Source organism: Pedobacter chitinilyticus, from assembly GCF_003313385.1.
GTDB lineage: Bacteria > Bacteroidota > Bacteroidia > Sphingobacteriales > Sphingobacteriaceae > Pedobacter > Pedobacter chitinilyticus.
Genome location: NZ_QMHN01000007.1, coordinates 90,773 through 139,368, shown reverse-complemented (window position 1 = coordinate 139,368; position 48,596 = coordinate 90,773). Strand labels below are relative to the sequence as shown.

Sequence of the window (48,596 nt, the reverse complement as noted above, 5' to 3'; positions counted from 1 at the left end):
GTATTATTAGAGATTCCTCGTTATACTCGGAATGACAGGTAGGGAGCATAGCTAAGGATATTGTGCTTATTGGTTCATTGGTTCACTTGTTCATTAGGTAATTAGTACAGTCCACTCATGTCCGTCATCTCGACCGTAGCGGAGAGATCTTTAAACTTCGCTTTTTGGTTCATTGGTTCAATTGTTCATTAGTTCATTGTCCGTTCATGTTTGTCATCCAGAGCGCTACCTATACCGACACTTCGGTAGCGAAGGATCTCCTTCGTATTATTAGAGATTCCTCGTTATACTCGGAATGACAGGTAGGGAGCATAGCTAAGGATATTGTGCTTATTGGTTCATTGGTTCACTTGTTCATTAGGTAATTAGTACAGTCCACTCATATCCGTCATCTCGACCGTAGCGGAGAGATCTTTAAACTTCGCTTTTTGGTTCATTGGTTCAATTGTTCATTAGTTCATTGTCCGTTCATTTTTGTCATCCAGAGCGCTACCTGTACCGACACTTCGGTAGCGAAGGATCTCCTTTGTATTATTAGAGAATCCTCGTGATACTCGAAATGACAGGCGAGGAGCGTATGCTAGGTTATCATTGATAGGTAGGGAGCAAGGAATACATTTCCCTACTCAGCACTAACCACTATCCACTAACTACTATCCACTAACCCCTAACTCCTAGCCCCTGTTCCCTAATCCCCAACTAAACTACAGATAAGAATGAATTGCCAGTAACCTCCCCATTCTTTCTGTACAAAAACGAACCATTTCTGAACAAAACCATACCATGGACAAAGGCGGGGTTGGCTACTTTTGTATTTCAGGGAGGTGCATAGCGCAATGCTTTGCCAACCCTGTTTAACCTAACCAAGTGAATGTATGAAACCAAATACCACAGGTTTAAAATCCTGTACTCGTCTTTTTTTGAACCCCAATCCCTTAAGCAATGCCATCGCCATTTGCGCTATACAAGCATGCCTAATCAAAGCCAACTGAAACCCTAATGATCCCTAGACGATACCCATTAATGAACCAAAGAAACCTTTATACCCTACTCACCACATTGGTGTGCCTTACCGTTTTCATCACCGCTTTTAAAAACGATCAAAGCAACGATGTTGACCCTAAAGCCAATTATGTTTCCCTAAGCCCTGCATACGATAGTGTTAGCGTATTACGCAACCCTTTAAACGGTTGGGTGATGTATGCCGCCCGCAGTGCCGAAGAATCTTACTGGGATAGCGAATATTTGGTGCCCAGCTTAGGCAAAAAAGTAAAGCCTATCGATTACGCTTCGGCCTGTTACCTGCGCACCAGTTGGTCGTCCTTAAACCCTAGCGAAGGCGTATACACTTGGAACGATCCCAACTCGAGAATAGGACAGCTCATTAGAGGCGCACAAAAAAGAGGACTGCCCATTGCTTTCCGCATAGTGGTTGATGGTCGTGACCAAGGACAAAACACCCCACAGTTTGTGTTTGATGCAGGCGCTAAATATTATGTAGAAAACAGCGAACATCCCGATAGGCAAACCCCATACCCGCAAGATCCTATTTTTAGAAAGTACTATACTAAATTCATAGAAGCATTAGCCAAGGATTTTAACGATCCCGAGCGAACCTCTTTTATAGATGCCTATGGTTTGGGCAAATGGGGTGAAGCACATTTTGTGGTATACGAAGACCCGAAGACCGCCACCCCAGCAAACACCGAAAAACAAAAAGAAGAAGTGCTAGATTGGGTAACCGATTTATATGCCCGCACCTTCACCAAGGTTCCTTTAGTCATCAACTACCATCGCTTGGTGGGACATCCCGAAAGTTGGGCGCCAGCCAATACCAATAGCGATAAATTATTGGTAAAAGCCATTAATAAAGGCTACAGCCTACGCCACGATGCCTTTGGTATGACGGGTTATTACCAAAACTGGGAAAAAGATTTTGCGAAGCGATGGAATTACAAGCGCCCTATTATTATGGAAGGCGGCTGGATCACTTCGCGTACCCATAGCTATTGGAAAGACCCAAGCAAAAAATACAGACAGGGACATGACGAAGATGTACGATTGGGCGAATACGAAGCATCGGCAGAAGCAAAAGTAAATATGATGGACTTTAGAGCTGGTGGCGAAACTGCTTCGTGGTTTGAGAGATCGTTTCCATTAGTGCAGGCTTTCGTGTCCGAAGGTGGTTACCGTTTGTATCCAGACCAGGTGAGTGTGCCTACCAAGATTAAATCAGGCGATAAAGCCCAAATTACCCACCGCTGGCAAAACAAAGGTTGGGGCTATTGCCCTAATAACATCCCGCAATGGAATTATAAATATAAAGTTGCCTTTGCCATTTTAGATGGTAAAAGCAAAGTAAAACAGGTTTTTGTAGATAAGAATAGCGAGCCCTCAAACTGGTTAAAAGATAAACCCACGACTTATGAGTTAAATGCTGCGGTGGCATTGCCAACAGGCCATTATGCTTGGGCGGTTGCCATTGTAGATACCAGCAAGGAGAACGAGCCAGGCATTAAGTTGGCATTAGAAGCCGAAACCACAGAAGAAGGCTGGGTGAAGTTGAATGATTTTGAAGTGCAGTAGCCATTAAAACTAACCAAACCAAATATGATCATGTCACCAACATTGTACCCTAAAGCCAAAGCCTTTACCCTTTTGCAACAGAGCAAATGGCTTTGCTACTTTTTACTCGTCCTTTTTACCATAGGGATGGGTTCCTGCTCAAAATCAAAAACAGCAAACAATCCAACGCCCGAAGTATCGGTTAAACTAGACAAAGAAACCAGTACACTAATGCAGGGCGATGAGCTAAAGATCAACGTAAACTTTACACCAACCGTAAACACACCCAATGCAGAATATAAATGGCAGGTAGCCGATTCGAGAATTGCCGATGTTAAAGTGAATGCCGATTTCTCTGTCAATGTTACCGCAAAGAACAAAGGCGAAACGGAAGTAGCCCTTTATGGCCCTTCGGGTAAAAAGCTGGCGGCATGCCTCATTACAGTACAAGAAAAGCCTGTGCCCGATGATGGGATTGTAAAGATTTTGGCCATTGGCAACAGCTTTTCCGAAGATGCACTGGAGTCTTATTTATATGGATTGGCCAATTCGCGTGGGCATAAAATCGTGATTGGCAACCTGTACATCGGCGGTGCCAGTCTTTCACTGCACTTGCAAAATGCTAGCAACAACGCCAATGCATATGCTTACCGAAAAATTAACCAACAGGGCATTAAAGCCACTACCGCTAATGTCTCTATTGCCATGGCATTGGCCGATGACAATTGGGATTACATCAGTTTCCAACAAGAAAGTCCAAGCTCGGGCTTGTTCAACACCTTTGCACCTTTGGTAGATTTGTATAACTACGTTAAAACAAAGACGACTAACCCAAGTGTAAAGTATGTGCTTCACCAAACATGGGCTTATCAAAAAAACGCCACCTATTCTGCTTTCAATAATTACGATAAAAATCAGGATAAGATGTATGCGGGCATAGTAGATGCCTATATCCAAGCGAAAAACCTGATCCCAACTTACACGGTAGTGCCTGCGGGTACGGCCATTCAGAATGGAAGAACTAGTGTTGTTGGTGATAACTTTTGCAGAGATGGATATCATTTGGACATCAACATTGGCCGATATACTGCCGCCTGTACTTGGTTCGAGTCTATATTTAAGGAAAGCGTAGTGGGCAATGCCTACAAACCATCGGCCTTGTCCGACTATCATACCGAAATAGCACAAAACGCAGCGCATTTGGCCGTATTAAAACCTAACGAGGTGACCCAAATGGTGAACTATCAGGGGGGCGGCACTTCCGATTTTACCAAACCAATCTTGGTGAACTTTGGCGGAAACTCCACACCTTCAGAGTGGAACTCATTGGTTCAATATACCGCAGGAACCTCGATTGCTAATTTGAGAGATCAGGTAGGCGCCAATACCAACATCAGCATTACCATTGTAGAGGGATTTAACAACCGCAACCAAACTGGGCCTACCACTACCAATACTTCGTTAAATATGCCTAGCAGTGTTTCTTCCGATTCGTATTACGGCAATTCAAAAGCGGTATGGGAGAGCAAATCGGTTACCCAAAGCGTGGTGAAATTAACGGGGTTAAACACCGCTAAGAAATACAGCCTATGTTTCTTTGGGTCAAGGGCTAATTCTGGTACCGAAAATAGGGAAACCAAATACACCGTAAAAGGAACTAACGAGGTAATTGCCTTGCTTGATGCCGCCAATAACACTTCGAATATTGCCTGTGCAGAACAGGTTGCACCAAATACTGCGGGTGAAATTACCATTACCATTACCGCAGGCAGTAACAACAATAACGCCTACGGATTTTACTATATTAATGCCTTACAGCTAAAACAAGTGAATTAATCAATGAAGCCAATAAGGAGAAGTATATGGATAGCACTATTGTTTTTGGGAGTGTACACTGCCCAAGCAAATAGTGGCTATTACAGCCGATTAGATAAGGATACCCTAGTGATAGGGAACCAATGGATGGAAAGAAAGTTTCTTTGGAACAAAGGCAACGTTATGACCTACAGTTTAACCGATAAGCAGGCTCAACAAACATGGTTCAACAGGTTGAAAACCCCCGATTTTCAAATCACTAAGGACGCCGTGGCCTCAAATGGAAGCTACGAAGCAAAGGAAATCAAAGAAACCAGCATTCATCCCAACTATTTGACGGTAACCATCAGCTTCACCACAGGTACTTTGTCTGTTAAAAAGGTGTATCGCATTTACGAGAATAGTCCAACCATTGCTTGCGATATCTATTTAAAAGGAAGCGCCGATTTTCCAGTAGACAATAAAGTAGCCAATGCCGCCGATAGGAAGAATATTGAGTTCGCCGAAGACATGAAATCGCAGCAGCTTACAGCCATCATCGACCAAATCAAGCTGGATGGTTTCCACTGGCAAACCAACATTGTGGAGTTTTTTGACGTCACCGATTGGAACAATAACCTTGTCCAAGAAAGAAAGTTTATCCCTTATCGTAAAACTACCTATCGCGGGAATTTGCTATTGGCACACAATAACGAAAACAACAGTGGTTTCTTCTTTTTAAAGGAAGCCCCAACCTCTAGCGTGCAATTAGCTTATCATGGTTACGATTTTACCACTGACTTTAACCATTTTACCATGAGTGGATTGGGCCTAACCGCTGCCGACATCAAGACGGAGGAGTGGACCAAAGCCTACGGCGGGGTTATTGGCGTGTATAGTGGCTCGGAACTGGCACAACTGAAAGCCTTACGTAGCTACCAGAAAAACATGCGCAAGTTATTGCCACAGCGTGATGAAATGGTGATGATGAATACTTGGGGCGATAGGAGCCAAGACTCGAAAGTAAATGAAAAGTTCAGTTTACTGGAAGTAGAGAAAGCGGCTGAACTAGGGATCTCTCATTTCCAAATTGACGACGGATGGCAAGTAGGCAAAAGCCCTAACTCGGCCTTGGCTAAAGGCTCCTTTAAAAACATTTGGGATAACCCTGATTATTGGAAGCCCGATCCTGCTAAATATCCAAACGGTTTGCATCCCATTGTAAAACGAGGTAAGGAGTTAGGTGTAGAAATTTGCTTATGGTTTAATCCTAGCGTACAAAACGATTATGCCGATTGGGAGAAAGACGTGAATGCTTTGGTCACTTTATACCAAACCTACGGCATCAGAACCTTTAAAATAGATGGTTTAGCTATTCCCAACAAGCAGTCGGAAATTAACCTGCGTAAACTGTTTGATGGCGTGTTGGAGAAAACCAATCACGAGGTGGTATTTAATTTAGATGCTACCGCTGGTAGAAGGGCAGGCTATTATACCTTTAACGAGTATGGCAACATATTCTTAGAAAACCGCTATACCGATTGGCAAAACTACTACCCTTATTGGACGCTACGCAATTTATGGCAGCTGGCTAAATATGTGCCCGCAGAGAAACTGCAAATTGAGTTTTTAAATAAGTGGCGCAATGCAGATAAATATGGCAAGGACATTTTTGCGCCAAACAACTACTCCTTCGACTATTTATTTGCTACTACGATGGCCGCACAGCCTTTGGCATGGTTTGAAGGAACAGGCTTACCTGCCGAGGCCCTAAAAATCAAAAACCTGATTAAAGCTTACCGTAAGATACAGCACGATTTCCATAAAGGCATCATCTTGCCTATCGGCGATGAACCTTCGGGCAGGTCGTGGACAGGCTTTCAATCCATCAACGGAAACAAAGGTTACTTCATTTTTTATAGAGAACACACACCCAATGCTACAAGCGCCGTGAAAACTTGGTTACCCGCTGGCACCCAAATAAAATGTACGCCAGTGCTAGGCAATGGCAAGGCCATCAACACTACGGTAAGCAAAACAGGCAGCATTGAAGTAAGCCTACCCAAAATCAACGACTTTGTAATGTACCAATACGAAATTATCCCATAACACCGCATGAAACATACCTTAACCATATTACTATTGGCTTTGTCGCTTCCTACTTGGGCACAAAAGCAATACCAATTAAAATCGCCCGATGGCAAGCTGGTAGCCGCCGTGAGCTTAGGCGATCAGATAAGCTATTTGATTACACATGAAAGTGATACGATTTTAAAACCCTCTCCATTGGCAATGGCTTTAGAAAATGGTCCTGTTTGGGGCCGTGGCTCTCATCTAAGCAGCGCAAAGACCCATGCCGTCAATCAACAAATTAATGCTCTCTTTTATAAAAGAAATCAAATTACCGATCAATATAACGAGCTGGTACTTCAGTTTAAAGAAAACTTTAGCCTCATTTTTAGGGCTTACAACGAAGGCATTGCATATCGTTTTGTATCCAACAGCAATCAAGGCATTGTGGTGAAGAATGAAGAGGCTTCTTTTAATTTCGCCAAAGATTTTAATGCCTACGTGCCTTATGTAAAAGGAAAATATAAGGACATCGAAAGCCAATATTTCAACTCCTTCGAGAACGAATACACTTACACCACTTTGAGCAAGATGAGTGCCGATAAGTTGGCATTTAGCCCCTTGGTAGTCAGTTTAGATAAAGGAAAGAAAGTATGTTTGGCAGAGGCCGATTTAGAAAGCTACCCAGGGATGTACTTGGTGAATAAAAATGCCTCCACCTCACTACAATCTAACTTTGCACCTTATCCCACTACCACCAAACAAGGTGGACATAATGAGCTACAGCAATTAGTAACCGCTCGTCAGCCGTACTTGGCTAAAAGCAAAGCCAAAGCAAAATTCCCATGGCGCATCGTCATCGTGTCTACTAGCGACACCCAATTAGCCGATAATGACATGGTCTATAAATTGGCAGCACCGTCAAAGCTAACCGATGCATCGTGGGTTAAACCAGGTAAAGTAGCTTGGGAGTGGTGGAACCATTGGGGCATTTCGAAGGTTGATTTCGAAGCAGGCATCAATACCAAAACCTATCAGGCTTACATTGATTTTGCAGCTAAAAACAATATCGAATACGTGATTTTAGATGAAGGTTGGGCTGTCAATAAAAAGGCTGACCTGTTCCAAGTGGTGCCCGAAATAGATTTGAAGCAACTCATTGCCCATGCTAAAGCTAAAAATGTGGGTATCATCCTGTGGGCAGGTTATTATGCTTTCGAAAGAGATTTCGAAAAAGTGTGCAAGCACTACTCGGAAATGGGTGTAAAGGGTTTCAAAATTGATTTCATGGACCGTGATGACCAGCCGATGGTGGATTTCCACTACCGAGCGGCGGAAATAGCTGCGAAGTACAAGCTCATGCTCGATTTCCATGGTACCTACAAACCTACAGGCATCAACAGAACCTACCCAAATGTGATCAACTTTGAAGCTGTGCATGGCTTGGAACAAATGAAATGGACAGGTCCCGAACTGGATCAAGTGACCTACGATGTCACCATGCCTTTTATCCGCATGGTAGCTGGCCCCATTGATTATACCCAAGGTGCCATGCGCAATGCCACCAAGCGTACCCATCGCGGTATTAACGACGAACCCATGAGTCAAGGCACTCGCTGTCGCCAGTTGGCCCAATATGTCATTTTCGAATCGCCTTTAAATATGCTGTGCGATAGTCCCACCAATTACGAGAAAGAACAAGAGTGTACCGATTTTATTTCGACCGTGCCTACCGTTTGGGACCAAAGCATCGCCCTAGATGGGGAAATTGGCAAACACTTGGCTATTGCCCGCCGAAAAGGAGCACTATGGTATGTAGGTGGCATGACCAATTGGGATGCCCGTCAAACCGTCTTGGATCTCTCTTTCCTAGGTGAGGGAAATTATGTAGCCGAACTTTACCGTGATGGCACCAATGCCAACCGTATTGCTTCCGACTACAAAAAAGAAACTATGGCTATTCCTGCCGACCGTAAAATAAGCCTTAACATGGCTAAAGGTGGCGGGTTTGCCATGAAAATTTACAAGAAATAACACCCGTTTATGATGAAGCCGAATACCTTTTACTTAGCATTATCCCTGTTTTTAAGTGTAGTTTTCACCGACTTGGTGGCGCAGCAAACCATTACCAATGTATATGGTCGCCAAACGCAATCGCTCAATGGAAAATGGGATGCCATTATCGACCTCTACGATCAGGGACGTAAGAACAAAATCTATTTGAATAAAAAGCCCGAAACCAAGATCGATTTTTATGAGTACTCATTCGATAACGGTTTACGTTTAAATGTGCCTTCCGATTGGAATAGCCAAATGCCCGAACTGAAATATTATGAAGGCACAGTTTGGTACGCCCGTCGTTTTGATGTCACTAAGCAAAGCGATAAACGTCTGTTCCTCTATTTTGGAGCCGTGAGCTACCGTTGTCGTATTTACCTGAACGGAAAGGAAATTGGACAACATGAGGGTGGTTTTACGCCTTTTCAAATGGAAGTGACGGATGCTGTGAAAGAGAAGAACAACTTTTTGGCGGTGGAAGTGAACAATACCCGCACGGTAGACGCTATCCCAGCCATGGCTTTTGATTGGTGGAACTACGGTGGCATTACCCGTGATGTGTTTTTGGTAAGTACCCGAAAAGTGTTCATCGAAGATTACTTCATTCAACTGGATAAACGCAAAGCCAACCAGATTGATGCGCATGTAAAACTTTCGGAGAAGGTAGCCAACACGCCTGTAACCATCGAAATTCCTGAGCTGCAATTAAAGCAAACCCTTAAAACCGATGCTAATGGGGAGGTGAAAACGTCATTTCTTACTAAAAAGCTGAAACGTTGGTCGCCAAATGCACCAACCTTGTATAAAGTGAAAGTGTCGAGTGAAAGCGATCAGGTAACCGAAGAAATTGGTTTCCGCAATGTTTGGGTAAAAGGGGAGGATGTGTATTTGAATGATCAACCGATCTTCCTCAAATCTATTTCCTTCCACGAAGAAATTCCACAACGCAAAGGCAGGGCATTTTCACAAGCTGATGCCGTGATGCTGCTATCGGAAGCCAAAGCATTAGGCTGCAACATGATTCGTTTGGCGCACTATCCACAAAATGAATACATCGTAAGGTTGGCCGAAAAAATGGGCTTCTTGTTATGGGAAGAAATCCCGATTTGGCAGGGCATTGATTTCGAAAACCAAGCCACCAAAGAGAAAGCAGGGAAAATGATGCAGGAAATGGTAATGCGTGACAAAAACCGTTGTGCATTAACCTTCTGGGGGGTAGCCAACGAAACGCAACCTTCGGCACCACGTAACGCATTCATCAAATATTTAATTGAAACCACCAAAGCGATAGATACCACTCGATTGATTACGGCTGCTTTTGATTTAGTGCGCTTCAATAAAGAAAGGCAGGTGTTCATCATGGACGATCCGTTTATCAAAGAATTGGATGTGGTGGCGGTGAATAAATACATGGGCTGGTACCATCCCTGGCCAGTAACGCCAGATAAAGCCACTTGGGATGTGGCTAAAGGACAGCCGTTAATTGTCTCAGAGTTTGGTGGCGAAGCACTTTACGGTAAAACAGGTGATGCCGATGTGGTGAGCTCATGGAGCGAGGACTATCAAGCCACCTTGTACCGAGAAAACCTAGAAATGTTTAAGCATATCCCTAACCTCCGTGGTACTTCCCCTTGGGTATTGTTCGATTTCCGTTCGCCTTTTCGTTTCCATCCCACCAATCAGGAAGATTGGAACCGCAAAGGATTGGTATCAGATCAAGGATATAGGAAGAAGGCCTGGTATTTAATGAAAGCATATTATGATAGTAAGTAAAGTTTAGAACTTAACTCGTCATTGCGAGGTACGAAGCAATCTCTTGAAGCAAATACTATCGCTTTAAGATTGCTTCGTCATTCTTCCTCGCAATGACGAAAAAGGCGGCGTCATTGCATGATGCCTAAACAGCGTCGACTAAGCAACTATGCTTATCCCCCTTTGGAGAGCCTGCTCCGACAATTTCGGAGGGGTAGGGGGAGGATTGAAGTAACCCGTCATTGCGAGGAGGCACGACGAAGCAATCTCAAAGAATATAGTAGAATGATAAAAATGGCAACAAAATTCACCACCATGAAATACAATCGATATAAAAACCAGATCCTTATAGGATTGATATCGCTATTGGCTTTATCAGCAGTGGGATATGCCCAACAGCCCAACTACGACGAATCCAAAGTTCCTGCCTACACCTTGCCCAATCCGTTAAAAATGGAAAATGGTAAGGCTGTAGTAACCAAGGAGGAATGGAACGAGCGTAGAAAGGAAATCCTACAACTATTTGAAACGCAGGTATACGGTAAGGCTCCCGCACATCCAAAGGACTTACACTTTAAGGTGTTGAAAGAAGATCGCTATGCCATCAATAACATGGCTACCCGAAAAGAAGTAGCCGTTTATTTTAGCAAAGATGAAAAGCACTACATGACCATTTTAATGTATGTGCCCAACAAACGCAATGGTGCTGTACCCATGTTTTTTGGTCTTAACTTTAAAGGCAACCATACCGTTTCCGACGATCCAAACATTACCGAATCCATTACCCGAATGAAACCCAAGGAAGGCGGTAAAGAAATACAGATGGGAACCTTTAAACGTGGTGCCGAAGCCTCACGTTGGCCTATCGAAATGCTCATTGCCAACGGTTATGCTATAGCTACCGTCTATCGTGGCGATATTGATCCCGATTACGATGATGGTTATCAAAATGGCGTGCAACCTTTGTTTTACCAAAAAGGGCAAACCAAACCTGCGGCTGACGAATGGGGAACCCTAGCTGCTTGGGCCTGGGGATTAAGCTGTGCCATGGATTACTTTGAAACCGATGAAGACATCGATAGTAAGAAAGTAGCCGTGATAGGACATTCTCGTCATGGTAAAACCGCTTTATGGACAGGTGCTATTGACCAACGCTTTGCCATGGCCATTTCTAACGATTCAGGCTGCGGTGGTGCGGCCATTTCCAGAAGAAAATTTGGAGAGACCTTCCGCAAGATCAACACGCTATTCCCACATTGGTTCTGCGAAAACTTCAAACAATATAATGATCGTGAGGAACATTTGGCGGTAGACCAGCATCAGCTCGTGGCTCTAATGGCACCTCGTCCAGTATACATCGCCAGTGCGGCCGAAGATTTATGGGCTGACCCCAAGGGAGAATTTCTTTCTGGTGTGCATGCTACGCCTGTTTATGAGGTGTTTGGTTTGGATGGAATCAAGGGTGTTGATGCACCAAAGGTAAATGAACCCATCATGAATGGCGCTATTGGCTATCACGTACGCTCGGGCAATCACGACATTAATTTATACGACTGGCAGCAGTTCGTCAAATTCGCCGATAAACACCTTAAATAAATTAGAAACACAACGCTAAACACACGAAAGCAACATTTGATATAAGACAGCACAATGAATAATCAGTTATTAAGAAACCTTACGCGTATATTTTTGATCGTGCTAATAGCGCAGGTAGGAGCGCTAAAAGCACAAACCGTTGTAGATTTATCAGGCACCTGGAAGTTCCAAACCGATGTGATGGATTTCCGAAGAGGTTCGCTATCGCCACGATATAACCATGAGCTACAGGAAACCATTCTGCTTCCTGGTATTACCGATGACCATCAAATTGGTTATAAAAATCCTTACAAATACATCGATCGCCTGACCCGTAAATACGAATACATGGGGCCAGCCTGGTACCAACGAGATATTGAAATCCCTGCCGCTTGGAAAGGCAAAAAGATCTTTATGTATTTTGAACGTACGCATTGGCTGAGTTCTATTTATGTAGATACCAAAGAAGTAAGTCAAATTGATTACATCAGTGTGCCGCATAACCACGATTTAACCGATTTTGTTAAACCTGGTAAAACCCATCGTATTACGGTTTGTATCGACAATAGATTCCAATACAAAACCCACAAATGGAACCATGCCCATACCGAGTTTACCCAAATTAATTGGAACGGAATTTTGGGAGAGATGAAGTTGATTGCCGTTGATCCTGTCTTTGTGGAAGACCTTCAGGTTTATCCTAATATTACGGATAACTCCATTAAAGTAAGGTTGCAGGTAAATAACGATACTAAAAAACAGGTAAAAGGAAAAGCGGCCTTTACCATTACTGGCCCAAACTATCATCTTAAGAGCGAAGTTGCGGTAGTCAGCAATGACTCGGTTACCTTTGTAGAAAGCACCATTCCACTTGGTAAAAATGTAAAGCTTTGGGACGAATTTAATCCCAACCTTTATCAAATTACCGCCCAATTGAACACTTCCGATGGAAAGGCTAATTACCAGCATACCAAAGCCGATACTTTCGGGATGCGTGAAGTGAAACAAGGCAAAAGCCATGTGCTGCTCAATAACCGTCCCATTCACTTAAGAGGGAATGTAGAAAATGCGGTTTTCCCTAAAACGGGTTATGCGCCAGTAGATGATGCTTCTTGGGAACGCATCATGTTATTAATGAAAGATTACGGACTGAATCACCTGCGTTTCCACTCATGGTGTCCACCAAAAGCAGCTTTCCGCATGGCCGATAAACATGGAATTTACTTTGAGGTAGAAATGCCAATGTGGGGTAAAGATGCTGAACCCGACGAAGACCGTTATAACTTTTTCCGCAGAGAGATTAAAGCCATTTTAAAGGAATATGGGAACCATCCATCCTTCGTGTTGTATTGCAATGGCAATGAAATTACGGGCAACTTTGATTTTATTGAGGAGTTGACAGCCGAGGGCAGAAAGCTGGATCCACGGCACCTGTTTAGTGGTTCTACTGCACGTACCAGAGTAAAATCTGATCAATATTATGTATCCCAACAAACCAATAAAGGCCCTGTAAAAGTGTACGAAGGTTTACCTAATACTGATTGGGACAGAAGCGCCGAATCAGATGTGGACGTTCCTGTAATTTCCCACGAATCGGGACAGCGTTGTGTATATCCTAACTTCGAGGAAATCAAAAAATACGCCAACAGCCCTGTAGAAGCCCGCAACTTTGAGGTATTTAAAGACCTATTGCAAAAAAACGGCATGCTCGATCAAGCCAACGACTTTTTCCGTGCCTCGGGAGCATTAACTGTACTTGAGTACAAAGCAGTAATCGAGGCCTTGTTGCGTTCTTCAAAATCCGCGGGTTTCCAGTTACTATCCATCAACGATTTCCCTGGTCAGGGTTATGCCCCTGTGGGGATTCTTGATCCTTTCTGGGATTCGAAAGGTTTGGTCACCCCAGAGAAGTTCAGGGAGTTTTGCGGACCTACCGTAGCCTTGTTGCGCTACGAGAAGAGTGCTTATTTCAATCATGAAACCTTTACGGGCAAAGCCGAAGTGTATAACTACAGTAATGCGGCCCTTAAAAATGCCAAATTAAAATGGTGGCTTACCGATGAAATGGGAAAATTATTGCAAAAAGGCAACTTAAAAACTCAAACCATTGGCAATGATGGCGTATTTCCTGTGGGCGAATTTGCCATTCCTTTAAAAGGTATTGCCAACAAGCAAAAACTTACGGTGCATATTTCGGTGAACGAACAAATTAAAAACAGTTGGGACATTTGGGTGTATCCGCCTCATCAAAACTTAATGCAGTCTACCGATCAGGTGCTTTATACCACCGTTTACGACGACGCTGCTAAAAAACAATTGGCCCAAGGCAAAACCGTAGTACTTTATCCATCGCCAAACCAGGTGAAAGGTCGCAAATCAGTTTTCCATAACCACTTTTGGAATCCTATTATGTTTGCTTGGCCACCAATGACCATTGGTAGTTTAATTCACCACAAACAAGGCATGTTTAATGATTTCACCACGTCTTACCATACCGATTGGCAATGGTGGGATATTTTGAACAACGCTAAAGTGATTGAAATGCAAAATGCCCCTGAAAAGCTTCGTCCGTTTATTCAAATCATCGATAGTTACGATAATAATCAAAAGTTGGGCATTGGTTTCGAAGCTAAAGTGAACGGTGGGAAATTGTTGGTGCTGGCTTTGGATACCCAAAAAGAAATGGACAAACGTCCAGCTACACAACAGTTGCTTTACAGTATTGATAATTATGTGAAGAGCAATCAGTTTGCACCTGAAGTACAGGTAGAAGAATCATTTATTCAATCGTTTTTAACTAAATAGGAGGAGATAAGATGAAGTGGAGAATAGCATTAAGTTTAGCGATATTGGCCAGTGGATTAGTGCAGGCCCAAGAAATCACTTTGGATAAAAAGGCTTCCTTAACGCAAGTTTATTTGCCAGCGGTAACTTCAGAGCAGTTGCTGTCCATGAACGACTTGAATGTCGAATTTGGTTATGTGCTTTATCAAACGGAGATCACCACACAATCTGATAGTGAAGAATTGGAATTGGAAAATGTACGTGATTATGCAGCGGTGTACGTAAATGGGAAGTTGCAGGGAACATTGACTGATAGCCGTAAGAAAATGGCCATTAAAACCGAGCCTGGAAAATATTTGCTGCAGATTTATGTAGAAAATATTGGCAGGATTACCTACGGCCCCGAAATTACCGACAACTCCAAAGGTTTATTTGGGGAAATTACTTTGGATGGAAACGACATCGAAAACTGGAAAATGTTACCACTTAACGTGCGAAAATTTCCTGTAAAAAACCTTGCCTACGATAGTGATTTAACTGATGGAAACCCTGGTTTTTACAAAGGTACTTTCCGTATGGAGGGTTTAAAAAATACTTACCTAGATATTTCGGGCTGGGGAATGGGAGAAGTTTGGATCAATAGCAAATACCTGGGTTCCTATTGGGAAGAAGAAAAGCAGCGTTCCATCCTAATTCCTACCGAAGATTTGGTACAGGGCGAGAATGAAATCGTCGTTTTCGAACTAAAGCACCATCAACAAAAAACAATGAAGTTATCGCAAACCCCCGTTTTTAAATAAGTTCAATCATTATGAAGAAAGTTACCTTACTGTTATCAGTAATCACCATTACCTTATTTTCAGGTTATAAAAAAGAAAATCCCTTATATAAAGATGCCAAGCAACCTATCGAAAAACGTATAGAAGATTTATTGGCCCGCATGACCTTGGAGGAAAAGGTAATGCAGTTGAACCAATATACCTTAGGCAGAAATGACAATGCCAATAACATGGCCGATCCAGTGAATGATATTCCGGCACAAATAGGCTCGCTCATTTATTTTGGCAGCAATGCTGATTTGCGCAACAGGGTACAGAAAAAAGCGATGGAGCAAAGCCGTTTGGGCATTCCCATCATTTTTGGTTACGATGTGATTCACGGTTTCCGCACCATTTATCCCATCTCCTTAGCCCAAGCTTGTGCCTGGAACCCCAAGTTGGTGGAGCAGGCCTGTGGCGTAGCTGCCCAAGAAGCCAGAATGTCGGGGGTAGATTGGACTTTCTCGCCCATGATTGACGTAGCTAGAGATGGTCGTTGGGGTCGTGTGGCCGAAGGCTATGGCGAAGACCCTTACACCAATGCTGTTTTTACAGTAGCTTCGGTAAAAGGTTACCAAGGAACTGACCTATCTAGCGAAAAAAATGTAGCGGCTTGCTTAAAGCATTACATTGGTTACGGCGCTTCAGAAGCGGGACGCGATTATGTGTATTCAGAAATATCGAGACAAACACTTTGGGACACTTACATGCTGCCTTATGAGCAAGGTGTAAAAGCAGGAGCGGCCACTTTAATGAGTTCTTTCAATGATATTAGCGGAACGCCAGGTTCTGCCAACCATTATACCTTAACCGAAGTGCTTAAAGACCGTTGGAAACACGATGGTTTTGTGGTTTCAGACTGGGGATCAATAGAGCAATTACGTCCGCAAGGCGTGGCGGCCAATAAAAAAGAAGCGGCACTAAAAGCATTTACCGCTGGCGTTGAAATGGACATGATGAACAGATGTTACGATAACCATTTAGGCGAATTGGTGAAAGAAGGCAAGGTATCTGAAGCGTTGTTGAATGAATCGGTAAGAAGAGTACTCAGGGTAAAATTCCGTTTGGGATTATTTGACCGTCCTTACACGCCAACTACAACCGAGAAACAAAGATTCTATCGCCCAGAAAGCATGAAGATTGCCGAACAGTTGGCAGAAGAATCAATTGTGTTATTGAAGAACCAAAATAAAGCACTACCCCTAAACAAGGTGTCGAAAATTGCCGTAATTGGACCCATAGCTCAAACCAAATGGCATTTGCTAGGTTCATGGGCAGCGCAAGGCAATGCCGAAGAAGTAACCACTGTTGTTGATGCTTTAAAAGCAGAATATAAAGACAAAGCCGAAGTAACTTATGCTTTGGGTTGTGATTTTGATGGACAAGACAAAAAGAATTTTGAAGAAGCTAAAAATGTAGCTGCAAACGCTGATGTGATTGTCCTTTGCTTGGGTGAAAAGAAAAACTGGAGTGGCGAAAATGCTTCACGCTCAACCATTGCGCTGCCACAAATACAGGAAGAACTGGCCGTGGAACTGAAAAAGCTGGGCAAGCCTGTGATATTGGTATTGTCGAGCGGTCGTCCGTTGGAACTTAACCGTTTAGAGCCCATTAGTGATGCTATTTTAACCATGTGGCACCCAGGAACACCTGGAGGGAAACCATTGGCAGGTGTTTTATCAGGGAGGGTAAATCCTTCTGGTAAATTATCCATGACCTTCCCTTATTCCACAGGTCAAATTCCTATTTATTACAACTACAGACAGAGTGCCCGTCCTCACCAAGGCAAGTATCAGGATATTCCGAGCACGCCTTTATATGAGTTTGCACATGGGTTAAGCTATACCACTTTCCAATATGGAGAACTAAAAGTATCTGCTACACAAATTAAACGTGGCAGCAAACTACTGGTAGAAATTCCCGTAAGCAACACAGGCGATAGGGATGGGGTGGAAACCGTACATTGGTTTATACAAGATCCAGTATCTAGTATCTCACGCCCTATCAAAGAGCTTAAGCATTTCGAAAAGCAACTCTTGAAAAAAGGCGAAACCAAAACCTATAAATTTGAAATCGATCCAGAGCGAGACCTTAGCTTTGTGGATGGTAACGGAAAACGTTTTCTAGAAGCTGGAGATTACAATATTTTGGTGAAGAATAAGAAAATTAAGGTAGAAATCGTAGATTAAGGCTTTGAGCTTTATCCAAATTTTAACAACCAACGGAAATCCTTTTAAATGAAAAAATACGGTCTGCTTACTTGCTTCCTTATTCTCCTCTTTCAGAATGTTTTTGCCATCGATGTTTCGAAGTATAGGTTTCATATCATGCCTGAAACTTCGTATTACGGCGGAATACAAAGCATGGCAAAGGATAGCTTGGGAAGGATGTGGTATACAGGACCCGATGCGCTTTTCATGTATGATGGTAACAACTTTTACCAACTGAATGACATCGTTTTTTCTATTAAACCAAAGGTAAAGTGGGGCTTTGGTTCAGTGGTTAGAGATAAAAAAGGAAATTTGTTTCTGAGCACTGGACACGGTTTGTTAAAATTTAACTACGACAAGTTTTCGTTCGATATCGTTGTTGACCAAAAAGTCCGCTCACTTTGTTTACATAGCGACGGTAAATTATACATGTTGTCTGCCGACAGTTTGAAACGTTATGATCCACAAACCAACAAAACGGATGGTTTCATCTTGCCAAAAAATCAATCCTTCAATAATCTCATCAGTTTAAATGGCAGTGTTTACATCACCCAAGATGCGGTGCTGCAAAAAGTAGATGTGGCCAAACGCAGGTTCATTCCTTTTGCAAACTTTGGTGGAACCACAAATGCCGTAAACGATGCCTTAGCTTACAAAGGTTTATACTATTTTTTGACCCAACGTGGAGGTATTTTTGTCACCGATGCTGCGGGAACGGTCAAAAAAAATATCCCTGTAGTGATTAATGGCACCAAATCCTTCATTTCTAAAAAACTTTACGCAGACCAAACTGGCATTATTTGGGTGGCCGCCCAAGCAGGACTTTTCTTTTATGATCCAGCAACGGAAAGTAGCAATTTCTTGCGCATGAACCTGAATGATGCTTTCTCCTTACCTAATAACTCTATTTGGACCATTTATCCCGATCCCGATCAGGGCGCATGGATAGGTACTTATGGTGGTAAAATCGCTTATTGTTCCCTCTACGATTCCCGTGCAAGGTATTTTACGCCTAGCCTTGGCGGACTAAGCCATCCTATCGTGAGCAGTTTCCAGGAAGATCATTTAGGTAATATGTGGATTGGTACAGAAGGTGGTGGGCTCAATTATTGGAACAGAAAAAGCGATACTTTTAGACATTTCGTGAAATCGCCAGGCAATTCGCCTAACTCTAATATGATCAAGCGCCTCAAGTTCGATCAGCAAAGCAAGCAGTTGTATATTTCGGCATTTAGTGGCGGTATTGGAACTTACGATATGAACTCGGGAAACTTTGGTAGCCTTGGTTTTCTATCGCCAGAAAGCAAACAGCCCTTAACCGTGTACGATTATGTACGTGATCAACAGGGCACATGGTGGATGACCGATCCCGACAAGTCGTTCTTTTACAAAAAAACTGTACAAGGGCCTATTGAAATGACCAGGGTAATTGGTGCCAATGGTGAAAAACTGTATCTGGAAATTGAAGCCCTGTTTGTGAATAAGCAAAATCAAATTTGTTTAGTCACACACCAAGGGTTTTTCGTCGTTGATCCTAACACGCAAAAAGTATTGAAGCATTACATGATCAAAGACGCTTCCTATTCCGCCAATTACCTCTGCAGTTTTTATTTGGCATCCAATGGCGATTTATGGCTGGGCACTTTGGGAAAAGGAGTGAACGTACTTAAGCCTAATGGTACCTATGTGAACTATAGCAGCAGCAATGGTTTGCCTGTAAAAATGGTGTTTGGCATTTTGGAAGACAATGCTTCTAAAAACATTTGGTTGAGCACCAGCGATGGACTTTACTATTACGATGCCAAAGCAAAGACCTTTGAAAAAGCACGCTTTTACCAAGAAAACAGCTGCGGCTCATTCTACATCCGTGCCGCATACAAAACATCAAAAGGCGAAATGCTTTTTGGCGGCACCAACGGATTCCTGCTTTTTGACCCTGCTTACTTGAATAAAAACCCACAAAAGCCTAGAGTTTTCTTTACAGGATTTTTTGTCAACAATAAACAAATTACCACGCAAACAGAGCAATCGCCTTTAGCTAAAGATATTGCCAGTTTATCTAATCAAAAAGAAAACAGGATAAAGCTGAGCAGCAAACAATCGAATGTAGAAATTAGGTTTTCGGCAGATAGTTATTTGTCGGCGGATAAGAACCAATTTGCCTATCGTATGAAAGGATTGGGCGAAAAATGGCAAATTATCCACAACAACCAAAGATCGGTGCAGTTCCTTAATCTCCCTAGTGGCGATTATACTTTCGAAATCAAAGCCTCTAACAACGATGGCCTTTGGGGAGATCAAATCTCACGACTTTACATCCACGTTGACCCGCCTTTTTTCCTGTCGTGGTGGGCTTATTGCTTTTATATTGCCATTGCTTTTGCCCTGTTGTTTTTCATCACCCGCTATTACACCAATAAAAAAGTATTTAAGGAAAGATTAGCCTTAGAAGCATTGAAGGAAAAAAATATGCGGGAGCTGAACCAAGCACGTACCGATTTCTTTACCAATATTTCCCATGATTTAAAAACGCCACTTACCTTGGTACTTCAGCCACTTAAACAGCTTAAAGAAACCTTGGGAACTAACGATGGCGCCAAGGGTTACATGAGCTTGATTGAGAAAAATGTGACCCGCATCCAGCGGATGATCAGTCAGTTGCTGCGTTTTAGAGAAATAGAAAGTCAAAAAATCACACTAAACCCGCAGATTGGTGACTTCATCAACTTTGTGCGAGATGTTTTCGGACTATTCGAGTTATATGCCAATAAGAAGGAAATCGAAACCAGTATTTCCACTTATCAAGATAACCTACATGTGGCTTTTGATTACGATGTGATCGAGAAAATTCTAACGAACCTATTCTCTAACGCATTAAAATATACTCCGAATAAAGGCTATGTAGGGGTACGTATTTATGCCGCTACCGAGGAAGAAAAGCAAAGACTTGCTGAACCCTTGGATGAACAAGAAACGGCTTATATCTCCATTGAAGTGCTCAATAGCGGCGATGGTTTTTCGGAAGAGCAGATTGCCACCTTATTTACTTCCTTTAACCGCCTTTCATCGCACCGGCCGACCTTTGAAGAAAGCTCAGGTTTAGGGCTTGCCATTGTGAAGGAACTGGTTGATGTACTTGGCGGAAAAATATGGATGGTGAATAAAGCGGATAAGGTTTCCTTTACCATTATGCTACCACTAAAAACGCAAGCCAGTTCTGGGGACATGCAGTCGAACGTTTACGACTACACCATCTCAGAGATCGATGACATTATGTTGGATGCTACAGAGCCAGAAAATGCAGCATCGAGTGCAAGAAAAGCCAATAGCTTATTATTGATTGAAGATGATCCTGCTATGCGTGCTTATATGGAGCAGCGGCTGTCAGAACGATACAATGTCTACACCGCCAGTGATGGTGTAGAAGGCTTAATCAAAGCGGAGAAAATTTATCCCCAGCTGATCATTACCGATTTGATCATGCCTAATAAGAACGGATTTGAAGTTTGCCGAAGCTTAAGGAATAACTTTAAAACCAGCCATATTCCAATCATCATGATTTCGGGTAATGGTGATGATAATCAGAATAAAATCAAGGCACTCGAATACGGCGCAAGTGTATTTATCGATAAACCTTTTGATGTAGACTATTTGTTGCAACAGATAGACACCATTTTAAAGAATCAAAAGGAACTCAAAGAGAAATACAGCAAACGTATCCAAGTTGATCCTTCTAATGTGACCATTACCTCAATGGATGAAGAGCTTTTGGTGAAAGCAATGAAAGTGATTGAGCAAAATATCGCTAATGCCAATTACTCTGTAGACGATTTTGTGTCGGATATGAACGTAGGAAGGACCATTCTGTACCAAAAAATCCACGACATTGTAGGCATGTCGATCAAAGAGTTTATTTTAAATATCCGATTGAAGAGAAGTGCTTACCTATTAGAGAAATCGGATTTAACCGTAGCCGAAGTAGCTTACCAAACAGGTTTCAACAACGCCAAGTATTTTAGTGTATGTTTCAAAAAGCAATTTGAAATAAGCCCATCGGAGATGAAAAAAAAATCCTCCACTGGGGCAGGTAAGAAGTAATTGGGTTTGGGTTTTGGTTATTCGGTTAATTGTTTAACTGGTTAATCGTTCATTAGTTCATTAGTTCAATTGTTCATTATCCGTTCGATTTTGTCATGCAGAGCGTTAGCTGTACCGACTATTCGGTAGTGAAGGATTTTTCAATAGGGTTGTTTGTTAATTATAAAACCTCTCTCTAACTCTCTCCTTTGGAAGAAGAAAGAATGTGGTTAGCGCCAGGTTGTTATGTACTGCTGCTATTCAAGTTCGTACTAGCTTACCCAAGCGCTATTGTCTCCCTCGTAGGGAGAGAACCCGATTTTATCGGGAGAGAGGGTTTAATTTATAAAAGGCTTAGCCACCATGTTCGTCATACCCAATTCGATTGGGTATCGTAATGCACTAGTAGGTTTTAGTATGCTTTAAGATTCCCGTTTTCACGGGAATGACGCTTCTGTGGACGTTAAGTCTAGCAAAACCGACCAAACCCTTTTTATTTCTTCCTATGTACGAAAACGAACCATTTCCGTACAAAACCGAACCTTTCCCAATCGCCTTTATGCTAGTTTTGGAAATACTAAATAGTTAAAATATTTAGCGCTATTTGGTAATGATCAAAACCAATTTCCTAAACCAAAATAAATGAACAACATGAGAAAATCTTTCTCTAAGCTATTGTTAATAGCACTTCTTATTACGAGCCAAGTAAAAGCACAATCCCTAAAAAATGTAATTGATAAAGCTTTTCAAAATGCAGAGCAACAAAGTTTACTAATGGCCAAAAAGTACGAAAACCAAGCGGGTAGACTTCCAAAATCTTTCGAAAATGGAAAAGACGTATCTTCTGATTCCAGATGGTGGTGTAGTGGTTTTTTTCCAGGTACGCTTTGGTACTTGTATGAAAACAATAAAAATCAGGAAGTGCTGAAATACGCTAAACTATATACGGATAGGGTAGAGCGGGAAAAATACACCACCGACAATCACGACGTTGGTTTTATGCTTTATTGCAGTTTCGGAAACGGCTTGCGACTTACTGGCGAAGAGCGTTATAAAGAAGTGCTGTTAACTGGTGCTAAATCATTGGCTACCCGTTTTGATCCACAAGTAGGCTTAATCCGTTCGTGGGACCATAAACAAGAAGTGTGGCAATATCCAGTAATCATCGACAACCTCATGAATCTTGAATTGATGCTATGGGCAGCCGACTATTCCAAAGATGAAAACTTTAGGAAAATAGCGATTTCACATGCGGATAAAACCATGAAGTATCATTTCCGTCCTGATTATAGCTCTTACCATGTGGTTTCATACGACCGTAAGTCTGGCGTTCCGCATTTGAAGCAAACCCATCAGGGAGCAAGTGACGAATCGGCTTGGAGCCGTGGACAAGCTTGGGGGCTTTATGGCTACACCTACCTTTATCGCGAAACAAAAGATCAACGATATTTAGAACAGGCCAAAAATATCGCCAATTTTCTGATCAACCATCCGCAAATGCCGAAAGATTTTATTCCTTATTGGGATTATAATGCACCACAAATTCCTAATACTACTCGTGATGCTTCTGCAGCTTGTATCATGGCGTCGGCTTTAGTAGAGCTGAGCGATTTTGTAGATGCCAAATTGAAAGAGAAGTACATGGCAGTAGTGGATACACAGATTAGAACCCTTTCATCGGAAGAATATACCGCGAAACTTGGTGAGAATGGAAATTTTATCCTTAAACACAGCACTGGAGCTTTGCCTTTCAAATCTGAAATAGACGCACCATTGACCTATGCCGATTATTATTATTTGGAAGCACTCACCAGATTAAAGAAAAGGTTATAAATATTCCTCAAATCATCAAAAAAACAAGTATTCTTACTGTTAAATACCTCATCGTTACAAAATCATAACCATGACCATCTCAAGGAAAGCAATCTTAATGTTCTGCGTTTGCATGTACAGTTTCAATTTTTTAGTAGCAGTTAATGCCCAAAAACCAGCCGAAACCTATCATAGCCCTAACCTATATTCTAAAGGCTCCCAAACAGAACGGATACAAAAAGCAATAAATGAGGCGAAAAATACAACAGGTAAGGTAGTGATTCCTAGATACGATGCAGTGGCAAAAACCGATGTTTGGTTAATTGATCAAGCCATTTTACTGCCTGGTGATTTTGAATTAGAACTCAACAACTGTAAAATCAAATTATCAGACAAATGCAGAGATAATTTTATCCGTTCTGCAAATGCAGGATTAGGGATTACCAATATTGAACCGTTAAAAAACATCAAGATCACGGGAAAAGGCAATGTGCTTTTAGAAGGAGCCAACAACCCCCGAGCTACGGGCGATCACAATAAAACCTTATCTAAATCTCCCAGTGGTTTCGGACAATCATACGGAAGCGATGCCGACAAACCTAATGAAAACCAAAAAGGCGGATGGCGCAATCATGCCATTATACTGGCCCATGTAGATGGCTTTGAAATTAGCGGTATTGTGTTGAAAGATTACCATGCACACGGTTTGGTAATGGAGCGTTGCAGCAATGGAGTGGTTAAGGATATCACTTTTGACGTAAGGCAAGCCATTAACGTTGCGGGTACAGACCGACAGGTTTTAAATCAAGATGGTTTGGGCGTAAGATTTGGATGCAAGAACATCACCATTGCCAATTGCAAAGGCAAAAGCGGCGATGACTTTATCAATATAGGTTTAACAGATACAGGCGTAGCAGCAGGTAAGGAGAATGTCAACGTGGTGAGCGGTTCCGTGTATCGTGGAGAGAGCGATAATATTTCGAACATCTATCTCCAAAACTGGCAAGATTTCTATTCCATCTCACACCGAGCAATCCGCATTATGCCTGTCGGTAAGTTGAGAATTAAAAATGTTTTTATCGAAAATATGATCATCAGCCCTTTATCAAAACAAGGCCTGGTGGTTGAACATACTTCCAATATTAAAGGCCTATTTGTAAGGAATATCATCACCCATTATCCTGTAAAAGCCAAAGGAATATCCGAAGCTAGTTTTAGGGATATTTTCTATATCGGCAATGGCACTCCAATAGATGTGGAGCAGAGTGATTCGGTAAGGATAGACCATGTAAAAACCATTGCACAATAAGTGATTACCTCATAAATAAGCCGTTTTTCTTCTCAAGTAGGTATAAAAACGTCCACAATCCTTAAGGTTGTACAAAACCAAACCATTTTCGTACAAAAACGAACCCTAGGGATGTTTGATGTGTATAGTTTTGTCTTAACCATTTGTACAACCTAGAACCAAGTATGAAAACTAACCAACCCATAACCTTAGCAATTGCTAACGAACTGTACATCCCAAATTCGAGGATTTCCAGAACGCTTAACAGAGCATCTCATTCCCAGTTTTTAATTCCTGTAAATCATCAGGTAAAAAATCCTATTGCCAAACTTTGGTCTTTACTCAAGGCCCTTCGGTTGGTATAGAAAAACATTTTTGAGTAGTCTCTTTTGCGATCCCAAACGTCATCATTGATAAACCCATAAAGCTGGTATTTACTGCTTGGTCACCACAGGCAGTTTAAACATCGGCAATAAGAAATAGAAGTTGAACAAAACAAAACCAAAGCCTATCGCCAAACTTAAATGAACCTAGCTTTCTTCGCTCCATCTGGCAGCGCAAAACATGAACGATTAATTTTTAATGCTAACCAATATAAAACTAAATGATAAAAGAATTACACATCAAGCTCAAGAGCTGGCTAATGATGTTAGCCGTTCTACTGATGGCAACAAATTACAGCTATTCACAACAAGATCCGATTAAAGTTAAAGGAAAAGTTACTGATGAGAAGGGGGAAGTGCTGGTAGGTGTTTCAGTAATTATCAAAGGAACTAAAACAGGAACCTTAACCGACGTAGACGGAAATTATACCATACAAGCTGCGCCAGCGGCTACTTTGGTGTTCTCGTACATAGGCTTCGATCCACAAGAAATTAAAGTCAACCCAACGGGGACCATCAATGTGAAAATGTCGGGTGATAAAACCTTAGACCAAGTAGTGGTGGTAGGTTACGGTACCGCCAAGAAAAAAGATTTAACGGGCGGTTTGGCCGTAGTGGGTAAAGAGCAGTTAAGTATGGTATCTACCCCTAACTTAATGGACCGTTTGGTAGGTCAGGTAGCAGGTTTTAGCATCACTACTGGTAATGCGGCTCCAGGGGCGGCGCAAACCTTGTTGATCCGTGGTGAAAACTCCTTATCAGCCAGCAACAATCCATTAATTATTTTAGATGGAATTCCTTACAACGGTTCACTTGCAGATATCGACCCAAATAACGTAGAAAACCTGTCTATCCTAAAAGATGCCTCTGCGGTAGCTATTTATGGTTCTAGAGGTTCTAACGGGGTAATTTTGATCCAAACCAAAAGAGGTGCCTTAGGTAAAGCAACGGTAACCTATCGTGGGCAATTGGGCATGGCCGAGCCAATGCAAACCATTGATGTCATGGGGCCAAATGAATATATCCGTTTCCAACAGGATATTGCAAGATTAAGACAAGGATATACTGGAGAATTGTTAGATCCAATCGCTGGAGATATCATTAGCGTCACCGAACGTAATAACTATGCCAAAGGTATTACAAACGATTGGCAAGATTATATTTTTAGAAGGGCCATGACTATGGATCACCAGCTATCTATATCAGGCGGTACAGAGAGTACCAAATATATGGCTTCTTTAGCAGCTTTAGATCAAGATGGTGTAGTGTACAACTCTAAACTGTCGCGTTTAAATATCACCTCTAATCTCGATCAAACATTTAACAAATGGTTAACCATTGGTGTAGGCCTGCAGTATACACGTAAAAGCGATGGCGGTATTACGCCAAACATTGAACATGCGATTAAACAAAGTCCGTACGGCGCTTACAAAGACGAAAATGGTAGATATGTGCCAGAACCAATGGAATATTCGTTGATCGTAAACCCTATGCGTAATGTAAACGCCATCCAAGATAGATACAATAATAACTTCTTTGTTTCTGGATATGCCAATATTTTATTGCCAGTTAAAGGCTTGTCGTTAAGATCTAATTTTGGTTACAACTATAGAAATGGTTTTACAGGAACCTATTACGGTCGTGATACCTTTGATGGTAGAGACCAAGGAACTGTAGTGGGTGGTAGTGCTTCTATTAACAACTCTCAGTATAATGATTATACTTGGGAAAACATTATCAAGTACGAACGTGAAATTGGCGACCATCGCTTTGATGTGACTGGCTTGTTCAGTATGCAGAAAACTAAAAGTTGGGGTACATCGCAGAGTGGGCAAGGTTTTGTAACCGATGATAATGAATATTTCATGATCGGTAGTGCAGCCCGTAATCCAGCAAATGATTCTTCCTTATCAGAAACAGCAATGCTTTCTTACATGGGCAGGTTAAACTATGCTTATAAAGGTAAATACCTACTTACACTAACAGGTCGATCTGACGGGGCATCGGTATTTGGTGTCAATAATAAATATGCATTTTTCCCAGTTGCCGCCGCGGCTTGGCATATTGGCGAAGAAAGCTTCTTGAAAGATAAAGTAAAGTGGTTGGATATGTTGAAAATCCGCCTTTCTTATGGAGCCAATGGTAATCAGGCCATTAATGTTTACAGAACGCTCGATCGTTTAAACTCTAACGTAAAATACATTTGGGGTGATGCAGGACAGGCGGTTACAGCAGCTTATTTAGCGGGTGATGGTATTGGTAATCCTAACTTAAAGTGGGAAACCACCTATTCAACCAACTTAGGTATCGATTTTCAATTGTTCAAAAGCAGGTTAAGTGGTAGTATCGATGCTTACCTTAACAACACCAAAGATTTGTTGATGACACGTACCGTTCCTATTATGAATGGCTACCGTACCATTATGGACAACATTGGCCAAACACAAAACAAGGGTATTGAGGTTACCTTAAATTCTGTTAATGTTAAAGCAAAGGATTTCTCTTGGAACTCAACCGCAGTATTTTCTTTGAACAGAGATAAAATTGTAGAATTACGAGGCGATGGATTGGATGATATTGCCAACAACTGGTACATTAACAAACCATTGAGGATATTTTTCGATTACAACATGGTTGGAATTTGGCAAGCTGGCGAAAACTATAGCGTACAGCCAGGAGGATTGCCAGGTGCAGCAAAAATTGAAGATGTAAATGGAGATGGCGTAATTACAACTGCAGATAGAAAAATCATCGGTTCTAAAAATCCACGTTATACCGCATCATTCGCAAATAGATTGAGCTATAAAAACTTCTATGCATCGGCATTGGTAACAGGAGTTTTTGGCGTTTGGAGAGACGATCATATGGCCAACCTAGGTTCGTGGACTTTTGGTATCACCAATTATGTGCACAATGCCAATTACTGGACGCCAGAAAACCCAGGCGGAACCATTGTTTCACCAGCTTATATGAACACACTTCAGCACGGTTACTACAAAAAAGTAAACTACGTACAGGTTAGAAACATCACCTTTGGTTACAGAGTTCCACAAAACATCGCTAAAAAAATAGGATTAAGCGGTATCGATATCAATGCAAGCGTAAATAACTTACATACGTTTTCAAATATCCGTCAGGTACTTAATTATGATAATACTTGGATGGCTTCTTTCCCAACAGCACGCTCGTACATGTTTGGTCTAAATGTGAACTTTTAATTTTAATACCACACGAAAATGAAAAATTTTATCAAAACAAGTCTAGCACTTATCATATTGATCTCATTAGGTGGCTGTAAAAAGTTTTTAGAAGAAGACTTGAAAACTGAACTGGCACCATCTAATACTTATACCAGTACCTACGGTTTTGAAGTAGGTAGTGCAGGTTTATATTCATTAACCCGATCTGAATACAATACTTTTGGCGAAGGTGGAGCTTTTATACATAACGCAGCAACACCATACGAATCGTTACAGGCAGCCACAGATATTGCGGATGTAATCAACAGCGATGGTTCACTAACCGCACATGCTACCCTAACGATCACCCCTACGGAAAGATTTGCGTTAAGCTACTGGAATTGGGCTTACAGCTTAATCTCGTCGGCAAACTTAATGTTGGTGTATTCAGAGAAGAATACCAATTGGGATTCACCTACAGATAAACTTCGTTTTCAAGCTGAAGCACGTTTCTTTAGGGCTTATGCTTACCGTACTTTGACCTATCTTTATGGCGATGTACCTTACGTAGAAACTATTCTTTACGATTTTAAGCTGAACTTTACCCGCACACCAAAAGCAGAAGTGATTGCACACATGGTGGATGACCTAAAATTTGCGGTAGCCAACTTGCCAACCAATCCAGATGTTACAGATTTTAAGGAAGGTAAGCTGACAAAATGGGCTGCTAGCCATTTGTTAAGCGAAATCTATCTCTTACAGGGCGACTACCCAGCGGCAGAGCAGGCGGCACTTGCAGTAATCAACAGTGGCTATTATAACTTAATGAAAACACGTTTCGGTGTGGCAAAGGATAAAGCTGGTGATGTGTTTAGCGATATGTTTCTAGAAAACAATCAAAACAGAAAAAGTGGCAACAGAGAAAGTATTTGGGTATTGCAATTTCAGTTTAATACCATTGGCGGCGGTACCAACTCTGATGACTGGACCCGTCGAGCTTGGATCCCTAACTACTCATCTATAAGTGGATTTGTTTTGGCAGATACCTTGGGAGGAAGAGGAATTGCACAATTAGTACCAATGAAATGGTGGGTAGGTACCAATCGGACCAATGCAACAGGAAATGTAGCTGGTATTTTTAGTGCAACTGATATGCGTAATTCAAATTATAACATTAAACGTGATTGGTACTACAACAATTCCGCTGATGCAGCTTTGTTTGGTAAAAAAGCAAATATAACCGAGCAAACTTGGTTTACCACAAAAACTTTATTTCCGGCAATTACTAAGTTCTTTTACGGGCGTACCGAAAATTTAGCTTTAACGGGTAGTTATAAAGATCGTATGAAGTTCCGTTTGGCAGAAACTTATTTATTATTAGCCGAAGCTTATTTGGGACAAAATAATCCAGGTAAAGCTGCTGATGCAATAAACGAAGTACGTAGAAGAGCAGGCGCTGGAGATGTTGCTGCAGCACAGGTAGATATGGATTATTTGCTTGATGAACGTATACGTGAATTAGTAGGTGAAGAAAGCAGACGTTTTACCTTGGTGCGTACCAAAAAGTATGTAGACCGTATAAAAGCACATAATCCTGCAGTTGCTGGTAAAGTAACTGAAAATAATATGTTGTGGCCAATTCCTCAGGTAATTAGAGATGCCAATACTGGCGCACCATTCCCTCAAAATCCAGGATATGGCAATTAACCAATGGTTGTTAATAAAAAATAAACAGATGAAAACGAACTATTTATATAAAACTTTATTGGCCATGAGCTTTGTGCTTTGTATTTCGGCCTGTAAAAAGGGGATTAACGATATTCCGAAAGTTCAAGAAAAAATGGAGCTAAAGGCGTCTTCACTAAACATCACTTTAGATGAAAACAATCTTTCCAAAGATATTTTAACCTTTAACTGGCTGCCTGCTCGCTCACAATCAAACGACCATATGGTGAGTTATACCACTAAATTAGATGTGGTTGGTAATAATTTCGGTGCGGGTACGGCCATCATGAATTATGAAGATGATGGCGTATTTAGCAGAAGTTTTACTTCAGAGCAATTACAGAACTGGGCAAATGAAAAATGGGGTGTGCCTGCCAATAAACCATTTACCGTAGAATTTAGAGTAGTGGCCGAGTGGCAGGGTGGCGCTACTTTCGAAGCCCCAGAAGTACGTACCATAAGAGTGGTGGTTACCCCTATTAAAGCAGTCATTTTTGATGCCGATAAGGTGTTTTTAGGAGGAAGTGCTATTCAGGGCATTAATAAAATTGAAATGCCAGCAACCTTAGAGAACCTTAACCAATATGCTTACGTATTGAATTTACAACCAGGTGATTTAGAAATTCCAGTAGAGTTTAATGGTGAAACCAACTATATCGTTTCAGCAGATGCTAATACCGAACTTAAAGATGGTCAAGCAGTAGGCATTAAAATACGCGAAACCAAATTTGCCTGGAAAATAGAAACGGCAGGACAGTACCGTGTGGTGGTAAACATGCAAAAAGCTACCGCTACCATTTATTCGCCGGCACAAGCATTAAGCCCAAGGGTAGTAACCTGGAATGGAGATGGGGGCGTGGTTCAAACAACCACCGTTTCCGAGTTATGGATGCATGGACAAATCAACAGTTGGGGAACTCCAATTAAAATGGATTGTAAAGTGAGTTTGGCTGATCCGCAAGTACTTGTTTATACTGGTGGTAGAGTTGGAAAAGCCAAGTTTATTGTATACGGTGGTACAGATAACAACAAGAATTTGGCCTATGCCTTTACTGCACCAGTAAGTGGTACGGGAACTGCTCAGGAACTTACCTTGATCCTCGGAAAAACGACTGAGCTGGCTGGAGGAACTACCAGTGCGCAACGTAATTCATATTACACCATTCCTGCAACCACAAATGTTGTTGTTTTTGATTTACGAAATAATACCATCCTAGCAGAAAAACGCTAGTTCATGGTAAGTTAAAATATTGGAGTATAAACTAATTTAAGGTTACTCAACATGAAAAAAATAAACTATAAAATAACAGGCCTAAAAACTTTGGCCGTGGTCATGTGTCTCTCGGTTTTTGCCTGTAAAAAGAATAAGGATGATGAGGCAACTCAAGCCCAGGGTACGCTGGTAAAGCCTAATTACAACAGGAGCTCAGTATTTCGTAATCCTTTAAACGGATGGGTGATGTACGGTTCTGGATCAGGTTTGGCAAGCTATTGGGATACCGAATATTATGTGCCAGATTTGGGCAAGAGAGTAAAAGCAATTGATTACGCATCAGCATGCTATATCCGTACCAGCTGGGCAACATTTAACCCAGCCAACGGGGTTTACGCATGGAGAGACCCAAGTACCGCCATTTACAAAATGATCAAAGGAGCAGAAAGCAAAGGTTTGCCAATCTCTTTCCGTATCGTAGTAGATGGTCGCGACCAAGGCTTAAATACCCCTCAGTTTGTATTTGATGCTGGTGCGAAGTTTTACTTGGAGAATGCTGCCTATCCTACACGTAAAACGCCATATCCTCAAGATCCAATTTTCAGACAGTATTACACTAAATTTATCGAAGAGCTGGCGAAAGACTTTAACGATCCAAAGAAAACCGCATTTATTGATGCTTATGGTTTGGGCAAATGGGGCGAGGCGCACAACGTGATCTATTTTGATCCAGCATTAAACACCCCTGTCGCTAAAATTGAAGAAGCAAAAGAAGAAGTGATGGATTGGATTTCTGATCTTTATACCAGAACATTCCCTAAAATTCCTTTGGCCATGAACTACCACCGTGTAGTAGGAGACCCAGTAAGTTGGGGATCAGCCAATCCTAATTCTGATAGGTTATTGGTTAAGATGATCAATAAAGGATACAGCTTACGTCAGGATGCTTTTGGAATGACTGATTACTACCAAAGTTGGGAAAAAGCTTTTGCAAAAGCTTGGAACTTCAAACGCCCAATTTTAATGGAAGGTGGTTGGATTACCAGCGGCACGCACCGTTATTGGACTGATCCAAGTGGGAAATACAGAGAAGGACATCCTGAAGATGTAAGAAAAGGCGAATTTGATGCCTCGTTAGAAGCTGCGGTAAATACCATGGATTTCCGTATCGGAGATATCGAAAGTTGGTTCAGCAAATCTTTCACCTTGGTACAACGCTTTGTATCGGAAGGGGGTTATCGTTTATATCCTGATCAGGTTTACTTGCCAGAGAAATTGAATAGTGGTACCGAAGCCACCATCACTCACCGTTGGAGAAACATGGGTTTCGGTTATTTCCCTAACAATATTCCACAATGGAACTTTAAATATAAAGTAGCTTTTGCCTTATTAGATGCTAGCGGAGCAGTAAAGAAAGTTTTGTTGGATAAAGCGAGCGAGCCATCAACTTGGATGAAGAGCGCCCCAACAAAATATGAATTAAAAGCCAACGTAGATGTACCTGCGGGAACTTATACTTGGGCAGTAGCTATTGTTGACACTACAGACGGCAACAAGCCAGGCATTAAACTATCCGTAAATGGCGATATCACCACTGAAGGATGGTTAAAACTCATTAACGTTCAGGTACAGTAATTAATTAATTTAATGGGAACAAAGCCGTAGCAAAAGCTGCGGCTTTTGTTGATTCTATAGCTAAACCTCGTAGGTTTCAAAAACCTGCGAGGTTTGATGATAGCCGTTCCGTCATCTCGACTTTAAGGGAGATCTTAGAATATACCTTTGTCGACAAACAACTTATAAAACTGAAGAATAGTTATTGTCGAAAATATAACCACATAGACACATAGGGAATTTATTATAGCAGATAGCTATGTGCCTATGTGGTTAATTCAAGTAGCTTATAAAGAGATAGGCAAGAGATTGTTTCGTCGTTCCTCCTCGCAATGACGGAGTGGTGATGTTCAAAACGAGTGAACCAATGAACTAATGAACGAATTTTATGTAACAACTTCTATATTTGTGTATGTCCACATCCAAGTTAGCCATCTATCGCCGTAAAAGAGGATTAAGTCAAGAACAACTGTCAGCCCTTTCTGGCGTAAGTGCCCGCACCATCCAGCGGATTGAAAAAGGTACGGTAGAAGCACACTTAGCTACCCTTAAATTATTAGCCGATTGTTTGGACGTAGATACAGAACTACTTTTAGAAGAAGGACCAACGGCAGCTCCTACCCAAACTGCTCCCCAGAAATCACCAACGTTAACCCCCTTGTTTCATGCTTCGGCTTTAGTAGGCATGTTTTTCCCTATTCTCAATATCATTATCCCTGGGGTGTTGTGGTTTTTGAAAAAAGATGAATCTCCCGAGTACGATCGTCAAGGTAAACAAGTCATCAACTTTCAGCTCACCATGTCCTTTGCTTTTGTACCTGCCATTTTCCTATTGGTATTCTATTTTCCAGTAGGGTTTCCTTTGGCGATATTGGTGTATTTTTATACCATGGTGATGTGTTTAATCAACCTATTTAAGTCCATCAATCAAAAAGCCATTTACTATCCATTAGCTTACCCTTTTTTAAAATAAATGCCATATAAGCCCCAAAAAGGGCAAAGTGACGTGAAGGTGTCGGGGATTTGTCGTTGAAACGAACCAGATACCAACCTAAATTTGTCTTAAATAATTTAAAAGATGAAAAACCTATTTACGCTTGCTTTCGCACTTTACCTTTTTCCTTTGTTTGCTCAAAATGCGGCGAAGGTAAAACAACTCAACGGTCAATCGGTAAACACCGAAGCCTTACAAAAAAGACTTACTTATTTGGTAGATAGTGCAAAGATTGCTGGATTGCAGGTGGCCATTATCAATAACAATAAAACCGTATGGACTTCAAGCTTCGGGTCTAAGGATCTCGAAAACCAGAAACCTTTAAATGATAGCACAGTCATGTATGCTGCTTCTTTAACCAAACCAGTAAGTGCTTATATCTTTCTACGTTTAGTTGATCGTGGCATCTTCAAATTAGACCAACCTGTACATTTCTATTTGAAAAAGCCTATTGGCGAATATCCCAAATGGAAAGATTTGGCAGATGATACCGTTTCATTCAATCGCATTACCCCTCGAATGTTATTGGCTCACAGTTCAGGATTGCCAGTATTGCGTCAGTTATATGGTAATAAAACTAACTTGATTGCTAAACCAGGTGAAAAATTCTATTACTCCAACGAAGGGATCAACTTGTTGGGTTTTATGATCGAAGAATATACTGGGAAAACACTTGAAGTGATTGCCCAAGAAGAAGTTTTTGGGCCATTGCAAATGCAACGTACCAGCATGATTTGGGAAAAACCTTTCGAAAGCAATTTCTCTTATGCCTATTTTAAAGATGGTAAGAAATACGGTTCCGAGAGAAGACAAAGCAGTAGGGCTGCGGGCTCTATGTCTACCACTGCTAGCGATTATGCCCGTTTCTATATCCAGTTAATGAGTGGTAAAGGCTTAAGCAAAGAAAACCTCCAACAAATGTTATCGTCGCAAATTGCCGTAACCAGCCAACGTGGCTTTGGTAGCTTGAGAGATAGTTTAACCCATGAAAACGATGCCATGAAGTTAGCTTGGGGTTTAGGCATCGGTTTATTTCAATCGCCTTACGGAAAAGGATTTTTCCATACAGGTCATGGTGATGCCAACCAAAATTATGCAGTAGCCTTTCCAGAAAAAGGGATTGCGGTAGTATTGTTAAGCAATAGCGAAAACTTTGAACGTGCCAGTGCCCAAATTGTAAAGGCTTGCATTGGCGATACCTATTCACCATTTAAATGGTTGGGGCATTTGGATTATTAATCAGAACCTAATCAACGATGCTAAGACTTACGAAGTTTCGAAAACTTCGTAAGTCTACTACTAATTGTAAGAAACCTCGCAGGTTTCAAAAACCTGTGAGGTTTGCTTGCAGTGTAAATATGCTAGTTAATCAAATCGTCGTTTTTAACGCCTCTCTTTTTAGAAAGATTTTCCTTCAGTTTACCGAAATTATAAGTAAAACCGATGTAGGTAACCCTAAATGGAGTGCGTGTATGCAGACGGTTACTAAAGTTGCTATCTTCTGTAAAAGCGTAGTTGTTTCGCCATTTGGCAAAGAAATTATTAAAGTTAACCGTAGCGTTAAGTTTATCTTTAAAAAACTTAGCTCCAAAGTTAACCTGGTAATAATGGATAGCTTTTTGGCTGTTCACCAAGGTGAAAGGCGGTCGGTTAATGCCACCGCTGCCGCTGATAGAGAAAGTTTTATAAAGCGTTAAATAGAAAAAAGCCCCCAAATTTCCGCTAATGCCTTCCTGTTGCTGACTAGCGATCAGCATGTTTTCGATTTTATTGTAACGAATACTCAGGTTAAAACCACCTCTCAGTTTTTTAATAGAAGAAGAGAAGGAGATCAGGGAGGCAATTTCCCTGTTTCGGCCCACATTATCATATTGTGTGGTACTGATCCCTGAAGCTTCATTAAAGGTGGTGTATTGCGCAATCATATTTCCCGAGTAAGAAGCGCTAAGTGCAAAAGAGAAAAAATTGATGCCCTTTAAAATCCTGTTTTGCCACGATAGGCTATGGATCGTTTGCGCACCCAGCTCTGGATTACCAAAAGATAGGTTCAAAGGATCGTTATTGTTTACAAAAGGATTAAGCGTATTGATATACGGGCGTTGCAAGCGTTTGGTATAACTAAATACCATGGTGTAGCTTTTGCTCAATTGCGTATTCATCGAAAAATCGGGGATTAAAGTTGTATAGCTTTGCTTCACCTTGGTATTGGTGTTAAAGAAATCTCCGTTCACTTCAGTATGTTCGGCCCTCAATCCAGTCCTGAAATTTAGTTTGCTTAAAGAAAATGCCAGCGAACCGTAAGCACTGTACACCTGCTGCTTGTAGGCAAAGCTATCTGAATTAGAGGCATCGGGTTCATAAGGCTGATCTTCGGCGGTGCGACTTAAACTAAGGTAGTCTGCATTGGCATCTCTAAAAATAAACTTAGCGCCCGTTTCCAATTTCAAATCGGTATCAATAGGTTGGATAAAGTCGGTTTGAAAAGTATATTCCTTATTTTTGGAATAGTTATCATTCTTTCTGAAAAGATCATTACTGGTCCTGTCCATCAAACTCGTATTGAGTCCATCGTTTTTACTGAACAGGCCATTAAACCTAAAACTGAGCTCCTTGTCGGGATTGCTTTTGAATTTCTTGATAAAATCACTTCCGATGCCATAGGTTGGAAAACTATTGCGGATGTTTTGTGTAAAGAAATCCAATTGCGGTGCTGCGTTCGCGACATCAGTAGTAATGGTTTGCAGCAATTTGCTTCGGTTATGGCCACCGCTAATGTTTCCATACAATACAATGGTTTGTAGTGTGTCAATATTATAGCTCATCTCCAGATTACCGTTGTTTAAAAAACGATTGGCGACCTGGTCACCTTCCAAAAATCGTCTTTGGTAGGTAGCAGGTTGTAGGGGCAGGGTTTCATTAAATACCTGCGATTTGTTGTCATAGTTTCCACTTAAAAAATAGGTTCCCGTAACGGCAAATTTTCCTGTCCTGACGCTAAAGTTGGTGCTGGTTTGGTAATTGATATTAGAATAGTAGGCATTTACAAATCCATTGTAGCCAAAAATGGCTTTTTTAGTAATGATGTTGATCAGTCCTCCAATCCCTTCCGCATCATATTTGGCCGAAGGCGAGGTAATAACTTCTATTTTAGCCACCACGGCTCCAGGAAAACCTCTCAAAGCATCCTTGGTATTTTGGGCAAACATGGCAGTTTCCCGTCCGTTCAATAGTACTTTATAGTTGGTTTGTCCATTCAGTTGTACATTTCCTTCGCCATCTACGCTTAGCATGGGTACTCTTCGCATTACATCGCTAATGTTTTCGCCTTTGGCGGCTTCGTCTTGTTCCACATCGTAAACCAATTTGTCCTTTTGTTGGCTAATCAGCGGTTTTTTGCCAACTACGTTAACTTGTTTAAGCTGATTGGCAGCAGCTTGGAGCAAGAAGACTTGAGTTCCCGCTGTTGTTGTCGAAACTTTAAGCTTTTTAATCAGCTGGCCGTAACCCACGAGCTGTATGGTAACTTGATAAACACCAGTATCTAAGTTTACCACCAATAATCCTGTGGTATCAGAGGCTGTATGAATGAGAGTTTGCTGAAGTGGAGCAATTTTTTGAAAGCTAGCTCTAGCGTAAGGGAGTGATTCTTGGCTGATGCTGTCCTTAACTATTCCCTTAAACTTGATTTTTTCTTGGGCATGTGCCATTTGAGTAGCACAACCTATCGAAAATAACACGATAATATACGCGGTAAACGGAAGTGTAAATGATGAAATACGTTGTAGAAAATTTTTGTTCATAAACATTGGTTTCTATAAGAGACGAGACGGTTTTTCCTTTCGTTGCATGAAAAAGTAAATTTGTACGAATTTTTTCGTATATAAAGGTTGATTACTCGAAAACATCATTCCTAAACATTAAATTTTATCTTTGGATAAGTATATCTTCCTATTTTGGTGTCATTAACCATAAAGCCAAGTGTAATTGCCCGAAACCTAATTTTAATGCCAGAAATAGAAATCGTATCGTTGTTTAAAGAGATCCAAGTGGGGGACAAAACCGCTTTTGATATGCTTTTTAACCATTATTATTCGAAACTGGTCACCTTTGCTAAACAATACACCAAACAACAGGAAAGTGCAGAGGAAATTACTTCGGAGCTTTTTGTAAAGCTTTGGCTAAAACGGGAGACGCTTTTGAAGGTGCTCCATCCCGAGGTTTATCTTTACGTTGCCATTAAAAATTCCTGCTTAAACTTTATGCGTTCTCATCAAAAACGAAAGCATGTATTTGCTGAAAAGGAGGAAAGTGCTGTTTTCGAAGGGATCTGTAATGGCCATATGAGCTTTTTAGAAGATAAAGAACTGCGTAAACTGCTTGATGAGGCGGTAGCATCCCTTCCCGAACAACGCAGAATGGTGTTTAAGCTCATCAAAGAAGATGGGCTGAAAACTGCTGCGGTGGCTCAAATCCTTGGTATATCCAAAAGAACGGCAGAAAACCAATTATACAAAGCGGTAAAAACACTGGCTGAAACGCTGAGTGATTATTTAGGCTACCATCCACAATCCAAAGTGGCAAGGAAACAACAGCTTCGAGATCTGTCTTTATTATTTCTTTAAGGGCAGTAAGTAATTTGCTTGAAAAGGTTGTCCTTTAGATATAAGCACCAAAACATGGAAAAAGATATCTTCATCGCACTGCTCAGCAAAAAGCTCTCTGGAGAAATTTCTACGAGCGATCAAACGCTTTTGAATGAAGCACTTCGAAATAACCCAGCCTACCAACAACTGGCTGTTCAATTAGAAAGCTATTTTAATAAAAAGCCTAAAGCCAACACCAATGCTAAAGCTTTAGAACAAGTTTGGGCAACCATTGCCGAAGCAGAGAAGGGAGCACCTGTTGATCAGTTTAACTATCGTACTAAAAAGCAACCTTGGTTAACAACACCTTTGCTTAAAATAGCCGCCATGTTGTTGCTGGTATTGGGTGTAGGATTGCTCAGTTATTATTGGTTAAATCGTAGCCAAAAAGACTTTGAGGCTTTAGCGACTACCGACCAAAAGGTTTTTAAAGTACTACCAGATGGCACACGTATATGGTTAAATAAACAAAGTACCATCACCTATAACCAAGCTTTTGGTAAGCAGCAGCGAGAAATATTTTTGGATGGCGAAGCTTATTTTGATGTGATAAAAAACGCCAAAGTACCCTTGTTAATCCATGCTGGTGATATTGATATTGAAGTAAAAGGTACTGCCTTTAATGTCAATGCTTATCAAAAGAGCAAACAAGTAGAGGTGGCATTGATCAGAGGATCGATTGCTGTAACCGATAGGTTAAATGCCAAACATCAGGTGTTGCTTAAACCCAATGAAAAGCTGATTTTCACGCATCAAACCATCACCCAAAGCGAAAATAATTTTCAGGTGATGGCCATTCAACCAAGCCTTTTGAGTAAGGAAATTAGTTGGACCATAGATACCATTACGTTCAACAAAGAAAAGTTAGTGGATTTGGCGCTGCGTTTGGAAAAGAAATATGAGGTGAAAATCGACATCAAAAGCGAGACCTTGAAAGACAAGCGTTTTAGTGGTTCGTTTAGCAACGAGAACATCCGCCAAGCTTTGGATGCGCTTAAACTTTCCTATCCGTTCACCTATACCATCAACAATAGATTGGTGACGATTAAGGATTAGGGGCATGAAGAAAATTATCCTATTTACGTTTGCCTGTTTCCTGTGCATTGCTGTATTTGGTCAAGATCGAAAGTTAAGCTTACGCCAAGAAAGTATCTCCCTTCCATTGCTCTTTAAAAAAATTCAGGAGCAATGTGTCTATACCTTTGTTTACAGCGACGAAGTGGTTTCCGATACGATGTTGGTCTCCATAAATGCCGATCGTATGCCTGTTGCCAAGGTATTGGAAAGCGTGCTTCCTGCAAAAAAGCTTTTTTACCAAATGGCCTCGGCAGACATGATTGTTATTGGAAGCGAACGCTTATTGAAAAAGCAGGAAGATGATTTAAAAACAACCTTGACAGGAGAAGTGGTTGATGTGGAAGGAAGTAAAATGCCTTTTGCAACGATCATGCTTTTTGAAGATGCCAAGCAAGTAAATGGTGTAATTGCCAATGAGCAAGGTGCCTTTGAGTTGCTGCATCCTTTAAAAGCAAACCATTTGTACCTGCTCAAAGTATCGTCTATGGGTTATGAAACCACCCAACTCAGTTTTTCGGTGGCAGTGGGCCAGTTATCCAAAGTTTTTGGAAAAGTAAAGCTTAAGCAAAGTGCCAAAATCCTGAAGGAAGTGAATGTAAGTGGTAGCCAAAAGATCATAGAAATGGATGGCAGTAACCTCATCTTTAATGTTTCTAAAAGTATCAGTGCCCAAGGTACCAATGCGCTTGAGCTATTGGGTAGGGCACCAGGGGTAAATGTAAGCACCGATAATAGTATTTCCCTGAACGGAAAGGCGGGCGCCGCGGTATTGATTGACGGTAAACAAACCTATTTATCTAACCGAGAGGTAGCGGAACTGCTGAAATCCATGTCGGCCTCAGAAATTAAATCGATAGAGATCATTAGTAGTCCAAGTGCCAAGTACGATGCCTCTGGTACTGCGGGCATTATCAATGTACGAACCCAAAAAAATAACGTGCAGGGTTTTAGTGCCAGCCTAACCTCTGGATTGAGTTACGGGGTATACCTCAGAAATAACCAGGATTTGGCGTTGAGTTTTAGAAAGAACAGGCTGAGTATTTTCGGGAACTACAGCCATTTTATAGGTTATTATTCCTATTTGTATGGTGGCGATAGGATTCAGGAAGGGAAGTTTTATAACAGCTTTACGGATGATATTGATAAACGTAAGAAAATGGGATCGAGGTTGGGGGCCGATTTTGCTATCGACAAAAACCATACGGTAGGCATATTGCTAAACGGTAATTTTTTATTTGGCGGTGGCATTACCAATACCAGAACGGATATTGGACAGGCGCAAACTTCAACCATTGACCAAACCCTTACCGCTATTAACGATTATTACCATCAGCAAACCCAACGTTATAACGTTAACTTAAACTATAGGTACGAAGATACTTTGGGTACCATCGTCAACTTTGATGCAGATTATGGGGATTTTACTAAAGGTGCAGGTAATTTACAATCCAATAAGTACTCGGCTAGCAACCAAACCGTGATGAGCGATAATTTATATCGTTCCTTAAATGCCATTGATATTGGTTTGAGAGCGATAAAGGCTGACTACACGACTAAGCTGTGGAAAGGGAAATTGGAAACGGGGCTGAAATATTCTTCCGTATCGGCCGATAATGATTCGAAGTTTCTGGAAATTAAGTCCGATGGCGAAACCATTGATCCCAATAGGTCAAACAGGTTTGTCTATTGCGAGAAAATAGCCAATGCCTATGTCAACTATCAAAAGACTTTTGGAAAATGGCAATTACAAGGTGGATTAAGGGTAGAAAATACGGCTTCCAATGGGCAGCTAGATGAAGCTTCCAGTGTGTTTGGCAACATTAGAGTAACTGAACGGAACTATACCAATTGGTTTCCATTCTTTGCCGCAACAGTAAAGCCTAATGCCTCGCATAATTTTTCTTTAAGTTATTCCCGCAGGATCGACCGACCTGCCTACCAGAACCTTAACCCCTTTATTTATCTGTTAGATGAACTTTCCTATTGGCAAGGAAATCCCTTTTTGGAACCTCAGCTCAGTCATCGTGTACTGTTGCAATATGCTTATAAAGGTGCTACCATATTAGGACTGAGCTATACCTATACCGATAAGTTTAGTGTAGAGGTAACCGATGCCGTAGATGATACCAAAATTGTGATGGTGCCACGTAACCTGGGCATTCAGCAACATTTGGCCCTTACTTTAACGCAAACTTTGCAACCCTATAAATGGTGGAATATTACTTTTAACGGAACACTTTTCGGGCTGCATAATGATATTGATTTTGGCGGCGGACGTAAGCTTAACCTAAAACAATTGGCGGGTAGGTTTAATTTGCAGCAAAGCTTTAAACTCCCTTATCAGCTTACGGGCGAGATCATGGGAATTTACAATTCCAGAAAGCTGGCTGGCGCTAACCAGTTCGCAAATGCCACTAGCCAGGTTGATTTAGGTTTGCAACGTAACTTTATGGACAATAAAGCTACCTTAAGACTTATTTTTAGTGACATCTACAAAGGTACCAAAGCCAGTTCTGTACAACAAGTGCAGGGACTTTACATTCGCAATTACAGTTATTTTGAAGCTCGACAGGTGAAACTCAATTTTAGTTATAGGTTTAGTAGTGGAAGTTCCAAAGGGCCAAGAAACAGAAGTTCGGCCTTGGAGAATGAACAGGGTAGGATTAAGTAAGGCTTATTTTAAACCTCGCAGGTTTCAAACCCTGCGAGGTTTTTAAACTTCATAAGTTTGGAAAACTTGTTACATAGTATTGCCTTTCCTGTCAGTTTCTATTAAGCCTTTGGTTGGTGTTATCACCAACCATTTATTGCAGGAGGGTGGTATGGTGATAACACCAACCACAAGTTGAAACCACAAGTTAAGGCTGTTTTTATTCCTCAGGTTTCTTATTGGAAACGTCAGGTTTTCCCCAAGAAACCTCAGGTTTTTCTCGAGAAACGTCAGGTTTTTCCTAAGAAACCTCAGGTTTCTTCTTTGAAACATCAGGTTTTTACAACTAAAAAACCTTAGGTTTTTTGCAATTTCCTTTAGGGATTTCACGATTTCCATAAGGTTTTTCACGATTTCCATATGGTTTTTTGCGATTTCCATAAGGTTTTTTACAGTTTCCATAAGGTTTTTCGTGATTTCCATAAGGTTTTTTACGATTTCCATAAGGGATTTTGTGATTTCCATAAGGTTTTTCATGATTTCCATAAGGATTTGATCAATTCCCTTAGGGTTTTCCCCTACAGCTTCATGGCATTATGTTGTCGTTAAATTGCTTTTTAAGCAAATAGTTCGTCTTTCATAAAGGTGTTTATTGGCGATACTTTGTTGACATACTATGGCTTCATTAAATCCGCCAGTACTTTTTTCCCATGTTCGTTATCAGGGCTTAAGGCAATAGATTTTTGGTACATGGTAATCGCCTCACTCTTTTTACCTGCTCTTAATAAAACCTCGCCATAGCTATCAAAAGCATTTCCGCTTTGCGGGAAAAGATGGGTGTTTAACTTGAATATTTCCGAAGCATCTTTCAAATTGCCATTTGCCATCATGCGGTAGCCCCACTCATTAATTTCAAACTCATTAGGGATAAATAATGGATTGCTCTTTTTCTGTTCTTCGGCAAAAGGAATAGCTTTATCAAAACCGATCTTCCTTAACGAAATTTTCATTAACGTAATGGGCGAAGCTTTTGGAATGTCTGGGTGATAACATCCCGCCAGCTCTTCTAGCATATCTTCGGGATAGCTTCCTCCAAGGTTCGTGAGCACAATAACCGCCAAGTCATCTTCTGGATAAACCAAAAAGGCCGCTCTTCCGCCGCCCGACATGCCCACCGCTTTATGTTTGGCCCTAAACCTGTTCAAGCCCCAACCTAAAGTCCAAGGAGTGCCTGTGCCATTGTTAAATTTTCCTTGCGACCACATGGTGTCTAAGCTCGATTTGGCTTTCAATAATTTGCCACTTTGCAAAGCGATGATCCATTTAGCCATGTCTTCGGCAGTGCTGTTAAGGCCCGAAGCTGTTCTCCTGAAATAAGGAAACTCATAATAATTGTTAATGAGTTTTGGGGTGTTTAATGGTTGTCCGTCAATTTGGGTGCGGTAAAAATAAGTGGGTGCAAAATGAGGGATCACATCACGGGAATCGCCAAACACGGTATGCTTTAATCCTGCTGGCTGAAATTGGCGCTCATCAAATACTTCCTGAAATGTTTTTGAAGAGAATTTATTGATCAGCTTTGCCAATAAATAGGCATTGGTTTGATTATAGTTAAATCTTTCGCCAGGTGTAGAAATAAGAGGCATTACTTTTAGCTTTTCCCAAAAGGTAGCTTCAGTAGTGTTACCTGTTCCGCCTGTTCGTTCATCCAATAAGCCCAGGCCATCGGGTAAACCAGAAGTATGGGTGAGCAATTGTTTAATGGTTACGGTAGACCACGCGGCGGGTAGGTCATCAAGGTACGTCGCCACTGTTTTCGATAGGTCTATTTTTCCCTGTTCAACCAATTGCATGACGGCTACAGCCGTAAAAACTTTGGTACATGAGTTGATGGCGAAGATAGATTGGTTGCTTACGGGAACACTATCTTGAACATTGGCAATCCCATAAGATTTATTCAAAACTATTTTCCCTTTACTGACCACGGCAACCTGCAAGCCAGGGATTTTTCTTTCCCGCATTTCTCGTTTAATGATGTCGTCGACAGCAGGATTAGTTTGGGCAAATAAGTGGGTGGTCGCAATAAGGCAGGTAAAAAGAAGGGAAATTAATCTCATGAAGTGTCTTTTTTTAATAGACAGGAAAAAGGAGTGAATGTTGCATGGGATTTCGTCTTCTTTCTTCTGTTCGATGCGATCACCGTACCAGTTAAATTTGATGTGGTTGATGATAACACCAACCAAAGGTTTAAAAATCAAAACTATTCTCTTATCTTTGCCTATCAATCGCAAAGAAATTGAGTCATGTAATTGCTAACACATAACCTATTAATGGTCTTTCCCGTTCGGGAAGGAGGCAATTTTCTATTTTTTTAATTTAAAATATTGACACATGACTATATCACAGAAATATGGTCGTACCTATCACTATCCTTTTTCGCCAGGTACCACTAGCGATGATAGAATAGCACACGACTATTGGGGGAAAATTCAGCATATTCCCAATTTAATTCATACAGAGAAATTAGATGGCGAGAATAACTGCTTATCTAAGCATGGTGTGTTCGCACGTTCACACGCAGCACCAACTATTTCTCCCTGGACAGCAAGTATTAGACGTTATTGGCAAACCATCAGAAATGATTTAGGTAATTTGGAGATTTTTGGAGAGAATTTATATGCCATACACTCCATCGAATATCATCAATTGGAACATCATTTCTACGTTTTTGCAGTTCGAGAATTTGACCGCTGGTTGAGCTGGGAAGAAACACAGTTTTATGCAGGTTTGCTTGACTTGCCTACCGTTCCTGTGCTTAAAAAAGAAGGAACACCTAAAAACCAACAACAGTTTCAAGAGGAAATGTTATCTCTTGTAAAAGGACGTGGCGCTTTTGAGCCGTATGATGTTAAGGATGGGCAACCATCAACCATAGAAGGAATCGTTAGTAGAAATGCAGATGCCTATTTGGTTGAAAATTTTGCTGATAATGTATTTAAATATGTTCGGAAAGGACATGTAAAGACAAATGAACATTGGACACGACAATGGAAAAGAGCACCATTGTTAAATGAAGGAGGTAGGTATGTGGACTATTTATAATAGTAAGAATTGGAACGATTTAGAACAGCATTTTAATTGGGTAAAGCGCATGAGCGAAGTCCCTCAGGATTCCCGTTATCATGCGGAAGGAAATGTAGGTATCCATACAAAAATGGTGTTAGAAGCGTTACAGGAGCAGACAGATTTCCAAAAACTAGGTAAGCAAGAACAAGAACTATTGTGGGCAGCAGCTTTATTACACGATGTGGAAAAATATAGCACCACAGTTTTAGAGTCGGATGGAAGCATTACTTCGTATGGACATGCACGTAAAGGTGCACAATTCGCAAGGAGGTTGTTGTACATGGAGTTGCCAACGCCATTTGAATTGCGTGAACAAATAGTGGGTTTAGTACGCTATCATGGTTTGCCAATTTGGTTATTTGAAAAGCCAGACCCTTTGAAAACTTTGGCAAAAGTGAGTATGGAAGTGAATACCGAATGGCTAGCGCTGTTGGCTAGAGCCGATATGATAGGCCGTGTTTGTGATGACCAAGAAGAAATGTTATATCGGATATCATGTTTCGAAGAGTTTTGTAAGGAGAATAATTGTTGGGGACAAGCACGAAATTTCGTTTCACCTGATGCAAAGATATATTATCTCCAAAATGAAGAAGCTTATATAGATTATATCCCTTTTGAGCAAGCTAAATTTGAAGTGATAATGTTGAGTGGTTTGCCTGGCGCTGGAAAAGATACGTTCATTAAAAAGAACTATGCTGATTGGCCAGTTATTTCGTTAGATGAGTTACGAATAGAAAAAGGTATTGCACCTGACGATAAAAAAGGTAACGGACAAATTGTTCAAGAAGCTAAGGCTCGAGCACGTGTGTTTTTGCGTAAGCAAGCTCCCTTTATTTGGAATGCCACTAATACGACAAGCCAAATGCGAATGCAATTGATAGGTTTATTTTTAACCTACTATGCAAGTGTAAAAATAGTTTATCTCGAAGTCCCCTTTGAAAATTTACATTCACAAAATAAAAATCGTGAAGCGGTGGTGCCTAAAGTAATTTTGGACAAACTTGCCAATAAGCTAGAGGTGCCCACACTATGGGAAGCACATCAAGTTAGCTATCACATTGGGTAGATTGGCTTCATCAGAAAATAGCGTTGTCACATTTCTCTAATGGAATGTGGCAACCTTTTAGTTTGAAGTAGCTGGGATTGGTAATGATGGTTACATTTTTCTTCTGGTTTAAATGTATGGCTGACCCTGAACTAAATTTGCTTTGCAGCTACTTCGTGGTCAGGGTGACGGTAATCAATGCTCCGTCATGCTGACCTGTAGCGAAGCGGAAAGCTATAGAATAAATTTAGTTCAGCATCAGTTTTATAGGTCAATCATAATGAATTTAGTAATCGAACTCAAATAAGTTTGAAATCGAATATGTACAAAACTTTCCCAAAAACTTCTCTTTCCCGAAAGGGGAGAACCGAAGCGCAGCGAGCTCATTGATGCCAAAATGCAATAACATCCTATCAATAGATGTTAGAAGAACAGAGAGGGTCTATTTCTATAAACCTCTCCCTAATCCTTCCGATGAATCGGAGCAGGTACTCGTTGAAAAGGAGAGGGAATTGGTAATAATCGTTACATTAAATTTTTTTCATAACTTCGTCGCCCCTAAAATTTTATTGGTTTAGCTTCCCATCTCATGAAACGATTTTTATATGGTATCGACTTTGGTACCACCAACTCCGCTTTGGCTATTTACGACGAGGATTCGAAAGAAATACACAGTACCATCATCATTCCTTCCTTAATTTACTTTTATCATCAGTTAAACACAGGAGCCGAGAAAAATTATGTGGTGGGAGAGGATGCCATTAACGCTTATTTGAGTGATGGCATGAAAGGCCGTTTCATCAAGTCCATTAAACAGATCTTATCGAGAAGTAGCTTTACTGAAACCCGTATCCATAACAGAAGGTACAACGCTTCGGATTTGGTAGCCATTATTTTAAAAGAACTTAAAGGCAGGGCCGATAAAATTGTTGGACAGGAGGTGGAGAAAGCCATTATTGGAAGGCCCGTGTTTTTTGATGATGATAATGTGCAGAAGGATACTTTGGCGCAAAACAGATTGAACAAGGCGGCTGAAATGGCTGGCTTTACACAAGTGCGTTTTCAGTTTGAACCTATTGGTGCTGCTTTTGCCTACGAGAAAACGTTAACTAAAAAGGAGCACGTTTTGGTAGGTGATTTGGGCGGCGGTACTACCGATTTTACCTATTTGGTACTTGATCCCGACAAGGTGGGAAGCAAAGACCGTAAGAAAGACATGATGGCTACGGGTGGTATTTACATTGGTGGCGATAGTTTCGACTCGGCTTTTATGTGGGAACGTGGGACGCCTTACTTTGGTAAACACACTACCTACGAAGCCACTCCAGGAAAAGTATTAACGGTACCTAAATCATTGTTTGCCAATATTTGCTCGTGGGACCAAATGAACTTTTTTAATGGCCAGCGTATTAAAAAGGATATCGATGATTATTATTATTTCTCGGGGAAGGATAGAAAGTTCAAAAACCTGATTACCCTCATTGAAAATAACTTGGGTTATTCAGTTTTTCAAGCCATTGAGCAGACCAAAATCACTTTATCGAGCGAAGCGCAAACTCAGTTCAGCTATCATCAAATGGAGATTGATATTGAGGAAGAAGTTTCGTTGGCCGATTATCAGCAGATCATTAAAAAAGATGTAGATCGTATTGCCGCCTACCTTGAGGAATTTATGACGGCCAATCATATCGAAGTAGAAAAGATTGATAGTTTGTTTTTAACGGGCGGTACTTCGATGGTAGCAAGCATTCAAGACTTGTTTAAAAACAAATTTCCGCACTTAACCCTCAATTCGGGCGATAACTTTAAGAGTGTGGCCAAAGGTTTAGCATACAGTGGTTACCTATTCGAGGATTAGTTATTTCGTCATTGTGAGGAGTCACGACGAAGAAACCTCTTACTTATCTTCGTTTTATCCATGCGTTAGTGAGAAGCCGCTTTGATTAACCACATAGGCACATAGCTGCTTGTCGATGAAGGCATATCCAAAGATCTCTCCATAAAGCCGAGATGACGGAACCCGACCTAAGCTGCAAAATTTGACAATCCTGCATCACCACCCCGTCATCTCGACCGTAGCGGAGAGATCTTTATACTTTGCAAATTTACTCACTCCGTCATTGCGAGGAGGCACGACGAAGCAA

27 protein-coding genes are annotated in these 48,596 nt (G+C 41.2%); 24 read left to right on the top strand and 3 right to left on the bottom strand.

Annotation, left to right across the window (positions count from 1 at the left end; translation table 11 throughout):
- The first annotated feature begins 1,023 nt into the window (after positions 1-1,023).
- The 18 genes from DUT70_RS18870 to DUT70_RS18780 all read left to right on the top strand — a co-directional run bounded on the left by DUT70_RS18870 (position 1,024) and on the right by DUT70_RS18780 (position 35,150).
- A complete protein-coding gene (locus tag DUT70_RS18870) occupies positions 1,024-2,586 on the top strand; it encodes a DUF4832 domain-containing protein (protein WP_240432196.1) in 1,563 nt (520 codons plus the stop codon).
- Positions 2,587-2,616: 30 nt separating this feature from the next.
- The gene (locus DUT70_RS18865) at positions 2,617-4,401 is read left to right on the top strand and encodes a DUF4886 domain-containing protein (protein WP_162926670.1); all 1,785 of its coding nucleotides are present in this window, start codon (positions 2,617-2,619) and stop codon (positions 4,399-4,401) included.
- Positions 4,402-4,404: 3 nt separating this feature from the next.
- Positions 4,405-6,468, top strand: a complete 2,064-nt coding sequence (locus DUT70_RS18860; RefSeq protein ID WP_113648926.1) for an alpha-galactosidase — start codon at positions 4,405-4,407, stop codon at positions 6,466-6,468.
- Between the two features lie 6 nt (positions 6,469-6,474).
- The gene (locus DUT70_RS18855) at positions 6,475-8,463 is read left to right on the top strand and encodes a glycoside hydrolase family 97 protein (RefSeq protein WP_113648925.1); all 1,989 of its coding nucleotides are present in this window, start codon (positions 6,475-6,477) and stop codon (positions 8,461-8,463) included.
- A gap of 9 nt (positions 8,464-8,472) precedes the next feature.
- On the top strand, positions 8,473-10,260 hold the full coding sequence (locus DUT70_RS18850) for a glycoside hydrolase family 2 protein (protein ID WP_113648924.1): 1,788 nt from the start codon (positions 8,473-8,475) through the stop codon (positions 10,258-10,260).
- 273 nt (positions 10,261-10,533) lie between these two features.
- Positions 10,534-11,835, top strand: a complete 1,302-nt coding sequence (locus DUT70_RS18845; RefSeq protein ID WP_205529842.1) for a glucuronyl esterase domain-containing protein — start codon at positions 10,534-10,536, stop codon at positions 11,833-11,835.
- A 54-nt stretch (positions 11,836-11,889) separates the two neighbouring features.
- Complete coding sequence (locus DUT70_RS18840) at positions 11,890-14,619, top strand: glycoside hydrolase family 2 protein (RefSeq protein ID WP_113648923.1); 2,730 nt, start codon at positions 11,890-11,892, stop codon at positions 14,617-14,619.
- 11 nt (positions 14,620-14,630) lie between these two features.
- A complete protein-coding gene (locus DUT70_RS18835) occupies positions 14,631-15,398 on the top strand; it encodes a hypothetical protein (RefSeq protein ID WP_113648922.1) in 768 nt (255 codons plus the stop codon).
- Positions 15,399-15,409: 11 nt separating this feature from the next.
- The gene (locus DUT70_RS18830; RefSeq protein WP_113648921.1) at positions 15,410-17,605 is read left to right on the top strand and encodes a glycoside hydrolase family 3 N-terminal domain-containing protein; all 2,196 of its coding nucleotides are present in this window, start codon (positions 15,410-15,412) and stop codon (positions 17,603-17,605) included.
- Between the two features lie 48 nt (positions 17,606-17,653).
- Complete coding sequence (locus DUT70_RS18825) at positions 17,654-21,724, top strand: hybrid sensor histidine kinase/response regulator transcription factor (protein ID WP_205529841.1); 4,071 nt, start codon at positions 17,654-17,656, stop codon at positions 21,722-21,724.
- A gap of 621 nt (positions 21,725-22,345) precedes the next feature.
- Positions 22,346-23,536: a glycoside hydrolase family 88 protein gene (locus DUT70_RS18820; protein ID WP_113648919.1), complete on the top strand. Its 1,191-nt coding sequence runs from the start codon at positions 22,346-22,348 to the stop codon at positions 23,534-23,536.
- A 70-nt stretch (positions 23,537-23,606) separates the two neighbouring features.
- On the top strand, positions 23,607-24,824 hold the full coding sequence (locus DUT70_RS18815; protein ID WP_113648918.1) for a glycosyl hydrolase family 28 protein: 1,218 nt from the start codon (positions 23,607-23,609) through the stop codon (positions 24,822-24,824).
- A gap of 583 nt (positions 24,825-25,407) precedes the next feature.
- On the top strand, positions 25,408-28,404 hold the full coding sequence (locus tag DUT70_RS18805; protein WP_113648916.1) for a SusC/RagA family TonB-linked outer membrane protein: 2,997 nt from the start codon (positions 25,408-25,410) through the stop codon (positions 28,402-28,404).
- 18 nt (positions 28,405-28,422) lie between these two features.
- The gene (locus DUT70_RS18800) at positions 28,423-30,072 is read left to right on the top strand and encodes a RagB/SusD family nutrient uptake outer membrane protein (protein ID WP_113648915.1); all 1,650 of its coding nucleotides are present in this window, start codon (positions 28,423-28,425) and stop codon (positions 30,070-30,072) included.
- 28 nt (positions 30,073-30,100) lie between these two features.
- Complete coding sequence (locus DUT70_RS18795; RefSeq protein WP_205529840.1) at positions 30,101-31,321, top strand: SusE domain-containing protein; 1,221 nt, start codon at positions 30,101-30,103, stop codon at positions 31,319-31,321.
- 51 nt (positions 31,322-31,372) lie between these two features.
- A complete protein-coding gene (locus DUT70_RS18790; protein ID WP_240432195.1) occupies positions 31,373-32,938 on the top strand; it encodes a DUF4832 domain-containing protein in 1,566 nt (521 codons plus the stop codon).
- A 391-nt stretch (positions 32,939-33,329) separates the two neighbouring features.
- Positions 33,330-33,890: a helix-turn-helix domain-containing protein gene (locus DUT70_RS18785; protein ID WP_113648914.1), complete on the top strand. Its 561-nt coding sequence runs from the start codon at positions 33,330-33,332 to the stop codon at positions 33,888-33,890.
- A 105-nt stretch (positions 33,891-33,995) separates the two neighbouring features.
- A complete protein-coding gene (locus DUT70_RS18780) occupies positions 33,996-35,150 on the top strand; it encodes a serine hydrolase domain-containing protein (RefSeq protein WP_113648913.1) in 1,155 nt (384 codons plus the stop codon).
- A 122-nt stretch (positions 35,151-35,272) separates the two neighbouring features.
- Here DUT70_RS18780 and DUT70_RS18775 read toward each other — a convergent pair whose 3' ends face one another.
- Complete coding sequence (locus DUT70_RS18775; protein WP_162926668.1) at positions 35,273-37,711, bottom strand: outer membrane beta-barrel protein; 2,439 nt, start codon at positions 37,709-37,711, stop codon at positions 35,273-35,275.
- Between the two features lie 204 nt (positions 37,712-37,915).
- Between DUT70_RS18775 and DUT70_RS18770 the strand changes: the two genes are divergently transcribed.
- Genes DUT70_RS18770 through DUT70_RS18760 form a run of 3 tightly spaced genes read left to right on the top strand, consistent with a single transcriptional unit; the run spans position 37,916 to position 42,302 of the window.
- On the top strand, positions 37,916-38,533 hold the full coding sequence (locus DUT70_RS18770) for an RNA polymerase sigma-70 factor (protein ID WP_113648911.1): 618 nt from the start codon (positions 37,916-37,918) through the stop codon (positions 38,531-38,533).
- A 54-nt stretch (positions 38,534-38,587) separates the two neighbouring features.
- Positions 38,588-39,610: a FecR family protein gene (locus DUT70_RS18765; RefSeq protein WP_113648910.1), complete on the top strand. Its 1,023-nt coding sequence runs from the start codon at positions 38,588-38,590 to the stop codon at positions 39,608-39,610.
- A gap of 4 nt (positions 39,611-39,614) precedes the next feature.
- Positions 39,615-42,302, top strand: coding sequence for an outer membrane beta-barrel protein (locus DUT70_RS18760; RefSeq protein WP_113648909.1), 2,688 nt, complete (start codon positions 39,615-39,617; stop codon positions 42,300-42,302).
- Positions 42,303-42,371: 69 nt separating this feature from the next.
- Here the strand turns inward: DUT70_RS18760 and DUT70_RS21240 are convergent, their stop codons facing one another.
- Entirely contained in the window at positions 42,372-42,827 is a 456-nt protein-coding gene (locus tag DUT70_RS21240; protein WP_162926667.1) for a hypothetical protein, read from the bottom strand.
- A 128-nt stretch (positions 42,828-42,955) separates the two neighbouring features.
- Positions 42,956-44,398 (bottom strand): serine hydrolase, encoded by a 1,443-nt coding sequence (locus tag DUT70_RS18750; RefSeq protein WP_113649075.1) that lies wholly within the window; start codon positions 44,396-44,398, stop codon positions 42,956-42,958.
- Between the two features lie 274 nt (positions 44,399-44,672).
- On the opposite strand from DUT70_RS18750, the gene DUT70_RS18745 reads away from it, so the two are divergent.
- From DUT70_RS18745 to DUT70_RS18735, 3 genes are all read left to right on the top strand, one after another.
- Positions 44,673-45,383, top strand: a complete 711-nt coding sequence (locus tag DUT70_RS18745; RefSeq protein WP_113648907.1) for an RNA ligase family protein — start codon at positions 44,673-44,675, stop codon at positions 45,381-45,383.
- Positions 45,352-46,473 carry an AAA family ATPase gene (locus tag DUT70_RS18740; protein WP_240432194.1) on the top strand — a complete coding sequence of 374 codons (1,122 nt, stop codon included), beginning with the start codon at positions 45,352-45,354 and terminating at the stop codon, positions 46,471-46,473. The genes DUT70_RS18745 and DUT70_RS18740 overlap by 32 nt, the downstream gene beginning before the upstream one ends.
- A gap of 568 nt (positions 46,474-47,041) precedes the next feature.
- Positions 47,042-48,310 carry an Hsp70 family protein gene (locus tag DUT70_RS18735; protein WP_113648905.1) on the top strand — a complete coding sequence of 423 codons (1,269 nt, stop codon included), beginning with the start codon at positions 47,042-47,044 and terminating at the stop codon, positions 48,308-48,310.
- Positions 48,311-48,596 lie beyond the last annotated feature (286 nt).

Excerpts from the sequence above, each read along its gene's own strand:
- DUT70_RS18840 (WP_113648923.1), top strand. The coding sequence starts at position 11,890 with ATGAATAATCAGTTATTAAGAAACCTTACGCGTATATTTTTGATCGTG.
- DUT70_RS18870 (WP_240432196.1), top strand. The coding sequence starts at position 1,024 with ATGAACCAAAGAAACCTTTATACCCTACTCACCACATTGGTGTGCCTT.
- DUT70_RS21240 (WP_162926667.1), bottom strand. The coding sequence starts at position 42,827 with ATGGAAATCATGAAAAACCTTATGGAAATCACAAAATCCCTTATGGAA.
- DUT70_RS18765 (WP_113648910.1), top strand. The coding sequence starts at position 38,588 with ATGGAAAAAGATATCTTCATCGCACTGCTCAGCAAAAAGCTCTCTGGA.
- DUT70_RS18825 (WP_205529841.1), top strand. The coding sequence starts at position 17,654 with ATGAAAAAATACGGTCTGCTTACTTGCTTCCTTATTCTCCTCTTTCAG.
- DUT70_RS18785 (WP_113648914.1), top strand. The coding sequence starts at position 33,330 with ATGTCCACATCCAAGTTAGCCATCTATCGCCGTAAAAGAGGATTAAGT.
- DUT70_RS18780 (WP_113648913.1), top strand. The coding sequence starts at position 33,996 with ATGAAAAACCTATTTACGCTTGCTTTCGCACTTTACCTTTTTCCTTTG.
- DUT70_RS18770 (WP_113648911.1), top strand. The coding sequence starts at position 37,916 with ATGCCAGAAATAGAAATCGTATCGTTGTTTAAAGAGATCCAAGTGGGG.
- DUT70_RS18865 (WP_162926670.1), top strand. The coding sequence starts at position 2,617 with ATGTCACCAACATTGTACCCTAAAGCCAAAGCCTTTACCCTTTTGCAA.
- DUT70_RS18745 (WP_113648907.1), top strand. The coding sequence starts at position 44,673 with ATGACTATATCACAGAAATATGGTCGTACCTATCACTATCCTTTTTCG.
- DUT70_RS18845 (WP_205529842.1), top strand. The coding sequence starts at position 10,534 with ATGGCAACAAAATTCACCACCATGAAATACAATCGATATAAAAACCAG.
- DUT70_RS18800 (WP_113648915.1), top strand. The coding sequence starts at position 28,423 with ATGAAAAATTTTATCAAAACAAGTCTAGCACTTATCATATTGATCTCA.
- DUT70_RS18775 (WP_162926668.1), bottom strand. The coding sequence starts at position 37,711 with ATGAACAAAAATTTTCTACAACGTATTTCATCATTTACACTTCCGTTT.
- DUT70_RS18805 (WP_113648916.1), top strand. The coding sequence starts at position 25,408 with ATGATAAAAGAATTACACATCAAGCTCAAGAGCTGGCTAATGATGTTA.
- DUT70_RS18760 (WP_113648909.1), top strand. The coding sequence starts at position 39,615 with ATGAAGAAAATTATCCTATTTACGTTTGCCTGTTTCCTGTGCATTGCT.
- DUT70_RS18735 (WP_113648905.1), top strand. The coding sequence starts at position 47,042 with ATGAAACGATTTTTATATGGTATCGACTTTGGTACCACCAACTCCGCT.
- DUT70_RS18830 (WP_113648921.1), top strand. The coding sequence starts at position 15,410 with ATGAAGAAAGTTACCTTACTGTTATCAGTAATCACCATTACCTTATTT.
- DUT70_RS18750 (WP_113649075.1), bottom strand. The coding sequence starts at position 44,398 with ATGAGATTAATTTCCCTTCTTTTTACCTGCCTTATTGCGACCACCCAC.
- DUT70_RS18815 (WP_113648918.1), top strand. The coding sequence starts at position 23,607 with ATGACCATCTCAAGGAAAGCAATCTTAATGTTCTGCGTTTGCATGTAC.
- DUT70_RS18790 (WP_240432195.1), top strand. The coding sequence starts at position 31,373 with ATGAAAAAAATAAACTATAAAATAACAGGCCTAAAAACTTTGGCCGTG.
- DUT70_RS18860 (WP_113648926.1), top strand. The coding sequence starts at position 4,405 with ATGAAGCCAATAAGGAGAAGTATATGGATAGCACTATTGTTTTTGGGA.
- DUT70_RS18850 (WP_113648924.1), top strand. The coding sequence starts at position 8,473 with ATGATGAAGCCGAATACCTTTTACTTAGCATTATCCCTGTTTTTAAGT.
- DUT70_RS18820 (WP_113648919.1), top strand. The coding sequence starts at position 22,346 with ATGAACAACATGAGAAAATCTTTCTCTAAGCTATTGTTAATAGCACTT.
- DUT70_RS18740 (WP_240432194.1), top strand. The coding sequence starts at position 45,352 with ATGAAGGAGGTAGGTATGTGGACTATTTATAATAGTAAGAATTGGAAC.
- DUT70_RS18855 (WP_113648925.1), top strand. The coding sequence starts at position 6,475 with ATGAAACATACCTTAACCATATTACTATTGGCTTTGTCGCTTCCTACT.
- DUT70_RS18835 (WP_113648922.1), top strand. The coding sequence starts at position 14,631 with ATGAAGTGGAGAATAGCATTAAGTTTAGCGATATTGGCCAGTGGATTA.
- DUT70_RS18795 (WP_205529840.1), top strand. The coding sequence starts at position 30,101 with ATGAAAACGAACTATTTATATAAAACTTTATTGGCCATGAGCTTTGTG.